The following is a 57671-nucleotide window of genomic DNA, read 5'->3' as shown; positions in this document are numbered from 1 at the left end:
GAGTGCCATTTAAGTCCTGGCCCCATAGAAGGAATTCAATAGCATGATAACCACTAGCAACGTTCGCTTCAGAGCCACCGATTTCATTAAGGTCTGCGATGGTTTTTGGTGTTAGTTTATTTACATCTAATTCAGTTGCACCGATCTTTAGCTTTTTGTTGGCAACAATATTTGCACTCGCACCTTCGTTGCCTAATTCGTATTGGTAGCCAGTGGCAACATAGTCAATGAGACCTTCATCAAGAGGCCAAGCGTTAAGTTGACCTTCCCAATCATCAACTATTGAATTGCCAAATCGAAAGACTTCTGACTGCTGATATGGTACACGCGACTTAATCCAAGCTTGCTTTACTTGATCTAATGATTTTTGTGAAGGCGCGGCTAAAAAGGATTCAATAGACTTGTCTAGCGCCTTAGCAGTTGTCAGTGCATCAGAAAATACCGCATGAGCAACATTAGCGTACTGCTCTACGACCTGTTCTTTTGTCACATCTGCAGCAAAAGCTGAGCCACTGGCAATCAAAAGTGAAGTAGCCACAGAACGGGCCAAAAGTGATTTTACATTCATTTAAAAGCGTCCTTGGTGAACTTAATAATTATTCTGATTTACAAGTGCTAATTATTCTCATTTGCACTCATTGACGCAAATAATACAAACTTGGATTTTTTTTGCAAGTCATATACGAGAAAGCCCCATAAAAATGAGGCTTTTGTCAGGAGAGGTTCAAGGCATTACAATTTCAGATCATGGTTCCCATGAGCAATTTTTGCTTTGAGATAGTTCTTATTACCGTCTTTAACATGAGCAGACGTGTTAATAGATTGCTCCACTGCAATACCATGCTCACTCAACTCTCGAACCTTTTTGGGATTATTGGTAATCAATTGAATTTTCGACACACCAAGCGCTTCAAGCATCTGCGCTGCTTCAGAGAAATCACGAAGATCATCACCAAAGCCTAAATGATTGTTCGCCTCATAAGTATTCATCCCTTCACTCTGTAGCTTGTAGGCATCGATCTTGTTATACAGCCCAATTCCTCTTCCCTCCTGTCTCAAGTAAAGGATTACACCACCTTGCTCTCCAAGCTTACGGATGGTTTCATCTAATTGTTCACCACAATCACATCGAGAAGAATGAAAAACATCGCCAGTCAAACACTCAGAGTGTATGCGAACGATAGGAACAGATTGTGTTTTGTCAGCTTGTTTAAATACTATCGCTACGTGTTCTTTATCCGTCTTGAGCCCTTCAAAAGATAAGAGTTCAGCCTCTATGTCGCTATTCACACCGACTTTAAAATCTACTCTGGCTCTAACTTCCGCCATAACCCTACTCACTTGATTCATTATTATTGTCTGTTTCTTTGATTATAGAAACCTTACGGGTGACTAACTAAGAGGATTCATTTGGTATAAATCAATGGTCAGATCACTTAATGTTATAATATAACATCTTTGGTTTTAGGCAATAAAAAACCTCAGCGGATTCTATCACTGAGGTCTTTTAATGTGTACAAAAGAAGATACTTATTGTGTTTAGTGATTATGACTGTTCTTCCATACAGAAAGCTCAACCCACATATCTGCAAGAAACTGCAGTTCTTCTTCAGTGAGTAAAGAGAGTGTCGGCTTAGTATGCGGCAAAGAGTAGGCCTGCAAAGCGCTAATTTGGGCATAAAACTCTTTACGCAACTGAGATATGTTTGTTTCCACCACGGTTCTCTGCCTGTCTTTGCAAAAATAAATAACGAAAGCTACGCACGATTAAAATGATAACAAACTTGATAATTGCAGCAATTCAGCAAACTGCGTTTTGCAACATAGTTCACATTTGGTTTTAATGTCATACCTTTACAATTCAATGAATTATCTCACAATGCTCCCCATCTACGCTGAATTACTTAAATACAGTTTGTATGACAGTTAATATTACATTACCCGAAAGAGCCTGATTGCATATACTGTATACATGTCGTTCAAATAACCCACACAATGGAGCGCTATATGTTTCTAGTCAGATTGGTGTATACGAGTGAGATTACTGAAGGTGTGACAGAGTCAGATATTCAAAACATCCTAGATAAAGCACGTAAAAAGAATACAGCATTAAATGTCACTGGCGTGTTACTGTTTAGCAGAAAGTATTTTCTTCAGTGCTTGGAGGGTTCAAGAGAACAAGTGAATAAGGTTTACCATCACATCCTAAATGACAACAGACATAAAGATGTGGTGTTACTAGATTACTCAGAAATTAATGAAAGAGAGTTCGCCGACTGGTCTATGGGTTACATTCCTGAGATGGAGATAACGCGGCCGATTACTCTAAAATACTCAGAAAGCGCAAGTTTCGAGCCTTATAACATGTCTGGCTCAAGCGCGCATAATCTGTTAACAAGCTTAACCAAGGTCGTCAATGTGGTTTAGTGAGTTGCCCGAGTATTAGACTCAAATGCCTCGAGTAGATAGCGAATAAATACTTTCTTTCGTTTAGGCATCAGCTGTCGGTCTGCATAGACTAGGCTCACCGAAACTTCGGGCATTGTGTATTCAGGTAGCAGTTGAATAAGCTTACCGCTGGCAAAGTGCTCTCGGCATATAAACTCTGGTAATACTGCAATCCCAAGACCGTCTAGGCATGCTTTGAGACAGGCAGTAATCGTGTTCACCCTTAAACGATAAGGTAAATCTATCTGTATCGAGTCTTTATTTTTGGGTGCAATCAAGTGCCATTTAGGTAACTTAACTGCGCGACTATACACGTCAACCATTTGGTGAGGACTCTGGAGATCTTGATGTGAGCTGATTTTACCAAACCCTTCCAGATACTCTGGGCTAGCCGCCAAGACACGTTGAGATTTGGTTAGGTGTCTTGAAATTAAACAGGAATCTTGTATCTCCCCCACTTGTGCGTAGAGATCAATCCCTTCGGAAATAATATCCACTTCTCGATTAGATAATTCAAGATTGATGGTGACATTAGGGTATTGTTTTAGGAACGTATTGATGTATGTACCTAATACTTGATGGCCCAACTCTACTGGCAAAACAACTTTAAGTGGGCCACGGATCAAATCTTGGTTAGCTGATACTTCGAGCTCTGCTTGATTCAACAGTTCTAAAATTTGCAAGCTAGATTGATAAAAGCGCTCTCCTTCTGGTGTCAAAACCAGACTTCTAGTGGATCGTGTTACTAACCTAACACCCAAATGCTTTTCTAATTCTACCAATTTTCGACTAACTGTCGACTTTGTCATATCTAATGCATCAGCAGCATGGGTAAAGCTCCCACAATCAACAACTTGAGCAAAAACAGTAATAGCGTTTAAGTCCATCCTTCTCTCCTTGGCTTGATTGGTAAGATATTTGCAACAGTGTTTCCCTTTTTTCCTATCTTATCAGTTAATCATTTTCATTTACAATTTGTGCTCATTAACAATAACGATAAGAGACACAGCATGACGGATTCAACCCATATCAGACCGCAGAAACAAAGCAATAAAGTCCTGTTTATCGCAACCAGTGCGATAATGATTATCGCCATACTCTGCATTGGATATTGGCTTGGGTACGCTCGATACTTTGAATCCACCGATAACGCTTACCTGCAAGGAGATATAACAACTATACGACCAAAAGTCTCCGGTTATATTGCCAAGTCTTTCGTTAGCGATAACCAGAAAGTAAAGAAAGGAGATTTACTGGTTGAGCTTGATCCACGAGATTATGTAACTGAACTTGAACAAGCAAAAGCTCACCTTGCGGTATCAGAATCAAGTATCGATAATCTATCGGCACAAAGAACCTTACAAGAAAGTCAAATAAGACAGGCTGAAAGTCGCGTAGATTCAGCTAAAGCTGAATATCAACGTTCCACTCAGCAGTTGGAACGTTCACGTAGTCTACGCAAGAAGAATTATGCTTCCCAAGACGAAGTCGATGATATGCTCGCACAGCAGAAAGTCGCTCTTGCAGAACTGAATGAAGCCAATGCTAACTTAGTCGCGGCTCATGACCAACTGTCCGTAATTGACAGTGACATTCGTCAAGCTGAAGCATCCATTACAGAGTCTAAAGTGGATGTTGACCAAGCTGAACTTAATTTGAGTTATACAAAAATTTACGCTCCCGCAGACGGTATCATTGGAAAAAGAAGTGTGCGCCAAGGGCTCCTTGTTCAATCCGGAACCCCGCTAATGAGCCTTGTACCTACGAGTAATATTTGGGTGGAAGCCAATTTTAAAGAAACGCAAATTGGCGATATTCATAAGGGGCAAAAAGTGAGCATTGAATTTGATGCTTTCCCTGATCAGCCTCTAACAGGCGTAGTGGACAGCTTTTCTCCAGCAACAGGGGCAAAATTTGCCCTACTTCCTCCAGAGAATGCAACAGGCAATTTTACAAAAGTTGTTCAGAGAGTACCGGTTAAAATCACTATACCCAATCAACAAAGTCTTAAAGGTCGGCTACTACCCGGACTGTCTGTTGTCACCACAATAGACACTCGGGGTTAACCATGTCTGTAAATGCTACCTACACTCCTACATCCATTGAGAATGAAGTACCGATCAAAAATTGGATTGCTTTGATTGGTGGTTTGATTGGTGCTTTTATGGCTATTTTAGATATCCAAATCACCAATTCATCACTAAAAGATATTCAAGGCGCGCTGTCCGCCACACTCGATGAAAGCTCCTGGATATCAACATCCTATTTAGTCGCAGAAATGATAGCTATCCCACTCAGTGGTTGGCTATCTCAGGTATTAGGCAAGCGCAGATACCTCACATGGACAACAAGCATCTTTACCTTATCCTCACTGTTGTGTTCATTGTCTTGGAATATGACATCAATGATTGTGTTTCGAGCTATGCAAGGTTTCAGTGGAGGTGCATTGATCCCACTCGCTTTCTCCTTAGTTGTTCAACTACTTCCTCTAAACAAACGTGCTGTGGGTATGGCTTTATTCGGTGTCACCGCCACCTTTGCACCGGCAATTGGGCCGACATTTGGCGGCTGGCTAACCGAGAACCTTTCTTGGCATTACATTTTCTACATCAACGTTCCTCCAGCAATTCTACTTATCGTGATGGTTCGTTATGGCTTAGAAGATGAGGTAGCTAGCTTTTCAAAATTTAAAAAAGCAGATTGGTTTGGCATCGCAACAATGGGAATAGGACTTGGCTGTCTCGAGGTGGTGCTCGAGGAAGGCAATCGCGAAGAGTGGTTTAGCTCTCAATTTATTATTGCTCTGAGCGCTATCTCTGCTGTTAGTTTAATCTATTTTGTGATCAACGAGCTGCAACACAAAAAGCCACTGGTCAATCTCCGATTACTCAGGGACCGTCAATTTGCTCTCTCATGTATCGCTTACCTGATCTTAGGGATGGCATTACTGGGTTCTATTTATGTACTACCCCTCTACTTAACGCAAATTCAACAGTTTAACGCTATGGAAATAGGCCAAGTACTCATGTGGATGGGCTTCCCACAGTTACTGTTTTTCCCATTAGTACCAAGGCTCACACAAGTCATAAAGCCCAAGTACTTGGTTACATTTGGCTTTGTTATGTTTGGCTTAAGTTGTTTCGTCAATACACATATGACTATCGACTTTGGCGGACAGCAACTTATTCTATCAATGCTTCTTAGGGCGGTAGGAAGCCCATTCATTATGGTTCCCCTGTCTTTGGTCGCAATGAAGAATATCGATAATCATAATACTCCTGATGCATCCACATTAACCAATGTGATGCGCAACCTTGGAGGCGCTTTTAGCATTGCTATCATTGCAACTTTGTTAGATAACAAAACTCGTGAGCACTTATCTCACATTAAAGAGTCACTACCCTACGTTAGTACCACGGCGTGGGATACATTGCGTGAGCAGCAGTCATACTTCGTGCAATCAGGGAGTGACGCTGTAACAGCAATTCAGCAAGCAGAAGCTGTGTTACTTAACACCATGCAGCGTGATGCTGCAATTATGGCTTATAACGATGTGTTTTTAATTATGAGCATATTTTTAGCGATAGCGGCTGTACTGATACTAAGTATGAAAGATTAAGTCAGGTCTATAGTTAAGATGCCTTTAAGTGCTTCTTAACTTAGCTGACTCCATGCCTATCTGCATATAGGTCAGCAGCAGTAAAATTTGTTTTAAAAGTAAAAGCGAAAGGGGTATCACCGTTTGTTCTAAGGTGGTCAAGTCTCTCAATAGCTTCTTGCGGCGTGGGAATATGGCCGTCTTCTATCCACCAAAGCACGTAAGTGTCTTCTGCGACTTGATGAAACCATTCTTTTTTTCGGCGCATAAAATCTCTATGAATAGTGCGAAACATAAAGTCTTTGAGAGAGTCTGCCGTTTCCCATACTGACATATTGACTATGATATTTGGGTCATCAAAAAGCTGAATGCTTGTTGCGTCCCCTGAATCATCTTTAAGTCGCCAAATAAACCCTTCGCTTTGTTCGGCAATAGCATTGACTCTCTCCAAGTTGTCGATAAAGTCCTTTATATTGGGGTGATCTAATGGATATTTAGCATGCGCGATATTGAGTTGTGCTAGTTTCATTTTAACTTCCCTGTAAAAACGAATTTAATTTTCTAATATTAGATATGTTATCCTTTTTCTTATTTTCAAAGTCAAGCTTTAAGCGATTTTATTAGTTTAAAGACCTTAAGCTATAATAAATAACCTTTTTATCAGAAAAATCAAAAAACCATTCACTTTCACCACTAACATATAATAGTTGCTCTTGCTTTTCGGTAGGTTTCAGCCTCTCTTTAAAATCAAGCATTGCATCACTGGATAAGACGAAGCTTCCTGATGATTCATTAATATCAAAGTTGTTATTAACGACAATTTCTATTGCTGACCTTGGTATAATTGCAGGTAGCCAGCCACGCTGAAATAGGTCATCTTCTTCGGCACTTTGGTATGTTGGATACTCACTAGTAACTATGTCACTACACCCATACATAGTAAGCAAAATTATTGGAAGTAAATATTTGTTTAATCTCATTAATCATTACGCCTGAGAGGTTTTGTTAGGTTTCTCGGTTAAAACCTATCACAATTCCAAGAGAGAAAAGTGATGACTGGCAATATTGAACCCATTCGATAAATAAAATCGGTGCGCAGAGAATCGCTGTACACCGGAATCTAAATGCAACTGAGCACAACCCGCTTCCTTGGCGTAGGTCTTTAACCAGCTAAGTAAAAATGTACCAACCCCAGTCGCACGGCATACTTCGTTAGTAATTAGATCATCAATATACATGTATTTACCCCATGCTAACTTTTCACCGATACAAAAGCCTGAAACAGCGAGGATTTGATCATCTGATTTTACATATGCAACTTTATATCCATCCTGCTGCTGCTTTTCTATCTGCTGAGATAAACCTTCCAAACTATAATTGGGGCGAAGTTGTAACAGTACTTGTAGCACTTTTACATCATATGGGGCTTTTTCCAAGAAATGCACGTTCATAGCATTTAGCCTTCTTCCATAAAGTTATCGATTACCTATATCGGCGTACATGATATGCTGAGGTCCAGCTTCACCACCTAAGTAGAGCTGTTAAGTATCAAGAAAACCACCTTTATGATAACATGCTTTGGCTGCTGGATTTTTGCAATTGACTGTTAAATAAACGCTTTTATATTGGGCATAATTAACGTCAAGATATGACAATAAAGCCTTGACTGCCAGAGTACCAATCCCCTTTCCCTGACAATTAATATCTATTGCAAACGCTTTTACACCTAAACTATTTTGAGAACAAAATGAAAAGTTGTCAGAATACAGGGTGTCAATTTTGAAAAAACCCACGGGTTTACTGCCACTTTTAATAACGTAAAGATGCATGGTTTCGCTACCTGAACTAAGGAAGTTTTCAGCATTTCCTGCATATTTTTCTTGCTCATCCGCCAATGTAATATTCTGAACGTCGATTAAGTGGGTTGAATCTAGGGGAGAAATAGAAACATTGCACGAGGTGTTATTAATTGTCATTTATAATTTAAGCTCATCAATTTTATATAGACACCATGATGCAACAGACAAATAGAAAACTCAATATCATGTTGAGCTCAGCAATTTCATATATACGTATTCATTTCAGTTAGTTTTAATAAAGAAGCATCACGATGCACGATAAATGAAAGACATTACCGTGCCATATTATGGTTTCTTACAGCTCTGAGTCGAGGCAAGAAAACAAAACCGATTACTCTTTCATACTTTGGTTATGATGTTCAACTAAGGATATAAACTCGCTCGGTGTCAGAGGTTGAGAATACAAGTAACCCTGATAGGCGTCGCATTGTTCTTGGCGTAACACTTCGAGCTGCTGCTCATTTTCTACTCCTTCCGCAACTACGCTAATATCTAGGCTATGCCCCATTTGGACTATTGTTTTGAGTAGGATCCGATCCGCTTCATGTATTGCGCACTCGTTGACGAAATACTTATCTATTTTTAGAACATCAACTGGCAGATGCTTTAAGTATTTCAAACACGAGTATTCCACACCAAAATCATCCACTGCGATTGATACACCCAACGCTCTTAATTGATTACATATCTCAGTCACACCTTCAGGGTCCTTCATTAACGTCGACTCAGTAATTTCAATCTGTAGCAGGTGTGAAGGAAGTTGAACCTCTCTAAGAATTTCACAGATAGCCTTGAAGAGGTCAGCATCATCAAATTGAACCGTGGAGACGTTTACTGAGACACAAATATCAATACCTTCAACATGCCAAGCTTGCACTTGTTCACAAGCTTTGCGCAAGATCCACTGACCCAAAGGTACAATTTGTGCAGTCTTCTCTGCAATTGGAATAAACTCTGCGGGCGAAATAGAGCCTAATTGAGGGTGCTTCCAACGAATAAGCGCTTCGGCCCCGATGATCTTTGCGTCTTCAATCGAGACTTTAGGCTGATAATACAAAACAAACTGATCACTGAGAAGTGCCGCTTTTATTTCTGTCTCAATCTGATGCTGGCGAATGGTCTCATTCAGCAACTGGTCATCGAACCAGCACACAGAACCAGCACCTTGCGAAAGCGCTTTGTAAAGAGCAAAATCCGCATTTTTAATCCAAACCTCAATGTTGTCAGGCGCATCTTTTGCTAAAGCAATACCAACACCGAAACCTAGTCGATGACTGGTGTTTTCCATATTGAATAAGGTTTTTTCATGTCGGCGAAGGACATCAACAGCTTCGACCAATGTAGGTCTGACTTCAGTATTCTCAACAACCAAAGCAAACTCATCGCCCCCAAGGCGGTAAAACTTACCATAACCTCCGATCAAACGGTCGATATGTTGAGCGAAAGCAACGAGTAACATGTCACCATATCGGTATCCAAGACGATCATTTATGTGTTTAAAACCATCTAAACCTATGTGCAATATTCCAAATCGCTCGGCATTATCTTGATTAACCTCTTTGATATCTTCGTAAAATGCTTGCAGGTTAGGCAACTTTGTTAAAAAGTCCGTAATACTTTGGAGTTGATAAATTTGAGCCTGCTTGCGGGTCTCTATATAAAAATAAGCCATCAAAGTCGCAAAAATAGAGATAGCACTCGCTTGGGCCGCTATCTCTATAAATAAGCCAACATCCAGAGACGTTAGTTGATAAAGATATCCATTAATGAGCACCGCAGCCACAGCAATAGGCCACATAGAGCCAGGGGAAAGGACAACATAGCACAGAGGAATAAGAATGAGTCCACTGCGAATAACACCTACTTCCAGCGGCTCTATCAACCCTCCCACAATAAATAAAGCGACCGCAGAAAAGGCAAATAGATGCTTTATTCGTCGATCGGACACCCATAAAGCAACAACCATCGCCATTGGCACTAGAAGAAAAACGTTACTCCATACATGGGGTTGAGTGACTAAACCATATGAGATAACTGCAACAGAACACAAGTAAGCAAGGTCTGCGATCATTGTCATCCATTCTACACCAACATTTTTGCTCACCTTACTACCCTACAATTACTCAACAGACGTCATCACACTACTTAAACCTAGTCTTTAATTATTCCCTTGACTAATTTGGTATAAAAAAACCTCCTTATTAGGAGGCTTTTGTCTCAAACCCAGCGGAATGATTTACAAACCTAACTCACTTGCTAGTGCCTTAATTTGCTTTAGATCCATTTGATGCACACGAATCATTTGATTAACATGACTTAAACGAGAATTAGCTTCGTCTTGTTTATCGCAGGCATCTGACTTAGCTTCCCACGAGGTTCCCGCTAAATACAAATCACAATCAGCTTTTAATTGCTTCAACTTTGGTTGAAGATCATCACGCTCTTTTTCCAATGCTTCTAGCTCTTGCTTGACTTTAAGCTCCTGCTGAAATAACTCTCTTGAACGCTCAAACATGGTCGCTTGCATATCCGCTTGTCTATTCAACTTGCGATTTTCTTGTGTCGCTTGGGCAATATTTTGTTTCTGCTCGTTGAGTTGCTCTTCTAGAGAAAGGTTCACTTTTTCCAATTCAGCAACCTGATCATTTAAGCTTTTTATAGTTTCATCAAAAGTGTGTTTCTTTTCATTTATCGCCTTAGTTAACTTAGCTTGGATCTCAGCATCAACCTGAGCCACTTTGTCTTCAACTTCATCAGTTAACTGCTTTTTCTCTTCCACTAATTGCTGATATTTGGTTTCTAAACCGTGGTATGCCTCTTGCCATTTGGAAGAAGTCAAAGATGAGCCTATAAGTCCACCTAGAGCAGCTCCTAGTAAACCAGCAATGATTATGTACAGGTAGCTCCGTTTATCTCTTTCTTCGATAACTACGACATCATCATTTTCTACATTAGACTCGTTATTCACTTTTTTGCTCCTACTGAATTAACGCATTAGTTCGGTCACGACTAAAGCCGAGGTGTAGATTAAAAAGCCTGAAATCATGGTAATAACGACATATTTTTGCAGTTTTTCATTGGTCCGATATCGAATCAGTACAAAGGCCAATGCAGCCAAAAATACGATAGCGATCAATCTCGTCATACACTCTCCTTAGCCAACCGAACAAATTTTCCTCTTTCTTGCTTTAAGTTATACCATTTTTTGAGGCTCTAAGGTCAGCGCCAAGTCTGTTTTACGCGCTTTTGACCCAAATAATCATTTAAAGATATCAACTTTGTCTCAAACTACTGTGCATCAATCAGTTATTTCACATAACACAGCTCACAAATATTGGGTGGACATTAAAAATAAGGTATAACTAGTGATCTTATGTCCAAGGTGTAATGATAATGAAACCATTCAAGTTAGATAACAAAAAGCGTCGCATTCAAAAGAAACTATTTCTTGGTGAGTTTGCGATGCTCGGATTTGAAGTAAGCTGTGATACAAAGATACAAGACTTTGATAGCTACGATACCTTTGTTGATGAGTTTATTGACTACATCGACGCTTTAGACTTGAGTTTCGGCGGAGGTGGCCTAGAGCTTTTTGAAGGCTTTATCTGCCATGCAGAGAGATATAAAAGTGTTAGCAGTGAGCAACAAGCAAAAGTTGTTTCTTGGCTTGAAGCTCGCCAAGACGTAAAAGCAGTTCGTGTTGGCGAATTAGTAGACGCAAACTACTTCTAGCACTTAGCGGCAGGTAACGCCAAACAGGCGTTACCTATCTTCTTCACCTTACTTCAAGACCTAAGTTATATTGCGCTAGACATCGAGTGACATAACTCACCTTCAAAAATGCCGCAATGATAATAGTACTGATATGCGCGGCTACCTGCGCCTCTATACTGAAGGCATCAGCATATGGATACGCAATGATCACACTGACAACCAGTGCTAAAAAAGTAATGCCTAAACCGATATTTGAAACAGCCAATAGTGTTTTAAATGTATCGCGAGTTGGTTGATTAAACATAATGACTCCAGTGCTTACGTTCATTTCCTTTATACATAGCATTTCCCTTGCCAACTTTAATAACTCATAACTATCAACAGCTTAAACTAACCCACTTGAAAATAGAGTCATAATGACACGCAATATTTGTGCGTCAAAATAACACATAAAAATTCAAAAGACTCTTCCAGACAATATCTTTAATCAAAAAATACATTGAATTGCACAATAAACATGATAAATTTCACACTTCGATTGTAACCACACTTTCGACTCGCTTTTGTTTAGTAATTAAACAATCGTTCCAATGAAGATGGCAGGAGAGTGGTTTTTCGCCAATTTGCATACAAATGGCCGAATAACCTACCGAAGAAGTAAATCTTTCAGGTGCTGTGCATGCAGCGTGGACTGTCATTGGAGGAACCTCTGGAGAGAACCGTTTAATCGGTCGCCGAAGGAGCAAGCTCACGACAAATTAGTGAGTGAAACTTTCAGGCAAAAGGACAGAGGAGTGCAAAGAATAACGCAGATAAAGTAAACTTTTTGTCCAAAATTTTGGCTTGAGCCATTGTCTGTGCGCTTTCACTCTTCTCCTTAGTAACATTTATCACTATGGGGAATTCATGAACAATCTTCAATCTTTACTTACCACAATTGACAACTTTGTCTGGGGCCCTCCACTATTGATACTGCTTGTCGGTACTGGTGTTTATTTCACGTTTCGTTTAGGACTACTTCAGTTTAGATACCTGCCAAAAGCATTAACCATGCTGTTTAGTAAGCACGACTCAAACAAACAAGGAGATGTATCTAGTTTCGCCGCTTTATGTACCGCTCTTTCTGCCACTATTGGTACAGGTAATATCGTTGGTGTCGCCACCGCCATTAAGCTAGGTGGTCCTGGTGCTCTATTTTGGATGTGGCTTGCGGCTCTTTTTGGTATGGCCACCAAGTATGCGGAATGTCTCCTCGCGGTTAAATACAGAAAAGTGGATGCTAATGGCCAAATGATCGGCGGGCCTATGTATTACCTTCAAGATGGCGTGGGCTCTAAACTTCTTGCAACCTTATTTGCTATTTTTGCCCTACTCGTTGCCTGCTTTGGTATCGGAACGTTTCCTCAGGTCAACGCGATTCTCGATGCAAGCGAAATATCTTTCGGTGTGCCACGTTCATTCGCCGCGATTACGCTGACACTTTTGGTCGCTTTCGTCACCTTAGGTGGCATTAAATCAATCGCTAAAGTGGCAGGTAAAGTCGTCCCTGCAATGGCAATATTTTACGTATTAGCATGTGTTGGCGTCATCATAGTTAATGCCGATCAGTTGATCCCTGCCATCCAACTTGTTCTTGTTTCCGCTTTTAGCTCTAGCGCTGCAACAGGAGGCTTTTTAGGGGCAAGCATCATGCTTGCGATTCAATCAGGCATTGCAAGAGGCGTTTTCTCCAATGAATCTGGTCTTGGTAGCGCTCCTATGGCTGCCGCAGCAGCTAAAACAGATTCTTGCGTGAAGCAAGGTCTAATTTCAATGACAGGAACCTTCTTTGACACCATCATAATATGCACCATGACTGGGCTGGCTCTAATTCTGACTGGAGCGTGGCAAAGTGACTTCTCAGGCGCAGCAATGACGACTCATGCCTTTGCTGTCGGACTTGATTCAGCAACACTCGGTCCTATGCTTGTTTCCACTGGCCTTATATTTTTTGCCTTCACAACGATTCTAGGTTGGAACTATTACGGTGAGCGCTGCGTGGTATTTTTATTAGGAACGAAAGCTGTTTTACCTTACAAAATAGTATTTGTTGCTCTAGTCGCATCCGGTGCATTTTTACACCTCGACATGATTTGGATACTTGCCGACATTGTTAACGGACTGATGGCAATCCCCAACCTGATTGGCTTACTTGCCCTGCGCAATGTCGTTGTCGAAGAGACCAAACTTTACTTTAGCCAGTTCAACCGGGCCACAACAAACAAAGCAATCGCTTAATTCATAATGTGTATACAATGCGAAGCCTAATAACTTCGCATTGTTTATTTCACTCTTTATTCGCTGATTATACTCCCCGCCCCTTCGACCAAACTTACTCCCTTGTCAAAAAATTCGTGAGTCAATTGGTCTACATTTTCAGGGAATACTGCACGCGTAGAGGCTAAATTTAAAATCACTTTAAAGCCTGCGTCTAACAATTGTTCTATCGATTTTTTTACACAAAAGTCTAACGCTAAACCGCCCACGATAACGGTTTCAACTTTGTTAGCTCGCAAATACTCAATTCCACCAGTCGACAAAACGTCCGCTTGATCATGATAAAAAGCCCCATAGGGATGAGCATCAGGGTCCATACCTTTATTTATCTGGAAATCGTAATCTCGAATCTGTGGCAAACCGGGAAGTAGTTCTGCTCCTAACGTCCCCACGATACAATGCGGATTCCATTTAATATCAACCTCCGGAAGGCCGACTGGCTCAAGCATGTTTTCTGGTTTTTCCGCTTCCCAAGCAGCACCTGATGGGTGCATATCTCTCGACACTAAACAAAAGTCAGCCTTGCTGTGGTTTTCGATTAACTCGCCCACTATCTCGAGAGCACCAGCAACAGGAAGCTCATTTGGACATAGCTGACTAAAACCTTTTTGAGGATCAACATCAATTGACGCGGTTTTACTTTTTTCTACTTTCACCGTTTGTAAAAACATGACTTACTCCTAGCACCTCTAACGCAGGCAAGTTTGAAAATACGTTACCGTATTTTCAGCCAAACTATATACCTGAGCAGGTTTTCCACCTTTTCCTCGATTGGTCGAGGCCATTTTTTTTGCACTGACAATAACACCGGTATCGATAAGGCGTCGTTTGACTGTCATTCTGTTTACTTCAACACCAAACTTTGCGTAAGCCGCTATGATGTCTGAGACTAAGAATTCTTTATCCAAAGTGAACAGAGCAACCGAGGTATACTCCACTGCTGCTCTAAGCTTTTTCCAAGCTAATTGAATTAACTCCGCATGATCAAAAGCCAGTTCCATTTGATTATCTAAGATAGTATTTAACGGAAACCACTTGAGATGTTCTTGCCCCAAGCCACAATTATCTATTTGTTCAATATTGGCTTTATTAACAAGCGCGTAATGGGCAATGGTGACACTCCAACCGTCTGGATCACGCTTGGGATTGCCGTCAACCATAGGTTCGCTAATGTAATTTGGATATGTGTGAATCTTTTGGCGACAAATGCGTTTGCGCGCTGCCTCGAAATCTTGATCAGCTTTTTGCCCGCCATTTTGAGACATATCTTGCTCAAAAACAAACCCACCGGGAATAGCCCAAAGGCCTGGCTGTGGACGCTCTGGATTGGCTCTTTTAATCAACAAGGTTTCCAGTCCATGCTCACCGAGTCTGAGGCATATCATGTCGATTGTGACAATCATTATCGATTCTCAAAGTTCTTAAACTGTCACGTACCTTACCACTGAAATGTTGCGGGTCAATAAGAAAGTAACAAATAGTGACTAACCTCATTAAATAGCATTGCTATATATATGAGTTAAATTAGAATGATTACTATGAATTAGATCAAATCTACACAATACAAGTTAGTAACATAATTTGACAAACCATGTACTGTTTGATTAAAGTCCCCTAAATCAACATAACAGACACAGTTAGGATAGGCTTGATGAGCGCTTCACTGTTTAACGATACGATTATCCAAAGTGCATTAGATCTTGACGTATATAAAATCAATATGATGTTCGCGGCTCGTAAGTACTACCCTAATACTCAAGTTCGTTATGAGCTCATCGTTCGTTCCAACGAAGATCTGTCTGACCTAAAAACTCAAGTAACTCAAGAAATCAATCAACTAGCCAACTACCAATTTAGTGATAAAGAAATTGGTTACCTTAAGAATCAAGCTACTTATCTCGATGAGGACTTTTTTCGCTATCTAGGCGAATTTAGATTCAAGCCCATGCAGCAAACGGCAGTGAATGTCGTTAATGGGCAGCTGCGCGTCTCAATAAGTGGCATTTGGCACGAAACGATTCTCTACGAAACGCTCGTGATGAGTATTATTTCAGAGGTGCGCAACAAGGCGCGTTGGGGCTGCATTCCAGAGCAACAATTTACACAAACTCTCGAAAAGAAAATGGCTTTCCTAAGAGCTGAATTAGACAAAAGGCAAATCACCAATTTTCAGTTTTCCGAGATGGGAAGCCGTCGTCGATTCAGCTCAAAAGTGCAATATGAGCTTATCCGTTACCTAAGCCAACATGCTCCAGACTTGATGTCTGGCACCAGTAATTATCACCTCGCCAAACAGTTTGGTATAAAACCAATAGGGACCGTGGCTCATGAGTGGTTTATGGCCCATCAACAGTTTGGTAATCCCGCGTTTTCTCAACAAGTTGCCTTAGACACATGGCACCAAGCGTTTAATGGCACTCTAGGAATCGCCTTAACCGATACCATAGGTATTGATGCTTTCTTAAAAGACTTCACCTATGAAAGAGCAGTAGCCTATGCGGGAGTTCGCCATGATTCTGGCAGCCCATTTGATTGGGGCGATAAAATATTAGCTCACTACCAATCGCTCGGTATCGACCCAAAATCCAAGACTCTGATATTTACCGACGGATTGAACTTCGAAAAAGCGTTGGAAATCTGCCAGTACTTTGGTGACAGAGCGAAAGTCAGCTTCGGAATCGGTACATTTCTCGCCAATGATATGGGCGATTGGTCTAATGATAGGAATAGCTATCAGCCTTTGTCTATGGTGATAAAAATGACAGAGTGCAATGGTTCTTCAGTTGCAAAAATTAGCGATGAGCCAGAAAAAGCCATGTGTGAAGACCCGATTTTCCTCACTGACTTAAAACAGCGCTTTGGCTTACCAAACACACTCGATAAAGCAAGTTAAGTCAATAAAATACCTTTTTAGCGCCTTAAGTTAGGCGCTAAATCATACTTGGTTCAGTCTTCGCTCATTAACTTGATACCTAACCCTACCAAAACAACGCCCGTCGTTGCCTCCATCCTACGCATGAAGTTCGTGTTACCGATCATGTTTTTTGCGCAACTTAACGACACAGCTAAACCACTTTGCCAAATCATTGCGATTACAAAGTGAATACTTGCCATCGTCATTGTTTGGACGATTGCCGAACCCTCAGGGTTTATGAACTGAGGTAAAAAAGCCAAGTAGAATACCGCCGTTTTGGGGTTAAGCACATTCGATAAAAAGCCTTCTCTAACCGAGCGTTTTATGCTGCTTTGGTTTTGAGTTCCTGACCAATTGATGGTATCAGAATTTCCTTTGTAGAGAGCCTTAAGTGTACTTAGCCCCAGCCAAATAAGGTAAACAGCGCCTATCATTTTGACCATACTAAATAACTGCGCTGACTGGGCTAAAATTGCCGAAATGCCCACAGCGGACAAGGTCGCATGAACAAACAGACCAAAACAGATGCCAAGACTGGCAGCTATCCCATCTTTCGCTCCTCCACGGGAGGCGTTTCGTATCACTAATGCCGTGTCTAGGCCAGGGGTTAAGGTCAAAATAGTAATGGCAATTAAAAAGGCTTCGATATTAGCGATCATCCTGACTCCTAAACAAGGACCTCTGAAGTACTTTGATATTTAACTGCCCTTTTTAACACCAAATTGCCTTGTTGGAAAACACTAATAATTATTTAGGGTTAACGAATATGATTCCATAACGTGAGATATAACAGATAATTAATCGCATTATTAACTGGGAACACTTGGTAACAGAGTTTGAGATTGATACACTTTTAGCCTTATTAATAGTCAAGGAAGAACGCTAATGAGCGCATTTGAAAAACTAAAGCAGCATTCAAAAAAGATTTCTCATTTCAATCACCTTGCGGCTATCTGCGGCTGGGACCAAGCGGCGGTTATGCCAGGCGGCGGCAATCAAGCTCGCTCTGAAGCCATGGCTGAATTATCTGTCCATATCCATAATCTGCACACACTGCCTCAGCTAGAAGAATGGTTTAACCAAGCAGAAAATGAGCCTCTTGAATCAGCAGACAAAGCAACACTACGCGAGCTAAAGCGTGAATGGCAACAAGCCAACGTGCTACCAGAGTCCCTAGTCCAAGCCAAATCTTTAGCAGGCTCTAAATGTGAACATGCATGGCGAACTCAGCGCAAAGACAATGACTGGGCTGGATTTGAAAAAAACTGGGCAGAAGTAGTTCAACTTTCTCAAGAAGAAGCCCAGATCCGAGCAGAGGCAAATGGCACAACACCTTATGACGCTATGTTGGATATCTATGAGCCAGGCACCAACTCTGACTCCCTTGATACGCTTTTCTCAGATGTAAAAAGTTGGCTACCTGGTCTTATCAACCAAGCGATCGAAAAACAGTCCAGTGATCAATACCTAATGCCTGAGGGAGAATTTTCATCAGCGAAACAAAAAGCGTTGGGTTTGGAAATCATGAAGATGCTGCAATTTGACTTCAACCACGGACGTTTGGACGAGAGTATGCACCCTTTTTGTGGTGGCATACCTTCAGATGTTCGCATTACCACTCGCTATGATGAGAATGAGTTCGCTCAGTCATTAATGGGGATTATTCATGAAACTGGCCATGCTCGCTACGAGCAAGGGTTACCCAAATCACTATCAGGTCTTCCTTCCGGCGAAGCCCGTTCTATGGGTATTCATGAATCTCAATCACTGTTTTTTGAAATGCAAATAGGTCGAAGTGACAGCTTTATCGCCCATTTAGCAAACTATGCCGCAAAACATTTTGATGGGCATAATCCTGAGCTTTTCTCACAAGAGAACTTTTACAAGCTCTATACACGCGTGAAAAAAGACTTTATTCGCGTAGACGCCGATGAACTCACCTACCCTGCTCATGTGATACTGCGCTATGAAATTGAACGTGACCTGATTAATGAAAAAATCAAGCACACAGACGTTCCTGAGTTGTGGAATGATAAAATGCAAACCTATCTTGGCCTTTCAACCGAAGGTAACTATCGCAATGGCTGTATGCAAGATATCCACTGGACAGACGGAGCATTTGGTTACTTCCCGAGTTACACCTTAGGCGCTATGTATGCAGCGCAATTTATGGCGTCAATGCAAAAGAGTATCGATGTGGATGCTGCCATTCAATCGGGAGACCTCACACCAATCTTTAACTGGCTATCTGATAACATTTGGAGCAAGGGAAGCTTGTTGACCACAGACGAGTTAGTCAAACAAGCAACAGGCGAAACCCTCAATGCGGCGCATTTCCAAAACCACTTGAGAAGTCGTTATCTCTGATTGTTTTGATTATTAATGAGAAGTCATCATGGATTTATTACTAAATAAAAAGCGTGTTGTTGTGACCGGAGGGTCTTCAGGGATAGGATTTGCGATAGTACGCGCTTTTCTGCAAGAAGGAGCAGAGGTTTGGTTTTGTGGGCGAACTGCGACAAAAATTGAAAAAGCAGTGAATGAGTTGGGGGAATTCGACCATAGTGTGCATGCTGCGGTGGTTGATGTATGTAATAGAAATGAGTTCGAAGCATGGATCGACACGATTCCAGAAATTGATGTATTTGTGCCAAATGTGAGTGCATTGAGTGATTCATGGGAGGAAGTGGTCAGGGTCGATATTACCAGCACTCAATCTAATATAGAGACCGTTATCCATAAATTGACTTGCTCATCGACTCCTGTAATTACATATATTGGCTCAAAGGCAGGTGGATTGAGCCAAAAAAATGCCCAAGCCTACGGTGCTGGTAAAGCCGCGATGGCACACTATATGAAATCATTAGCCTTGACTCACGCACCAGAGATTCGAGTAAATACCGTTTCTCCCGGTGATACCTATGTTGAAAATGGATTATGGGGAAATGTAAAACAAGAAAAACCAGATGAGTTTTTAAAAGTATTGGCGAGAAACCCGATGAATCGTTTGGCGACTCCTGAAGAAGTCGCCAATGTGGTGGTTTTTATCTCTAGTGCGAGAGCTAGCTATGTTTCTGGTGCAAATTGGTATGTAGACGGTGCATCAGTGAATCAGGTTCAATACTGATATAGATACCCGTCTACATCCATCAAGTAGCTTGCAGGCGGTAAAGGTAAACTAGTCGCTAATCGCATCATAAATATAGTGTTGATTGTTATACAACACGCGTTCAACTTGGTCGTCTAAAAACGAGAAAGTCATTGGCCGGCTTGCAGCATCGAGTCGGCCGTCATTTTCAATGGTGTTATCCCTAATGATATGAGCTGATGCGGTATTTATCGCATACAGTGTTATGCCATAGATTACGGGGTGAACGATTAAATTATCTTGGTACAAATGAGGTAAACCACCGCTAATTTGCGAATTTTGTTGCGCCGCATTACGCGCAAAAATGCCATTTTCACCTGGCGAAACTATCTTGTTATTAATCACTTGCAGATTATCACCGTCGAGCATCATGCCGTTACCACCACTACGATAGATAAGGTTATCCCTCACCAATACATTATCGCCACCTACTTGAATTCCGGTATTCTGCCGTTTGCTATGAGGTAATGTTAAGCGACAAAGAAACGAAACTTTCATCACTTTCCGTGACCTGATAACCAAGAGATTGGTAGAAGCTTATGGCTCGCTGGTTTATAACAAAGCTCGATAAGGTTACATACGTTCTGCCTTGCTTATGCGCCATTTCGTGAACCCTATTCATAACTCTTTCACCTATTTTCTGATTTTGGAATTCAGGAAAAACAATGAGTAAATGTACATGAAGTGCATTGTCGTAAGGCTTGAAACATAATATGCCAACTCGCATGTCATTGAGATAAACCCAATGAAACCAATGCGGCTCGTAATCATTTTTTAAGCGATTGGACTGAAATTCATCGCACCAACCAAAGACTGAATCAACATGAGTGAACAACCCCTGTTTCACAACTGAAAATAGGCTATCAAACTCATCGCTTATTATTTGTTTTAGCTGAATATCCATATACCTAATAATGCCTAATTAAGGTGTGATTAATATTGTATTATAAGCCAGTAACCTCAGCCAACTCACTCTATTAATTATCACAACACAACCATCAAATCTGGCATGACCAGTTAATGATATAAAAAATACCGGCAAAAATAATAGTCTGGTTTCATTGTTCGAAAATTATTCAGGTCATATCGATGGAATCAGTTATAGAAAGGTCTCAAACACATTTTTCTGATACTTCAGATAGTATTGAAACCCACCAAGAGTCAAAGAAAACACGTATGCTGACTATAGGTGATGTGAATAACATCATGAACCAAAGGTTATCTTCTCATAAACTGACTATCATTAACGGCTTTTGGATACCTTTGAGTATTCTGAGCTATAAACTTGAAACGATAAGAGATGCGCAAGATCCCAAAATACCTGTAATGATTCCAATGGGTCTTAAAGAAAGAGGGCATTTTAGAACATGCGACCACATCGTCCTTGGCCTTATCCAAAAAAGGCGTATGTATATTTTAGATTCAAAATTAAACCCTTTACGTAACTTCGATTACAGTTCGAACATCACCGCCTTGAGTACTGGATTTCAAGATCTCTCGGATAGAACCAACTGCGGCAGATATGTGGTTAATGCGGCCATAAAACTTGGCCAATCGCTTCACCATAACCCAAACGCCGATCTAACTCAGCTAATAAAAACCATGAAGCGGCCAGATCTAACAAAGATTCAGCACGAATATGCTAAATACATGTGGTGAACGGCTATAAAATCGAATTCTGAATCAATCTATAAGCAATTTTATCTCTTAGTTACGTAGAGGATTCTTCATTCAACAACTTAGTGTAAGTAGGAAATAACTATGAATTTAATTTCGCTTAATTCTATCGAAGGCATCAAAGAACATAGCCATGAGTTAAAAAGCAATTCAACAACAACAATCCAACTCAACGGACACTCATATACTGCAACCACCTTGGAAAATGGAGAAATAGGAGTAAGTCGCGACTATTCTGGGCTATTGAGCAATTTTTTTAGGCCTTTGACCGCAATCTATGATTTTTTTGCACGGGGTTTAACCACTGAAACTCGGGCAAACACTCTAGAAAATTTTATTAGGCAAGCTGGATTAAACCAGAATAACTTGGGAAATCAATCCCCAATTAGCAGACAAAATTCGGTAGATGATTTTGAAAAGCTCGATAAATTCGATGATAGTGATCAATTGTTGATGGATCAACAAAGCAAAGTTCGTAAAGAAATAAATAAAACAGGAAGGCTCGAACCAAGTAATATTTCTCAAGCAATCAAAGGTGAACTGGGAGAGGCGTTTTGTCAAGGATGTAATATTGGCATCATAAACGGCCAAGAATCGACTCTCGCTAATCTCGATAGCACCATTAATCGGATTAAAGATGCTAATTCACACCATGACACACTACTCATACCCATTGGATTGACAGAAAGACCGCTTAGACCAACCGGGCATGCTGTATTGGGAGTGGTCCAAGGTGAAAAGACATACATCATTGACCCAAAGCGAAACTGGCGCGAATCGAGTGATTACGAAGGCACTACAATCACTCCACTTTGTACCAACTTTCAAAGTTTAACAGATGGAACAAACTGCGGACGTTATACCATTTATGCCGCTATTCAACTGGCTAAGAAACTTGAGCTTAAACCTGATACGGATATATCAGAGTTCGTAAAAGAAATGCAGAAGACACCACCGAACCTTAGCAAGATACAAGACGAATACAAAGATTACATGTTGTAAAGGTACCTTTGGAGGCCTTTAAATTCCCTGGCGAGTAGTGCTAATAGTTTAAGCGCTACTCGATCAGGTAGAGATAGGCTTGTCTATAACCTCAACTTGAATAGCTGTGAATAATTGTCAGGCAGTGCGCCATTTTTAATATCAAGTCTTCATGATTAAATAACCATAATAGAAGGGTAAAATAATGAATGTAGTAGTAGATACTTTTGAAGAGTTAGGTATTGATGCCAAATTCGATGCTTCGGGAAAGTTTAGCTGTATACTACAAAGTCAAGATAGTGATCCTCTTCTTCTTGTTACTTGTGTAAATCATGATAATCGAGAACTCAAACTATCGGTTACCACCCACAATAAAGTGCCAAATACCATACACTCTGATTTTTTCTCTGATTTTGCTTCAAAAGCCATAGAACCATTTCGCGATGGTATCGGAATAGGAGTCCTAGAAGGCACAAAAAACATAACTGTTTACAAGACCATTAAAACAACGGACATCCGAAAAGAATTCATTATTATGACGCTAGAATCTCTAGTAAAAGAAGCTGAAGACTGGAATAGAAAGTTAGCCGATTATTCTAATATCGAGAATACTGATAACTCATTGCTAAGTCCCCAAATACGACCGTTCTCTAGATTCTGAGCTAGTTCATTGAAACCAAACACCACTAAACTGTTAAATTTATCAATAGAAACCTAGACTATTGATAAACACATAAATCGAATCAGCATAATTAATGCTGCTGTACTTTGTGCTGGAGGCTGATATGAAAATGAATCTACTGAAGCGGTTCATTAAAGATAAAATGTTTGGAAAAACATCTCAATCGGCAAGAGGTGTTCAGATTGCTGAAATGGCCGATGCTCGTATGGGCGCCATGTACATGCTTGCGAGTACCGAAATTGCCAAAATAGCTACCATATCCAACGCACACTTTTTCGGTGCATTTGTCGTAGGCACTGAACCCTTGTCAGATTTTAAAAATGCCGCAGATAGTCTGCTAAGTAACACTGAAGCAATGGCGAAGCTAAAGAATTCGAAAGCAGCGAAAAAACTATCTAAAGCTGTCAAAAAAGCATCTGAAGTCACTTCCTCGGTGAAAAATAGCATTAAGGATCTGTTTGCAGACTTTTTTCGTACATTGCTCGATAAGATAAAGCACATTTATGGCGACTTGCTTCATGGGATAGAATGGTTGTCTGAAGTAGGTACTTGGCTTATTAGTAAATTCGCTGGTAATTTAGCGAGTGTGGTTCCTGGATGGGGACACGTGCGAGGTGCATCCGCTCTCTATTCTGATGTAAAAAAATCGGTATTGAAATCAAAAGACCTTATCACCCAGATATATCAAGGGAGAGGCGTTGAATTGTTGGGTGGTCATCCCAGTATCATATCTAAAAGTCTCGCCCGCCATTCAGCAGCTGGAGCACTTGGTGGCATAAAAGACTTTACGCTAACTGTAGCTGGAATTGCAGGTGCCACGGCTGTGGGTGTCGGTTCCTTGGTCAGTCTTATCATCAGCGTACTAGAACGCATTATTAAGTTGGTCGACTTTTTTGTTCAGCGGTCATTGTTACAAAACACATTAGAGCGAGCGAGAAAAGAGTGGCTTAACCGGACCTCTAATGCCAGCATGCTCAAGGACCACAAAATGTTTTCAGAGTGGTTTCAAAGTGCGGTAGTAACGACTCCAATCGTAGCTGCTCTTGTGATGGGAAGCGGGTTTGTCGGTCATCCCTACCGATTTGCTCAACTTTTGACACCAAAACTTGAAGCCGTATCACAAGGCGAATTTGATAAAGCAGTGGTTTACATCAACAAACTCAAGTCACTGTCAACAAAATACGTACAAGAATATATTGGCAGTTACAAAATCGATTTTTCCAGTACAGATGGCGTAATAAACGCACGATTAAACGAACTTAAACAAGGCAAAGTTTTACTCGACGGACGAGAGTTTGCCGTGCAAAGCACGCCAAAATATCAAACAACCACTGTCTAATAAAAAGCCAAGGCGAATGCCTTGGCTATATATCTTAAACCTTCACCTAGCTGAAGCACCCGGGTTTAGACAGAGTTTCACCTGCCCCCTTTTCTGAACGCTCATTGGTTGCGACAAGGTTACGCTTTGACTGAATAACAAGGTAATCCCATTCTTCATCCTCTACAAAAATGCCATCTCGCCACGCTAGTTCTTTGGTTGCAAGTAACTGATGAGAATGTACATGGCGAGAGCCCTCCATCTCATCTTTAGGTAACTCAAAATCGCTGCTTGAAATTTCAATGTCAACAATATCACCCATAGATCGATGATGTTCGGCGACATCTTGATAAGTAATCTCCGGCGCTGTCTGCCCCGTGTTTAACACATAGAAAATTTGCCTAGCACTGTCCTTATCGAACCAACTTGCTCTGGACGCTTTTCCTTTTATCGCCAATTGTAATAGCTCACCATGAATGAACCAAGGATGGTTACATCGTGCAATACGGATAAAAATAGACTCAGCTTGAGTTAGGCAATCCATCGCGACATCAATCACAATCGGAAAATGACAAGCAAGACTACCGTAGCCCAAGTCAAAGCTTAGCTTATTGTCATTGACATCACGGTATTGCATGGCATTATCTGGCCCCCAGCCATAACACCGACTCGCTTGGTTAAATTGGCGCACACCATCAAGACCAAGCATCTGAAGATCCACTACCATAGCGGCTATGATATCCGCTTCACCACATAAGCGCTGCTCCCCTCGAAAGGCTTTCTCAACCGCTGAAAACAACTCGTTGTAGGATACCATCATACTACCGCCCCCTCTTGTGACTCACAGTTTGGTAGTAGCGGAAATAGCCAGTCATCATTTAGCGGCTTCGCCTTAAGATCAATAAATAGCGGCGCTCCTTGGAAAAAGGTAACTCGAACCCAACGATCAGAGCGTGGATCAAACTTAGTAGCTCCGAGCATAGCTAATTTGCAACGTAGCAAGTCAATCGGTAAGGCATCGTTTCTCAATATGTTGACTTGAATATCTCCCATGGCTCGATGAGCCATTGTCCATACTCTGCGAGCAATGGTTCGAAAATGAGGAAAATGCAGCAAAAATTGAGCAATGCTAGATTGAGAATCATAGCCGCACACTTGGTGATAAAGGCGATTTACTTGGCGACCAATATCAAGAGGTAACTCTTTATCTTCACCTTCTTCAAGACCACGAACTCCCAATCTAGGTTCCTCTTTATCTTGCGAGCGATACCAAAACCAATGGGTGTTTTCAGCTTGAGAGTAATCGTCATCGATCGCCCAACGATACTTTTCCTCAATAAGTTTCTTTAACTCGCCCACCGAATAAGTAGCATCTATGGTTAGCGCCTCTTGCGCATTCATCAGCTCCTCAAACTCATCGACAGCTTCGGGATAGAGTTCCATCAAGCAAGAAAGTGCCACTTCCTGAGTTTGTGGCGAATAGTCAGCAAAATACTCAAATGCATCCGACCAAGTTTTATTATGGCGGCTGCTATCCCCCGAGTCTTCAATCATGGCTTTCAGTTCTACTATCGTTTGGTAATTCGCTGATTCTTGAGTCGTGTTGATAGTGCGTATTTGCTTAAAGTGTTGGCTCGCTCTCTCTATTAATTGATAAAACCGACCTCGTACATTCTTATCTGGAGACCTAGATAGAGTTCTAGATAGCGCCCTTTCCCTTGAGGTCATCCACTGATCGACAACACATGGGTGATTGATAAGATATGGCGCCATTCCTAAACCCGTCGCATTACCAATACCGAGATACCGCGCTAGTTCTTTATTCAGCGTGACAGCCTCACTACCTCCAATCTGCTTAGCCAAAAAGTTAATCCAGTCTAAACTAAACTCTCGAAGAAGATAGACGGCGCACATTTGTGCACTAAATGAATATCGAAAGTCTGAGTTGTTCTCAAGTGTTTTAAAATCAGCGATCCCGAACTTTCCATTGCCATATACTGCCGTTGTCCGCAGTACATAACCTGTTTCTGTAAGCAGCCCGACAGTAGGTTGGCTGCCATGTGCAAGACTTGTAACTAGCTTGTCGAAAACACGGACACTTTTGTTTGCACGCCCTAAAACTAGGACGCAATTTTTATAACGCCCAGCTTCTTGCACGGGTACATTATCACGCAAAGATGCCAACAGTTGGCCGTCAATATCGCCAATGACAAGAGCAAAAGTGACGTCCCATTTTTCAGCAATAACACGATCATTTCTTTCTTGGTCAGAGATTTCTTGGCAAAACACAACCAAGTGATACGTATTTCCTTTTGTTGTTAAACGATAAATCACGTGCCCATAGCCAAGTTCATTCAAGCACCACCTCTGGCAGGTCAACTCCCATTTTTCTCGAGACATTCTCCGGATTAGACTGCGTGCAAAACTGATTCTATTTTGATGCATGACACCTAGCCTTTTAGCATCCATTACAATATTTCTATCACGCAGTGACATTGATGTATCAGTAGTTTTTTGCGCATCCATTTTACTCACTACCTTTTGTTGTTATTGGTTTAATATAGGGATTGGAAATTTTGGTCAGCTTATAAGCCCTGCTCTTTAGCCATTTTTAGTGCAATCTGCGGAGCGTTCCATAGAGACGGAAGCAAGATGAAAGATACAGGTACTGCGGTAATAACAATAAAAGATTGTAAAGCCGAAATACCTCCTGCTCCCATTGAGATAAGAATCAGGGCCGTCACTCCCATCATGGCGCCCCAGAACATTCTTACCAAGGCATTAGGCTCAGTATCACCACTTATCACTACACTAATGGTGTAGGTCATTGAATCTCCGGTGGTAACAATAAAAATAGTGGTAAGAATTAGGAATAATACAGAGGTCAACATTGGGTATGGCAGTTGCTGAGTGATGGCGAGTAACGCACCCGGTAAGTTAAAGCCCTCAAAAGCATGACTAATGCTGCCTTGCTCGGCAAGTTCAAACGCCAGCCCAGAGCCACCGACTATGGTAAACCAAAAACAGGTCGCTAATGGCGCAATAACACTGATAGTCGTGATCACCTTACGGATACTGCGACCTCTGGAAATTCTGGCGATAAAAATAGCCATCATTGGCCCATAGCCAAGAAACCAGCCCCAAAAAAATACTGTCCACCAGCTTAACCATCCCTCATCACCACGATAAGTCGCCATAGGAATAAAGTTATCCAGCATGGTCCCTACACCTTGAATATAGCCATTAAAAATAAAACTCGTTGGGCCAAATATCAGAATGTAGAGCATGAGTGCAATTGCCAAGATGACATTGTAGCGGCTCAGCATTTGCATTCCACGGTGCAATCCACTTAAAGCAGATAGGGTGTATAAAGTAATCGCAAATAAGACGATAATCAGTTGGGTAGTAAAACCATCTGGTACATTAAACAAGGCATTTAACGCATAGCTAACCTGTAAGCCGAGAAATCCTATTGGGCCTATAGTTCCGGCGGCGACAGCAAGAATACAGCAAGCATCAATTAGCGCTCCCATATGACCATCAAGTACCCGTTTACCCAAAATAGGATATAGGAGTATACGCGGCTTAAGAGGGAGACCTTTGTCGTAATGAAGGTGCATCACCACAATAGACGTTAGACTTCCAACAATTGACCATGCAAGAAACCCCCAGTGCATAAAAGATTGCGACAGAGCATTAATCGCGGTCTGTTGAGGACCAGTACCTGCGCTGTAAATAGGTGGTGGATTAACGAAATGTGCGATTGGTTCTGCTGCGGCCCAAAAAACACCGCCTCCGGCAAGCAAAGTACAGAAGATGATTGCAGTCCAACGAAATGCATCCATATCAGGCTGATTGGTTCCCCCTAAAATGACTCGGCCAGTTCTTCCGCTGGCAAGCCCAATAGCGATCAGAAAAGTTAACAGTAATAGTATTTGCCAATACGGCCCAAACACTTTTACCGACCAAGAAAAACCCGTACTTACAATTGAAGTAAGCAATTGATCATCATAAAGTGCTAAACCAACAAATAAGGCAATTAATCCACCGCTATACCAAAATGCTGGATTGGTTAAACCAAGCCTATCGGCAGAGTGAGCATTATCCTCGATACGGTAGGTATCCGACGACGTTGCACTGATACCATGAGTAAAATTAGCCATACACTGACTCCAAATTATATTTGTTATGCAGCAATAGATAACCTGCCACCGAAACAGTGGTGGCCAGGTAATCCATGTTTATAAGGATTGTGTTTATGAATGAGCTTTAAGGCCATTTGTCAGGAAAGTCAGCCAGTTGGTACCCAATATTTTTCCCGCTTCATGGTCACTAAAGCCGAACTTAAGTAATCCGGTGTAGATGTTTTCAAAGCCTTGTCGGCCATCAAACCAAGGTAGAGCTTCAGGCCAGCCAGAATTTGTGGCACTTCCCTCTCCATAGTCCATTGATTTGGACCAACGGCCATTACGCATCCATTCCAAAACATGCTGAGGCTGGTTTAGGCATAAATCACTCCCTATACCCAAATGATCAACGCCATATCGCTCCGCTGTTTCGGCAACCATTTGGCAAAAATCTTCCAATCGGCATTGACTACCATTGGGCAGATGGAAAGGGTATAAACTAAAGCCGATCAAGCCTCCTCGTTTGGTCAGAGCTTCAATGACAGCATGAGATTTGTTACGCAGCGCATTATGTGCAAAGCTGGGGTTTGCATGGCTAATGCAAATCGGCCGAGAGGAAAGTTCTATCGTTTCTAGAGTCGAGCGCTCAGCGCTGTGTGACATATCGATAATCATTCCGACTCGGTTCATTTCTTCTATGACTTGCCGGCCAAATCGAGTCACTCCTGAGTCTTCTTGTTCGTAGCATCCTGTCGCAAGCAAACTTTGGTTGTTATAAGTCAGCTGCATGATTAAAAGGCCTTGCCGGCGCATGACTTCAACTAAGCCAATCTCATCGTCAATCGGTGAACAATTTTGCGCACCGAAAAAGATACCTACTTTTCCTTGTAACTTTGCCTGATCAATATCGTCCACAGAATGTATTGGTATGATGAGATCCGAGTTTTGCTCAAAATGCCTGTTCCACTCAGCAAAACGGGTCAGTGTTTGACGTGCATCTTCGTGGTAAGCGATCGTCGCATGTACAGCCGTGATACCACTTGCTAATAAAGTTTGGAAATATTCTCTATCCCAATGACAATACTGCAGTCCATCTATGATGATTTTATCTTGGAACATAACCACTCCTATATTGTTCCTATCATATCTCTACTCATTGGCAGCTTTTTCGCTGCCGATAAGAAGGCCCTAATAAGGACGCTGATAAGCGGTTTTCACAACAGTGTAGAATTCCTTAGCATATTGACCTTGCTCACGAGGCCCAAAGCTGGACTCTTTACGTCCTCCAAATGGCACGTGATAGTCGGTTCCGGCAGTGGGTAGGTTAACCATCACACATCCAGTTTGAGATTGCTGTTTGAAAATGGTGCTGGTTTTAAGGCTTTGAGTAATAATGCCTCCGGTTAAACCAAAGCGAGTATCGTTGGTCACTTGAATGGCTTCGTCGAGGTCCTTCACTCGTATAACACTTGCCAAAGGAGCGAAGATTTCTTCTTGGTTGATATCCCAATGACTTTGGGTGTTTATGAAAAGGGTTGGTGCCATATAGTAACCTTGATCTTTTAGTGCGAGTTGTTCCCCACCAAATGCAAGCTCAGCCCCGGTTTGACGAGCTTTCTCAACCCAACCTAAGTTAGCTTCTAGCTGGACACTATCCACGACAGGGCCCATAAAAATACCCTCTTCCAACGCATGCCCGACTTTTATCTCACTCATCCTCTTTATCAAGGCTTCAACGTAGGCATCATGAATACTATCCATCACAACAAGTCTTGAAGACGCGGTACATTTCTGACCTGTTCCTGAAAAAGCCCCTGCAATCGTCGCTTCAATCGCAATTTGAAGATCCGCATCATCGGCGATAACTAGCGCATTTTTACTGCCCATTTCCAGCTGACACCGAACAAAATTAGGCGCAGTTGCAGCTGCCACTTTACGCCCAGTTTCGACCGAACCTGTAAAGCTAATACCAGCAACATCAGGCGAATGAATCAAAGTGTTACCGACAACCGAACCAGAACCGAGAACTAAATTGAATGTACCTGCTGGTAGGCCCTGACGGTGAATGATCTCGGTTAATGCAACCGCACTTGCCGGAGTGAGATTAGCTGGTTTCCAAACCACACTATTACCAAAGGCCAAAGCAGGCGCAATTTTCCATGCAGCGGTAGCAGTTGGAAAATTCCAAGGAGAGATAATGCCAACCACACCGATAGCTTCACGTGTCACTTCTACGGAAACGCCCGGACGAACCGAATCTGCGGTATCACCGATTTGGCGTAAAACTTCGCCAGCAAAGTATTGAAAGAATTGTCCTGCCCGATATATCTCACCGCGCCCTTCAGCAAAAGGCTTACCTTCCTCTCTAGAAAGTAACTGCCCCAATTCATCACAACGGGCAATCAACTCATTACCAATCGCTTGTAAAACTGATTGTTTGTGTTCGATCGATGTTCTTTCCCATAAAGGCTGGGCTTGCTTAGCAGCTTGAATTGCTTGCTCGACTTGATCTTTACTTGCTTGAGCAAAGTCGCCCAAAGTGTCACTGATGTCGGAAGGGTTAATATTAGAAACGGTATCTACACCGGACTGCCACTCTCCTTGAATAAAAAGTGACTGCTCTGGTTTTATTCTGTCAAATAAACACATAGGAACTTCCTTAATTGGCTTTATAACTTCTAGATTGGCTCATTTGCCGCTTTGGGATTAACGGTTGTTAGTCGCGGATGCATAGACAACAAACTCAACCAGCATTTCTTCTCGAGCTAGGCCTGCGACGACGACAGCTGCTCGATTTGGATGAGGTGACACAAAGTACTCGGCATAGAGGCGATTGACGGAGTCTAGATATTGACGGTCTGTCACATAGATCATAACTTGGTACACTGAATCCAACGACTCGCCAGCACATTCAAGGGTATGAATAAGGTTGCTAAATACTTGGCGAGTTTGCGCCTCTATTCCCCCCGTAACCACATCACCATTAGCATCGATCGGAATTTGTGCCGTATATAAGGTGCCATTACCCGCGACAGCCCATTCAAGAGGAGCCTTTGATGCATATAACTCTGTTTTAATCGGATATTTTTTATTTCTTGTATTCACTGGCTTTTAACCTTTGTTACATCTTTGTGTCTAAAAGTTAAATCCTGCACTTTGACATACGATAAATCCAACGGTAAATTTCATTCATTTGATAAAAAAAATTTATCACTTTGATGTAAAGCTACTAGCTAGAATGAATTGGGAAGAAAATCATTGAGTATCAAACTGCAACAATTACGACATTTTGTGATGGTCGTCGAGGAAGGTGGCTTTCGCGCCGCGTCTCATCGAGCAAATCGCTCTCAAGCTGCACTATCAACATCAGTAAAAGAACTGGAGAAAATCTTGGGGCAATCGCTATTTGAAGTAGGCAACAAATGTGAGTTAACGCCCTTCGGTGAACTATGCCTACCCAAGGTAACAAGTTTTCTTAATATATATTCTGCGCTCGATAGCGACTTACGAGCTATCGCAAGTGGCCAGCAAGGAAAAGTACGTATTGCTAGCGTGCCTTCTGTTGCCGCAAAACTTATCCCGAATATTTTGGGTGTATTCAATAAAACCTACCCCAATGTCGAAGTGAGTTTAATTGATGATAACGCAGCAGGTGTGGAAGCTAGGCTTCTATCTGGAGAGGTTGACTTAGCCTTGGGCAATCCTTCGGCACTTAACAAAGATGAGATCAGCTTGACCCCATTACTGTCTGATCCAATAGGTGTGGTATGTCTAAAAGACAACCCCATTGCCATCGATCGTCAAGAAATAGATTGGCAATCTATACAAAGCGAGCCTTTTATACGCAACGGTACTTGCAGCCTGCTTGAATCAACGCCAGCTCGAGTATTAAGTCAAAAAGCATTGTATTCGGTGGAAAACATTACTTCTCTGTATTCGGTTCTAGAGCTCGGAATTGGTATTACAACCTTGCCCAAACTTGCCTTCCCACCAAAAACATCATCTCTGACTTGGTTGCCATTATCAGCCCCAAAAATAGAGAGGAAGATAGGCGTTTTCACACTTAAAAACCGAACGCTTTCACCTCAGGCTAAGATATTCCATCAACTCTGTGTCGACCACTTAGCTGAGGAGACTCTGGTTTTATGACAACTTAAACACGATTTAGCGTTATTTAATTTAGGTAAGCTTTAAACAAGCTTGTCTTACAAGTTCTCCTATTTCCTGCCAACAGCCTTGATCAATAAGCTTGGATGGAACCATCCATGTCCCACCGCAGGCCAACACAGAATCGATAGAAAGGTAATCATCTATATTATCGATACTTATTCCACCTGTGGGCATAAACTTAACTGGGTAAACCGCTGACAGAGCTTTGAGCATAGCGGTGCCACCAGAAGGTTCAGCTGGAAAAAACTTCAAGGTTTTCAGACCAAAATCCATTGCCTGCTCGACTAAGCTAGGATTATTGACTCCTGGAATAATAGTGACATTGTTATCCAAACAGTACTGCACTGTTTTAGGGTTAAAACCAGGACTGACAATAAAATCAGCGCCCGCCTCAATCGCGTTATCCACTTGCTTTATCGTCAATACAGTGCCTACTCCAATCAACATATCCGGATAGGTAACTCGAAGCTTTTGTATCGCTTGCGCGGCACAATCGGTACGAAACGTGATTTCTGCGCATGGTAGACCATTTTCAATAAGTGTGCGCCCCAAAGGAACAACATGATTGAGATCATTTATGGCAATAACAGGGATAACTTTCAGTTTGGCTAACTGCTGATCTATGGACGTCATTAACAAGTTCTCAGGGTAATTGACATGGTTAACTTATAATGTGCCTTTAAAATATTTTGAATTCAAACCTAATTGCTCATATCAGTGTCAACCTAGCAGTTAGAAGGTGAGATTGTATGCAGATCCATCAGATAGGTAGAAGCGTAGACACTTCACTGACAACAAAACAACCAAAGCTCAGTAGCTAGGCTCAAGCTAATTATTTGGCCATAGAGATTACATTCCTTTGGGAAAAACACATTGTTATTAGGTTCACTAATTAAATAGCTTAAACACTCTAATAGACTGATATAAAAGAACTTAAATAAGGATTAAAGAGTTAGTAGTAGTAGACCTTAGTCAAGTTCTTGAGTGACACAGTGGTGTTGTTTTCATTTCAACTTTAGACTGTCAAAAACTAAAGCCCTACATGCTGGAAGTTAAGGAAAATTATGGACAAACAAGCAACAATTCAGACATTTATAGATATTGTTGGTGAACAACACGTATTAACAGGTGATAAAAAAACAGATTACTATCGTTCTGGCTTTCGTTCTGGGAAAGGAAAAGCGCTTGCAATACTCTTTCCTGGTTCACTAGTCGAGCAGTGGCGCGTACTACAAGCTGCCATCAAAGCCAATTGCATCGTCATAATGCAAGCGGCAAAAACTGGACTCACAGAAGGATCTACCCCTAGTGGTGAAGATTATGATCGTGAGGTCGTTGTGATCAACATCATGCGCATCAATACCTTGCATGTTATCGATGACGGCAAACAAGTAGTTAGCCTACCTGGGGTTAGTCTCCACCAACTAGAAAAAACACTCAAGAAAGTCAATCGTGCCCCACACTCCGTTATTGGTTCTTCATCCATTGGCGCGACGGTTGTCGGCGGAATTGCCAACAACTCAGGTGGTGCATTAGTCAAACGCGGTCCAGCCTACACTGAACTCGCGCTATTTGGACAGGTTAATAAAGAAGGCGAATTAGAGCTGGTTAACCACCTTGGAATAGAAGGGCTGGGTGAAACACCTGAAGATATTCTTACCAATATAGAACAGGGAAACTTCACACAAGAGAATATCAAACACACAGATGCCATGGCGTCTGATAAGGAATATGAACAGAGAGTACGCGATATAGACTCAGATATTCCCTCTCGATTTAATGCAGATTCGAGGCGACTATTTGAAGCCAGTGGATGCGCAGGCAAATTAGCTGTATTTGCGGTAAGAGTTGATACCAATCCAATACCAGATAAAGAGCAAGTGTTTTATATTGGCTGTAATGATCCCGCTATGCTAAGCAAACTTAGACGCGATATGTTAAGCAAGTTCAAGCATCTTCCCGAAATGGGCGAGTACATGCACCGAGAGATATTTAACCTTGCTGAACATTATGGTAAAGATGTTTTTCTTTCTATACATCATTTAGGCACTGAAAGGCTGCCAAAATTCTTCGCACTTAAAGCTCAGATAGAAACCTTGCTCAAACGTATTCCCTTTGTTTCCCACAATCTACCCGATATGTTTATGTATTGGATGAGTAAGCTGTTCCCACAACACTTGCCACAACGCATGATAGAGTTTAGGGACAAATATGAGCACCATTTAATTCTTAAGATGAGTGATGGTGGTATCGAAGAAGCGCAAACCTATCTAGAGGAGGAATGGTCAGAGCAACAAGACTGTGACTTTTTCATCTGTAACCAAGACGAAAGTAAGAAAGCCCTACTCCATCGTTTTGCAGCAGCAGGGGCGGCAATGCGATATGAAACCATACATTCAAATGAAGTAGAAGATATATTGGCACTTGATATAGCACTGCGTCGCAATGATCTTGATTGGGTAGAACAACTACCAAAAGAGATCACAGAAGACTTGGTGGTGGCTCTCTACTATGGCCACTTTATGTGTCATGTATTTCATCAAGATTATATCTTTAAAAAAGGCGCTGACACGAAAAAGATCAAGCAAAAGATGCTCGAGCTCCTGACTCAGAAAGGAGCCAAATACCCTGCGGAACATAATGTGGGACATCTCTACGAGGCGGAACAGCAACTCCAAGCTTTCTACCATTCGTTAGATCCAACCAATACATTTAATCCGGGCATTGGGAAAATGAGCAAATATAAGCGCAATTGCAATTGCTGCTAGACTTAACCCCAGTTTACTTGCCGGCTGTCCCAGCCAAAACTTTCACACATCGCTTTGAGCTGACCCAACTCGCTTTGGGTTTGCTCAACGAGCCAATGGTGTATCTCATCAATAATCGAACTTTGATTAGGCTGATAGCACAAGTATTGCCATTGACTATGCTGTAAAACCATATCGTTCGGACATTTAAGAAACTCACGGTTAAGCTCTGGTAAAACCAATAATAAGTCAGTGACCGTTACCCCTTGACCCGCGATACACGCACTGAGTGCTAAATCTAAGCTATAAAAAACCGTATCTCTACCTTCTTTTATTCCTTGAAGGTTGGCCTGAGTTAACCAATGTTTCCAGTCCTGGTGGTCGAGCGTAGCGTGCAAATGTGGCAAGGTGAGTACATCTTGGAGTGGTACATTTTGCTCTGATAGCGATTTGGCGTATACGGGTGCCATGTACTCCTCTCGCAAAAACGTCACGCCTTTCTTACCTATATACTTTTCGCTTTTACATGTGTTTACTATCCATAAATCACAATCTCCTGAATCCAAGTCAGGATCTTCTTCGATAGCGGGAATGATAACAATTTCGTGTTCTGGGTACTTTTCATTGAGACTAACCACTTTAGGCAGCATAACTCGAGTCGCATAACTTAACGCACTTTTTATCACAATCCTTTGTTTGTGCGTTTTAGACCACTCTCCAATTAAGGAGTCCAATGCACGATAGTTATTATTCAACCTTTGATATAACTCATTCCCCCTATCAGTTAGGGCAATCGACCTGTGTTTACGTACAACCAGCAAAACATTTAACTCATCTTCAAGCTGCTTTATTTGTCGACTAATGGCACTTTGGGTGACATTTAACTCATCAGCAGCTTTGGTGAAGCTCATCAAACGCGCTACAGATTCAAACACTTTCAATCCATTATGTGAATACGGAAGAAATTGATAAGTGGACATGGGCTTCTCACATGATCTCAACTCATGCAAGCATGACATAAATATCATTTGAACGCCACACCGTAAAAGCATACCTTATGCCCATTCAGACACGAGGCATATAATGAAAAAAATTCTCTCATTGGCATTCCCGCTCATCATTTCACAACTCATTACCATGGCATTAGTTTTAACTGATGTTTGGATGATGTCACAACTAAGCGTTTCGGCTCTAGCAGCTGGAGGGCTTGGTGCCTCTGTCTATAGCTTTATCTTTATAATCGCAAGCAGCTGTGTAGGCTGTGTTGCAAACCTGATTGCCATCGCTTATGGCCAAAGAATCGCGAGACCGGATTTCGGTAACCAGCAAATTCGCTTTGCCGTCAAAGGAGCCGTATTACTATCTATTATTTTGACCCTAGCACTGACGCTAAGCTTCAGATACGTTCCTGACTTGCTTCTCATCGCCAATCAACCTGAGCAGTTAATTGACCCTGCGATGAGCTACTTGGACACACTAAAATGGGCGATGTTACCCTCACTCATTTTACTTGTACTTCGTGGCTTAACCAGCGCACTCGGTAGTACGCGGTCAATCATGGTGATGTCACTTTTAACCGTTGTGCTGAATGTCCCACTGAGTTACCTACTTGCATTTACCTTTGGCTTTGGTTTGGCTGGCTTAGGAGCTGGGACTGCGCTAGCTTCCCTAGTCGTAATGCTGGGTTATGGTTATTGGGTTTTCAAACGCGCGGAATATCAAGCATTCTCGCCTTGGAAGAATTTAGACGAATATTCTCTATCTCTGCTTAAGCCGTTATTATCTCTTGGCATACCGATTATGATAGCGGCATTACTTGAGCATGGGTTGATTTATGGTGGTACTTTAATGGCGGGAGCGATTAGCGTAGCTGCACTCGCACTACACCAAATCCTTATTCAGTGTCTGAGTTTTACTTGGAACATCAACTTCGGCTTATCTCAAGCTGCAGCTATCCTTGTCGGGCAAGATTATGGTTCAGACAACTTTACGGGTATAAAGCGCACGGTCAAACGCAGCTTTATCATCACCACTGGTCTAAGTACGATACTTGCTGCAATCTTTATCTGCTACCCACAAGCTATCTGCGCAATGTTTAACTTAGATGCTGAACTATCTACCTTATTGATTGGAGTGATCTGGGTTGTCGCTTTATCCTTTATTGTCGATGCATGGCAGTTGCTAGCTATTAACCTACTTCGAGGGATGAAAATAGTCTTAGCCCCGACTTTCGTCACAGCCATTGGTTATTGGTTATTCGGTCTGCCCTCAGCTTGGCTATTACTTAGAGAGTACGGTCTAGCGGGCGTCTGGGGGGGAATCGGCATTGGTCTCGGCGTTTCTGGTATACTCTTGCTTGCACAGCTTGTATCTGTGATACAAAAGCATAGCACTTCAAAAGCAAACAAAAATAAACCAAGCTATGCGTCATAAGCGCAGAACAATAAAGCAGCCATGACTGATCTTGATATCGAATTTGAACACATTTATATAGAAGCGCAAGCTGAGCGCTGGCAATGTATAGAACGCTTTCTTTTCAGCTACTTTTGCTTTCGAGAAAACTACCTAACTCGTAAAAACAAACCTGATTGGCAGAGCGCGCGCTTGATGAGTCCGCGCTCTGCCAAGGTCACTGCCATCGAAAACGCTATATTAGAGCCCGTAGTGCCTCACCAAACTATCATCGGAGAAATAAAGCGATATTGGCGCGATGGTCAACTGACGAGGCAGTCCCTACAGCGAATTCTTAACCAGCTATTGGACTACGCTGTCATTACTCATAGGGAAAAAGCCTCGCTTAGCAAAGCGAGGCTTGAAGATTCGATGCCTGCAGATTGGTACAAAAACCCGGAAAAGCCGGTTTATCAAAGGCTTGAGTTAGTAAAAATTAAGCTTATCAACTGATAAAACACAGCAGCCAATCAGAGTATTAGGACTAATCAATCGCAATACAAATTTCAACGGATGAATCATCAAGATATCGTTCATAGTCGTATGAATAAGCCCTCTTTTGAAGACAATCACTATCAGCAAAATATGTCCAAATCTCTTGCCACAAATTAATCACCGTAGCAGGCATCTCACCTTTAGCAGAAAATACTAGGTATTTACCCGCAGGTACGGCGAGCTCTACTTGGCCGTTTAAACAATCAGGAGACATACGGGTTGCACCAACGGTCAGATCATATTTTCCTGAGACACCCGATTCATAGTTGCTGTATACACCATAGACACTCGACTGTGCTTCTAGGTGTGCTGAAGCCTGCTGGTAAAAATGCTGCCAAAGTGACGCTATTTTTGCAGTTGATGCTTCTTGCTCTGATAAGTTACAAGTTCGGACAGTAAACCCTGTCACGCTAAAACCTTCATTATGACGAATGTCCATGATTGTACTCTCTTACTCTATGTTCGAACCAACATACAGCACCTCGCTTAGGCACTGTTTTTATTTACAGTACCATATTTAATGAGGTCTACAAAGGCGTTATTCCATAAATATTGTTATGTTTAACATAAGCCTAGTTTTTAACCTGAAACTATATTTAACGTTACTTTATAACATAAATTTATTTTCTGATAGTTAAGTTGTAAATTTATATTTATAATATTTATTTTGGAAGAAATTAATGCTGGATAATTTATAAGAAAACATTAGAATTAATTAAAAATAAAAACATAGAAGTGTCAAAAATAGATTAATAACTATTAAATTGACACTAAACATGAATGTAATCACAATTTGGCTAGATTAAAATGATAAATAAAATAATAAGACTTATAACCGACAGTAAACATGATACCGGCGGTGTTAAATTTCTCGCTCAAGAAATGGGCATTAAGTATAGTACTTTGTATAGTTTGTACTCCGGTAAAAATAGTAATCCAACGATAGAAACTGTAGGGAAAATATGTGAATATTATAACATTACTTTCTCCGACTTATCCGATGATGCGGCCCCTCCATACCATTTTGACAGACTTAGTTCTGATATAATTCCACTATCTGAACAAAATAACACAAACATATACATAAAAAACAACACTCTCATCGACACTTTACCTAAAAGTAGTCAACTAATATTCGAAAAGTTCTCGCCTCCTTTGAAAAACAAAAATCACTATATTTGTACCACACTATCAGGGGAAGTTGTTCTTAGGAAAGTCATTGAAGAAGATAATAAATTCATTTTCATATCTTCCAATAGGATAATTCACGAAGATAACCACCCAATCATGCAACTTAAAAATGTCAAAATTTAACTTATTTAAGATAAGAAAAAAACGATCCAATCTATATTCTATTGATGGGTTTGTAGGTTTTATTGGTAAAGAAATGTTTGAGCATGCCTATATTGATAGGCATGACGTCAAGCTTCATCGCGGACAGTATTGTATTTCTGATGACAGAATTCGTGCTATCAATGTAAAAGATAAAACCGTCGAAATGGAAATATCTGATATTCCAGTCACCATCTCGATGAAAAGCTTACTCGCTCCTTCAGTCAGAAGAAAATTAAAGATAAGCAATGAAAATTTTATCGCCATTTACCACATCATGGAGTGTTAGTCTTTGAGGGTGATAGAAACTTCAACTGTAATAGCAACTCTTGGCCTGTTTTGTTTCCTTACAGCATCAAACTTGGCTTCCACCAAAACGATACAAGCTCTAGGTATTCACTTAACCGCTGGGTTCTTTACCTATCCCTTTGTTTATTTTTTTTCTTCGATTATTATCGCAACCCGCTCACCCAAGACATATTTTAGATGTATAACGTTGGCTTACCTTGGGTACCTCGCCTTTATAAGCATGATGTACTTAGCATCAATTACTCCTGACTCAGACCCTGATTCAAGCTACAATCAAAGCTTCAATTTGATCTATAACTTGAGTAATTATCGGGTCTATTTAGCATCTCTTTGTGCCTATTTTGTCTCTACGTTTATGTTTGGCGTGACATTCTCGTCATTAAAGATTAATAGTATCAGTATTAGGATCACAATATCGACGATTATTGTCTCTTTAGTTGATGTGAAATTGTTTCTTGCGTTAGCTTACTTCGGGGTGAAAGATAATGGTATTCTTATCAGCATTATGTTTTGGTCCAGTGTAACTAAACTAGTTGCACAGTTAGTTTTGCTTCCACCAGCAATTTTCATCATCAACACCATTAGAGATAGAGATGAGTGTTATTTCTGAAACGAGCAGTTAGCCTCTTATTTGAAGCTAACTGTCTAACAATTACTAACTCATAATCAATCGATTAGGCCGGGCTCATTACATACAGGAAACGTATCCTGTCCAAGATTTCATAGATACAATCGGATTCGCATCACTGATATACATGGTGTAATCCCAGTTATAGTCTGCGGGGTTATTCTCAGTCCAATACACTCTGTGAGTTGGCCAGCCCACTGCCCCTTGTTGTGAGAAAACGCTTAACTCGTCAGCATTGGGTAAGCGCATACCTCTGATCTGACACATATTCTTCGCTTGTTCATAAGTAAAGGTTACCCATTTAGGCCCAAAATCTATCTCAGATTTATAGCCAGTATAAGTGTACCCTTCTCTGTCGGCTTCTTCCTTTGTTAAAGGCAACGAAAATTCATTGGATACTTCTGGCGGAGGCGGAACTGGTGCATTTAGCATTTCACCACCAGTACAAGCAACGTATTGATGGCCGTGTGGATAGAGTTTTGAAGCTCCACCATCTACGCCAACCGTATAGTAACGTCCTTGAGGGTCAATCGTCGCTGACCAATAATGGCTAGCAACTGGCCATACATTAGGGTCAATATCTTCATATTGCTTAAACCAAGCTTGTAGTTCTTCTAGTTCAAACTTGGTTGGCAGGCGCATACCTTGGTTTTGGCATAAGTCAGTCGCTTGTTGAAAATCATAGGTAGGCCAAGATAAACCCGTAGCGTATTCTGTGATTTCAGTTGAGTATGAAATACCCAGTTCATCAGCCAAGTCGCTTCGAATTGGCACACTAAACTGTGTTGAAGATATGCCAGTCACATCAGAATTCGCCAGCCACAGCTCTCCCTCAGTTCCGAGGTTTTCCCATCGAGATTGTAGTTTTTCGATCTCCAATTCAGTTAAGTAAGCTGCAATAAAGTTGTCTGGATCATGAAGAACATCATCACTGTTTATGTCATTAATTCCTTTAATAACACTTTCTAGTTGACTGGAAATGAGTGCCCAACCGCCTCTCAATCTTTGCTGCGCCGCCAGTGCAGAGCGTGTGCTTTCTAATATATTTTTTATGCTATCTGTGGCAATGTTCCATGATAAGTAAACGGCTTGATCGTGTGCCATCTCCTCTCTCAAAGTAATAACATCTTCTCTAATAGACTGAATCTCATTTTTCAAAGCCACTGCTTTCGAAGAGCCCGCACCTGCGGTGCTTATTGCGGCAATCGTTCCAAAAGGAAAAATCCACGCATAAGTAGGCGTTGTTGCTGCTACGGTTACCCACTTACGATACTCACTATTTAGCTCATCGATTCTTTGCTTTAGGGCATCAATTTCTCTACTGGCCTCACTTCCGTCATTCTCAAGAATGTCTTGGTTTGAACTTTGCAATCGATCGAGGTCTTGTACCTGAACCTCGAGAGAATTGATGAAGTCGGTTAAGCCATACCCGAGTGAATCTGCATCTTGGTAATACCTAGTCGCATCTTCAAGCATTGCCTCTAATATTGCGAGTAAATCAGCTTTTGCCCGTTCAAACGCTAAATAATCTGCATTCTCCGCCGCTTCAACAATAAGCTGTGTTTGCTGTAACATCCCAGTAGAAGAATCATTCACCTCATGAGAGTACTCAATCAGGTTTTCAACCAAAGTAATCATCTTATCGCGATAGCCAGAGTCTCCTAACCAATCGCTCGATATATAATTGATATTTTGATAGTTAGAGAGCAAGTCTTGATAGACTCCATCGAAGTCTACGTAATTACTCATATAAAAACGCTTACGCATGCTCTCTTGAGTAACTGGTAGTGTACTCGCGCTGCGAGCCAACATATTCAATTTAATCCATTCTTCTTCGCTCAATAGGAAGTCATCGCTTTCAGATGTGAATACATCAAAATTGCCTAACCCATTATAGTTTTCTGCCAATGATACGTTGTGTACTGCCAACATACATGACGCTGCTAACACTGCTTTACACCAATCCATAGTTGCCTCTTAAGATCTAAGGTTTTAATAATATTGAGGTTTAGATTGCGCTATAACACTTCTATATAGCGCAAGGATAAGAATTTAAATCTAAAACTCGGGCGTTACCCACTCTCCAGAGAAGGAAAGCTTAATATTCTCGACTTTGCTTAAGTCGACTTTTTCGTGCTCGAATAATTTGACCGTCCAAGTAGAAAACGGCGTGGGTTTGAAAATGAACTTACCAAAGTTCTCTGATATGTCACCGGGAGTAATAACCTTATATTCATCTCCTTCTTTGTCATAGGAATATATACGATGAGATTCCTTAGTATTGAATATATATGATTGATCTTTATAAAAATCTCTAAATTCACCTGTATGGGTTAATTGAAATTCATATCTACCATCCGCTAGCTCAGGTCCAAAGATCTCAACACCAATACTGTCTAGACGTACCCTTTCTTTATTATTAAAAATACCATTACCAAAGGTTTCATGGTTTTGCTCATTAATAATAAAGCTGAATTCACCAGTCTCTTTTAATTGATCCAGAATAGCTTGATCATTAATATCTGCATCGATTGAAAAACTCTGAGGTGGATTTTCATAAAAGCCCTCGATAGCATGAGTGAGCTGTTCATCCATAGAGACCAAGTTTTGGTTGTATTCTAAATAGCTGGCGTTAATACGCGGAGTAACCGTACTATCTTCGAATGTATGATACTTATATGCCGCGTTATAGTTGAGCATTGCGCCATAAAGAGGACGTTTAAACAAACTGTATGCTCTAAACAGATACTGTTCGACTTCTTGCAGAGCTTGTTCGTCCGTATCTAGGTCGTTTATGTATTGGACAACGCTATCATAGTCTTTTTCAATCGCTTCTTTGGCTAACTGAAGCTCGGTTAACCTATAGGTTGCTATCACAGCTTTGACTTGCAAGCCTGACACACTCGATCCCCAAGTCATGAGTTTATTCAGCTCATTCTTATACTCTCTCGTACCTAAAACACCCAACTCCTGGGCTGCTCCAAGCGCAGTATCAATATCGATTCTGGCAAGCTCCCAACCAGTACTGGACGAACCGAGATCAGGGATATCGATTTCTGTTTCCCTCATCAGTCCATTAAGCTCTGCGGTCAGCTGATTGCTTTTTATTAGCTTCAATATGGTCTCTAGATTGGCACTGAGATCTTTAATCTTCTTAATATCTTTACTTAGCTGCTCTAAACGTTTTGAAATCGTCACGGCTTGCTGAGCATCTTGAGCAGCATCACCTATGGCTTGAGCTGCGCTTTCTATTCCTGCGGGGCCAATTGTGAAAGCAGAAATGACCGATGAGCCTAAATCAGCCAACGAGCTAAACACTTCAATGGCTATACCAGCAATAAACTTACGCTGGTAGTCAATAATGCCTTGCCTGAAGTTCTGCTTTGCAACTTCGACAACACCCTCTTGCTCCTTAAACCCTTCAATTTTGTTCTCGATACTGTTTTGGAAAGAGGCAATCTGCCTTTCTTGGTTTTCAATGATCGCTTGCTGGGCACTCAGTGCATTATCCAACTTATCCAACATCAAACGTGCACTGTCTTTTCTGGCTTGAATATCATTTTGGTGGTTTTCAAACTGATCATATTCGCTTTGAAATGCTTCCATCGCGTCCAAGATTTGACTATAGCTATTGGAATATAAATTTAAATCAAGTACTGGAACAAAATTCTGATCTTTTTGAGAGGAAGAATAAAATAGACTCAAGCTTTTTAGAGCGCGAAAGGTATCGTCAAAATTCCAAGCATTTTCCTCATTAATCAGCGCATCACTGCTTGCTAATAAATTCGCATACCATTCTAGTATATCAATACTAAGCTGAGGCTTACTGTCATACGCAGACAAACCATAATCATAAGCAAGATTAAAAATATAATCTCTGTCTTCGTTTAACTGTACAATAATACTTTCAATACTTTCGCTATCATAACTGATGGTTTCCCTACCAAGTAAGTTTCTATAGGTAAATTTGAAATTCTCCCCTTGATCTTCAACTCGTGTAACCGTTCCTGTGTGTGAAGTAATCAGTATTCCGGCCTCAATTTTATCCGCAATAATAGTGACCGATGTATTGGCATCTTCTAATTGACTAAAACCAATCAGACCCTCGCCCTGGATAGAACGAGCCAGTATCACAATATGCTTGCCTTGGATATTTTTCGAAACCACTTCATCAAGCAATAATGTATCAGCAATAAAAATGTACCGCCCTCTGTCTGGATACTGCTCAAAGGTTTTGTTGAGCTGCGCCGAATCAAGCAACATCGCTTGTCTAACTACTTTTCGGCTACTAACGTCCGTCACTTCTTTTGTTTGACCAGGCATATAACTTGGTACAGAAACGTCATAAAAATCAGACCATGGATTCGCTGACACGCCAAAACTTGCTAGCAGCAACCCAGTAAGAATTTTGCTCTTTTTAAAAAACATAATCGTTACTCCATCAACTTAGTGGGAAAAATTTAAGGCAGCCTAATCTGTGGCTGCCTTAGTGCTGCTATTGGTTGCTTTGAGTCACATAAGCGTTTCGTACCCATTCCTCTGTAGACTCTTTAATTTCTCCCCAGCGGGTCTCCAAATCTTCAAGCTCTGAAGCGGTTAGCGCTAGAGCAGTCAATAAATCAGGGTTATTGATAACATCTTCGCTATTTGCTGATTGTATTCCTTCAAGTGCCGCTTGAAGCTGAGCAACAACGAGTACCCAAGCACCTTTTAGTTTCTCAAGTGCATTAAGTGCTTCTGATAGTTGGTCTCGCGTGTTAGTAATACTGCTATTGGCAAGCTGCCATGATGCGTAAGTCAGCTCCTCTGTCCTGAGGCGCTTAGACAGGCTTTCAATGTCTTCTTTGATAAATCCGATTTCATTCTTTAACGCAATAGCTTGCGCTGTCCCGCCAGAGGCAGCGCCTATCGATGCAATTAAACCAAAAGGAAAAGCAACCGTAGAATAGACAGGAGACGTTGCTGCTACTTTTACCCACTTACTGTATTCCCTATTAACTTCTTCAATTCTATCTTGTAGGGCGTCAATCTCATCTTTTGTCGCTGAGCCGTCATTTTCAAGAATATCTGCATTTGCCGACTGAACTTCTTGTAGCTCATGATCTTCAGCATCTAACGTATTCACAAACTCTGTAAGTTTTGTACCGAGATCATCAGCCTTATCATAATACTCTTGAGTATCCGTTAGCATTTTCTCTAGCAGTGTTCGAGTAACGGTTAAATACCTGTCACCAGCAGCAAGATCATCTTCCAAGATGGCTGACCATATTCTGTCAACAAAGAGTGAAATACGCTCACTCCCAGTTAAAACATCATCTGAGTAAATAACAATATCTGTGGCTAAGCCGACCATTTGATCTCTATAACCACCCGCATTTAGCCACTGCCCAGAAATATCATGCACGCTCTGATAACTTCTCAAAAGTTCTTGATAGTTACTGCCAAAGTCCAGTGAACCTAATAAAAATTCGTTGCGCATGTCATCTTCAGTAATAGGGAGTGCCCTAGCTGTCGCAGCAAAAATTTGAATGGCAGCCCATTCATCTGTACTTAAAACAAACCTTTCTTCGTTGGCTTCTTCACTTGTGTAGGTAAAATCTTCTGGAGCATCACCAATTTTTTCTGCCAGAACATTTGCAGCAAAACCACAGGCCAATAATGTAGCGAGAGCAGTTCTTTTAAATTTCATATTTATACCTCATCAGATCGTTTTCTTATTGAATAGATTGGATTATTTAACAAACGATTATGTGTTCAAATATCATTCAAAATACTGCTTCATCGATTTAACAAAATAAATAACAATAATATCACTATGGGATATTGGTTTAATAATTGTTCATAAAAAGTAAAATTTATGTGTTTTTGATCGTAAATTAATCTTATTTACAATATTGGCATTATGAATATTTAGTTTTAACTTATTATTAAAATTTAACTTTATATTTTATAAAATATAAATTAACAATTGCAATGAGAAGAATTATTGACGTATATAATGATTTTCGGGGGGATAGTGATACTATAATTATTAGAACCTAATCTAGCTCCTAGAGCCAGATTAGACTATTTTTAAGTGGGATAATGTGGAGGTAATTACTGAGGGCTTAAAAAAAGCTGGACACTAGAAATATCCACCCATTGTTCTGTTCCAGTATAGTCGTCGAGGTTATCATCGATTTTCCCATCGAATTGCTGACTGAACCCTCCATCTGGAGCAATATCCCCACTCGTACCATCGACTACTGAGACTTTAATTGGCGTTGATAAATCAATTGAATTGATAACCTCCATCATATAATTGTGAATTTCATAATATTCTGGGTAATTTTCAGGCCCTGTAAACTCTCTATTGATGCGTAAATTCAAAGATTTTTCGGTAGTACTGTTTCCGATTGAGAGAGAGTAAGTCCAAACCCCTCCAAGATTAGCTGATATTAATTTATTCGATGTCCTATTTAATCCAAGTTCTAACTGGTTATACCTATATGTATGGCTTGTCCCATCTTTCTTTTTAAGAGACATTGATAAGTCAGCTCCATTAACCCAACTATCATCATCTCTATCGCCATAAATATTTCCGGCAACGATTTTGAATTCTTTCACGTCTGTAAACTGGGCTGAAACATCAAAAGTTAGTGTGATTCTCGAATTTCCCATCGTCTCTTTCCAGCCGTTTTTCAAGCCTATACGTACATCAAGATAATTCGACAAATCTTTTACGTACCCGTAGTTTTCTATTTCAGACTCATAACTTTGGCTACTGGTTGAACCACCTGAACCACCGCACCCAAATAACATTAAAGAGGCTATTGCAAGAGCCACGCTTGTTTTTTTATACATATTAAGTTTTTCTATTATTTTAAAGTTAGAGATAGATATATGATACAAAATTGTATCAAGGTCGTTTTAATATGCGCTCCGTTTAAAATCAATAAGTTTCTTAATTATTGTCTATAAACTCAAATATAAGACAAAGACTGTAATTGCCTACAAAAAAACCTGCCTTGTGGCAGGTTTTTTTATTATGGGTATTAAGTCTGGTTAATCTCTAAGAGAAGCACCAAATTTTTCAGAAACATGAGCAACAATTGCATCAACTGCGCCTGCAATATCCGAGTCTTCCAATGTACGCTCTATTGATTGTAGACTTAGAGCAATGGCAAGGCTCTTCTTGCCTTCCTCTACCCCTTTACCAAGGTAAACATCAAACAAGCGAGCATCTGTGAGGAATTCTCCTCCTTTTTCGAGACACGCTGCAACGATATCGCCAGATGCAATTTCCTCTTCAACAACCAATGCAATATCACGACGGTTTGAAGGAAACTTAGAAAGTTGTACCGCTTCTGGGATCACCTTAGTGTTGATGGCAGACCACTCGATTTCAAACACAATAGTGCGACCGTTGAGGCCAAACTTACGCTCAAGCTCTGGATGAACAGTACCAATTACGCCGACTTCTTTTCCACCAACCATGATTGCCGCCGATTGGCCTGGGTGCAATGCAGGGTGCTTTGCCGCAGCAAAAGAGTAGGCTTTTTCGTTCGCAGACAGTTCAAGAATGGCTTCAAGATCGCCTTTCAAATCGAAGAAATCAACCGTGTTGGTTTCTATATCCCAATGCTCTTCACTGCGAGCACCTGCTATAACACCAGCGAGCATTGGCTCTTGGCGCATGCCGTTTTCTGCTGATTCACATGGGATGAAACGCAAACCGTACTCGAATAAACGAACACGCGGCTGCTGACGCTTTTGATTGTGAACCACAGTGTTGAGAAGACCTTGAATCAAACCCAAACGCATCGCTGACATATCCGCAGAAATTGGGAAAGGTAAGATTAAAGGCTCAACATCTGGAACAATGAGTTTTTGCTGCTCTGGCTCAACAAAGCTATAGGTGATAGCTTCTTGGAAACCACGGTCTACAAGCAAGTTGCGAACGCGTTTAAGTGGAATATTCGCTTCTACATGATCGTGCATTTTGAGATCAGCGGCTGGGCTCTGATTTGGAATATTATCATACCCATAAATACGACCCACTTCTTCGATCAAGTCTTGCTCAATGGCAATATCAAAGCGCCACGTTGGTGCAGTTGCTGTCCAGCCTGTTTCGGTTGTTGCTACCTGCAGACCCAAACGCTCCAAAATCTCAACCACATCTGCATCAGCAATATGATGACCCAAAAGGCTATCAAGTTTAGTACGGCGCAATGCAACGGTATTCGGAGTAGGCAAGTCACTGGCTGATTCAACAGCAACAACAGGAGCTACTTCACCGCCACAGATTTCAACCAGCAACTCGGTTGCTCGCTCCATCGCACTTGCTTGCAATGCGTAATCGACACCACGCTCAAAGCGCATTGATGAGTCTGTGTGTAAACCGTAACTGCGAGCGCGACCACGGATATGATCAGGCGCGAAGAAGGCACACTCTAGTAACACATCTTGGGTTTCAGACGTTACACCAGAGTCCTGACCACCAAAAATTCCGGCAATGCCCAGTGCTTTATTGCGATCCGCGATAACCAGTGTATCAGCATTCAGTTCCGCTTCACTGCCATCGAGAAGCGTGAGCTTTTCACCCTGCTCTGCCATACGAACCACGATACCACCGTCGATTTTGTTCAGATCGAAAGCATGCATTGGTTGGCCTTGCTCTAGCAAGATGTAGTTCGTAATATCAACCACTGGATCGATAGAACGAATACCACAGCGACGCAGTTTCTCTTGCATCCAAAGCGGCGTTTGGGCTTTGACGTTGACATTTTTAACCACGCGGCCTAGGTAACGAGGACATGCTGCTGGCGCTTTAACCTCAATAGAAACCGTATCGTCAATAGCAGGAGCCACTGGGTTTATTGCTGGCTCAGTGACGTCTGCGCGGTTAAGTACACCGACCTCACGAGCAAGCCCACGAATGCTAAAACAATCAGCACGGTTTGCCGTCAAGTCAACATCAACTGTTACATCATCTAGACCCAAGAATTGACGAAAGTCTGTACCGACAACGGCGTCTTCCGCAAGCTCCATGATGCCATCTGATTCAACATCAATACCAAGTTCTGTAAATGAACAAAGCATGCCATGAGAAGGCTGACCACGTAGTTTAGCTTTCTTAATTTTAAAATCGCCCGGTAGCACTGCACCGACAGTTGCAACAGCAACTTTTAGGCCCTCACGACAGTTTGGTGCGCCGCAGACAATATCAAGTAAGTCAGCTTCGCCAACATCCACTTTAGTCACTCGTAGTTTGTCTGCATCAGGGTGCTGACCACATTCAACAACATGACCAACTTTAACGCCAGTAAAAGAGCCAGCGACAGGCAGAACATCATCAACTTCAAGGCCTGCCATAGTAATTTGGTGAGTCAACTCATGTGTTGAAACCGAAGGGTTTACCCACTCACGAAGCCAAGTTTCGCTAAATTTCATAGTGATGGTTCCCCTAGATTACTTGAACTGTTTTAAGAAACGTAGATCGTTCTCGAAGAACGCTCTTAAATCGTTTACGCCATAGCGAAGCATAGTTAAACGCTCTACGCCCATACCAAATGCAAAGCCAGAGTATTTTTCAGCATCAATGCCTACACTGCGAAGAACATTTGGGTGGACCATGCCACAACCTAATACTTCTAACCATTTGCCATTCTTCCCTTTCACATCGACTTCTGCTGAAGGCTCTGTGAATGGGAAGTATGAAGGGCGAAAACGGACTTCAACTTCTTCTTCAAAGAAGTTACACAGGAAGTCATGGAGAATCCCTTTAAGCTGGGCAAAGTTAACGTTTTCATCAACCAGCATACCTTCCACTTGGTGGAACATGGGTGTGTGTGTTTGGTCGTAGTCGTTACGATATACGCGCCCAGGAGCAATAAAGCGAAACGGTGGTTGTCCATTTTCCATTGTGCGGATCTGAACACCTGAAGTGTGCGTGCGCAGCATAAGATCTGGATTAAAGAAGAAAGTATCATGGTCTGTGCGCGCAGGGTGATCCTCTGCAATATTCAGCGCATCAAAGTTATGAAATGCGTCTTCAATCTCAGGGCCTGATTCAGTATTAAAACCGAGTTCACCAAAAAACTGTTCAATACGCTCAACAGTACGAGTCACTGGATGCAGACCGCCATTTTCTATGCGGCGACCAGGTAGAGTCACGTCAATTGTCTCTGCTGCCAATTTGGCTTCAAGCTCTGCACGCTGCAATGCGTCTTTACGAGCAGCGATCGCTTGCTGGACAACACCTTTCGCTTTGTTGATCTCTTGACCTGCACTACGGCGCTCTTCTGGTGGCAATTTACCTAGGCTTTGAAGCTGAGCTGTTAGCTCACCTTTTTTACCCAAATACTGTACACGCACTTCGTCGAGTGCGACTAATGAATCTGCTGCGTCAATAGCAGCGTTCGCATTAGCAATAATCTCTTCTAGATGTTGCATCGTTTCCTCATCTACCTATTGGTAGTTTCCATAAGGTTTCCCGATAGGGATTTCAGGCTTCGTAAATAGCCCTACATAGTAACGAAACCGCTGTATAAAGCCAATCTGAAAAACGCGCTGAGCGGTAATTTAGTCCAAGTTTTTGCCTTATGGACCACGCTGTGGCACTACGACATACGCTAGCAGCAAAAAAACAGGTTGCTGGGAGCAATATTTCATCCCTCACAAGAGCAACAAGTTGTATAAAATAAAAAGCTGTCTAGAGTTGGGTTAGAGGTTCATACTCAGAGTCAATAGGGAGGAGTTGCCAGTGATAAGAACAGCATTATGCTTGGTGTTAACCGCATCGATAAGCTTTGCGCATAGCCAAGGTTACCAAACTCAGAAAATTGCATCAGGCCTTAAAGTACCTTGGGGCATGGCATTTTTTGATGCTAATACATTGCTTGTCACTGAAAGAAATGGCCATATACTTGCTCTTAATACCATAAACGGAGAGACATCTAAACTGATGGAAAACCCATCTGACCTGTATTCAGTAGGCCAAGGTGGCTGGCTGGACATTACGTCATCTCCATTTGAAAAAAATAAGTTCTATGTCACGTATAGCCAGAAAACTCAAACCGGATCAGACACAGCATTAGCAAGTTTTCTCTATCAATCTGGAAAACTTTCTCAGTTCGAAACCATTTTTACCTCAACCTCTAATTCCGACACAAGCCGACATTACGGAAGTCGCTTAGCTTTTGATAAAGATCATGTGTTTATGAGTATTGGTGACAGAGGAGAAAGGCCAAACGGACAAGATTTTAGCACCCATGCTGGTTCTATCTTACGGCTGAATCCAGATGGCAGCTCAGCTAAGAACAATCCTTTTATCTCAATTCCCAATGCGCAAAAAGCACTGTGGAGCATTGGCCACAGAAACCCTCAAGGTTTGTATTTTGATGGTGAGTCACAAACCCTTTGGTCAATTGAACATGGGCCAAGAGGTGGTGATGAGCTCAATCTTATTAAGAGAGGTGCTAACTATGGCTGGCCAATAACCTCACACGGTAAGGAATATTGGGGGCCGATTAATGTTGCTGATGCTACAGAAAAAGAAGGGATTGAGTCACCAATTAAGGTTTACATTCCATCAATTGCACCTGCAAGCCTGCTACTTTATAGAGGTAACCACTACCCTGAGTTGAATGGAAAACTTCTCGCCCCAGCCCTAAAGCTCACACATATCAATGTTATCACTCTCGATAATACTCAATCTGCGATTGAAGAAACTCGCATTCTTGAGCATCTCAATGAGCGGATCAGACACGTTATCGTGAGCCCAAAAGATGAGATTATTTTTAGTACCGATCAAGGCAATATATATCGCCTTATAAAAGGCAACTAACTGGTAAGATAATGAATCAATTCTTGCTTTAACTCTTTCAACACACCCGGTTTAGGTTGGGTATGTGAAAAGGTGCGCATCCCGTAAATACCCATAACAACAAACTGGGTCAGTTGTCCGGCAGATTTATGCTTATTTACGTATCCCGCATCTTGAGCCTGAGAAATTTTTTTCTCAATCGAGCGATGCCAGTCTTGCAGCATAGAGCTAATGAGCTGCTCGACTTCCGCATCTTGCTGCGCCAATTCACTCAAGGACTTTTGCAATAAACAATCTTTGATTGCCTCTTTCTCACACTCTTCAACCACAGAATCTAGGTAACGATTTAAACCATAGAACACGTTTTCTTGCTCTTTGAACAAGGTTTCAAATTCACGAGACTTGTCATCACGATACTGGCCAAGCGCAGCAATCAAGAGCCCACGCTTGTTTTCAAACGCGCAATAAATTGAGCCAGGATGTAGTCCTGTTGCGGCTTTTAAGTCCTGCATGCTGGTTTTTGAATACCCTTTACTTACAAAGGCTTCCATTGCAGAACGTAGCACTGTTTCACGATCAAATTCTGCGCTGCGCATCATCACTCACATTTAAATTATCAACAACACCCTACTTTAACGGATTTTGAACAGACATTCAAAAAACATGTTGAATGTTCATTCAAATTAGACTAACTTGAATGAACATTCAAGAAATCATCAAGGAAAAATCATGCAACATTTATTCGAACCAATAACACTTAATGACGCTATTACCCTAAATAATCGCATTATTATGGCACCCTTGACCCGCTGCATGGCTGATGCCAATCTTGTCCCCACTGATGACATGGTGAAGTATTATGCACGCCGCGCTGATACAGGGCTTATCATCAGTGAAGCAACCATCATACGACCTGATGCGCAAGGCTATCCCAATACTCCTGGCATCTACACTCAAGAACAGATATTAGGATGGCGTAAAGTGACTGATGCCGTTCACCAAAATGGAGGCAAGATTTTCCTTCAGTTATGGCACACAGGTCGAGTCGCACACCCGCACTTCTATGGCGGTGATTATGTACTTGCTCCTTCAGCAATCGGTGTTGATGGCACGGTTCCACGCATGCGAGAACTTGAATACATCACACCAAAGCCTGCAAGCCGAGAAGAGATCCTAGAGCTGGTTGAAGATTATCGTCAGGCAGCAATTAATGCGCTTGAAGCTGGGTTTGATGGCGTAGAAATCCATGGAGCCAATGGCTATTTAATTGATCAATTCTTACACTTTGCCAGCAATCAGCGCGAGGATGAATTTGGTGGAAATGCAGAAAATATGACTCGATTTGCCTTACAAGTGGTTGACTCAGTATCCGAAGCGATTGGCTCAGAAAGGACCGCGCTTCGTCTCTCACCTGGAGCGTATTTCAATATGGAATCTGACCCAAGGGACAAACAGGTTTTTGACTACTTACTGCAAACTTTAGAAAGCAAAGAATTATGCTATCTGCATGTCGGTATATTCGACGATAATATGACTTTTGATTACTTAGGTGGCAAGGTGTCTGACTATATGCGTGCTAACTACAGCAATACCTTAATGGGGGTTGGCGGCTTTACCCCAGAATCGGGCAATGCCGCTTTAGCCGCTGGAAAATTTGATCTATTAGCTATAGGGCGCCCACTAATTGCTAACCCCGACTATGTTGCTAAAGTCAAAGCCGGCGAAGCACTTACCGACTACTCGGATGATATGCTCGCACAGCTTGTGTAACTAGGTACTAAAGCCCCCCAAGATACTTTGGGGGGAAGTATCAAAAAATGGACTACGCTACATGCTTAGTATAAAAATAAAGGGAACTAATTTCCCTCTATTTCTCTTATTAAGCTCTCAGCCTCGCTTATGATTTCTTCTATGCTTTGCAAGTTTCCTTCTAATTCTCCTAATTCTTCTGCCAACCTTTCTTTGTCCAAAGATTGTACTTTCCGACGTATAATCTCCGTACCTAATATGTCATGCTGCTTAAATAGTTTAACAGTCATATCCATTTCTCTTTCATTAAGTACATTGGTGTTTATATCATTTAAAAGTCCACTATTCTCAATAGATTCAGAAATTGCTGAAAATTCACTAGATAGCTCTTTATCTGAAAGTAATCTTGCTTGTTTGGGATCAACATAAGAGCTTTGTAGCTGATTAATTAGTCGGTTAGAGTTCTCTGTTTGAGGTTGATTTAGAGAAGTTGCAGAAGAATAAACCGAGGTTTTATCGAACTGAGAATCGATAGTACTTCTTTTCATACCACCAACCAACAATTGTTCTTGCTGCTTAACATCAATAAATAGCCACTGATAGCCCCAGCCTGCTATGCATAAAAAAATAATAATCAGGGCGATACCTAGAGCTCTAATCACTGTGCAATCTCAAATGAAATCAGTTTACTTTGAGGAAGCATATATGAGCTCGCTATACTTTCTGAGTAAGTAGCCTCAGTATTATCCCAAAAATAACGATCTCTAGCTGAAATAGTGTCTTCTTCTTGTTGACTAAATTTACTCCATATGAAATAAACGCTTCGATAAGCTGATACTGTTTCATAACCTCTGTCAATTGAGGGTAATTCAGCACCACTAGCAATTCCTACAGTTGAATACGGTGGAATTGGTACTCTCTTACCTAAATTATCCATGTAACTAAGAGCAGTGCGTTCAAGAACAGATCGTGCAACTTTAAACTGAATATCTTCAGGCACAGCGCTATCAAAATTAATGTTAATAAGGCTATTTAAATCACTAGTAGTGTTCGCTTTTGCCCAAGGCTTTAACCAAACACTATAGTCACTTGATTGTCTAATTTCAGTAGCGTCAATTAAGGCTTTTGTATTTACGTGAGCGGTATAACCTGAAGAAACATCAACCCCATATTGAAAGTATAAGGACGGCTTAATGACTTTAACCATTTGATTCAGACTAGAATCATTGTCCAAGTTACAGGCACTAATTGCATTCACCTTAAAACCCGCCTTAACAATATCATTGGAGGGGGCTGATGACTGCATATCAGCAGCTGACCTCGGGCCCTCTGGAGATATCTGCTGCTTGCCTATCGTATTAAATCCAGGACTCGGCCGACCTTGGCCCACTATGTATGTCTCTACTACAGGAAGCAGGTTCTGCGCATCAATGCTCAACACCGAGGAGTTAAATAAAGATAGCGTTGAAGCATCTACTTTTGTTGCAGGCATTTTTTCCCAATTCAACCCTAAATGTGAATATTTCTCGGCTAACTCTTCGACTAGTGCTTGATGCTCCAAGTCAAAAGTAAACAATGCATCACCCGCCTCAGTATAAGAATATTTAGTAAGCATTTGCATCAAATTATCTTTGACGGATTTCATGGTTTCCAAGTGTGTCTTCTCATGGTATTCAAGTAACGCCAATTGCTCTTCTGCACTCAAAATTGCCTTTTCCGCGCTTTTGATAATCGCTTTGGGTATCTCATATCCTTTGTTAGCTTCACTTACTTCTTGTGCTGCGACAATGAGATCAGCTCTGACTCTATCAACCTCTTCCTGTTCAAAGCTACATTCATTGGATATATTCTTGCAGCTGGAAAGTTCTCGGCTAAGCTCTATATATTCATCCCGTAAAAAATCCATATCAGCTTGTGCTCGTTCATATTTGCTTATTTCATCTTCATACTGCTCTTTTACTGAGATTATTTTTATATTTAATTCATAAACTCTGTTAATTAGCTCTATTTTTTTCTCTACGTTTTCTGCAAATTTTTTATAAAAGTCCAACAATTCATTATCGACACGTTCAATCGCATCCGCAGTTGAGCGATAGTGACTACAAATATTCCTACCATAGCTGTTGGGAGTAAAAGAGCCTTCTTTTATAGTTCCATTACCTTTGGGGACAACATATGCAGTTGAACAACTTTGATCAAAATATAATTGATTATTTTCAAATGGAATATTTATATTTTCACATCGATTTATATTGGGAGTAGATAAAGCAGACCAGCTTGGAAAAATTAAACCTGCCATAATAAAATATCTATATTTCATTTATTGTCCTATTTTTGTTGAAAAGTATTGAGAAAATTTCTCATCAGTGAGAAATCATACTAATAACGAACATTAGCTTATATACTCCCCTCTAGTAAAAAGAGTGGAACCATATAAAACAATTCATCATAACTACTTTAGGAAAAGTTTATATTTACATCAATTATAATTTTTATTTAAAAATCACACATATAGATATAAATGATGACAATAAGGACAGTAATAAGAATATGAGATTATTTAGTTTTCTTTAAACCAAAGAAAAATTTAGTTGTAATATCATTTATTAAAATTCTATAGAGGAAATGGTATAAGGAGAGCACGAGCAATAAGAATTATCATTATTCACTTAATCGCTAAGATAGAGCAATACAGGTACCACCACCCTCCAAAGTCATTATTCGAAGAAAGATAGGCTACAAACAAAGACTAATAGACATAAAAAAACCGCCTATTAGACGGTTTAATTTTGGAGCGACACACGAGGTTCGAACTCGTGACCTCAACCTTGGCAAGGTTGCGCTCTACCAACTGAGCTAGTGTCGCGTAATAGGTTAGATGGTGCCCCGGGCCGGACTTGAACCGGCACAGCGCGAACGCCGAGGGATTTTAAATCCCTTGTGTCTACCAATTCCACCACCAGGGCACGCAAATCTAAAACTTGCGATGGAGACACCATCATTGATAATGATTGTTGGTCATCACTATCTTAAAATTTGGAGCGACACACGAGGTTCGAACTCGTGACCTCAACCTTGGCAAGGTTGCGCTCTACCAACTGAGCTAGTGTCGCAAATGGAGGCGCGTCCCGGAGTCGAACCGAGGTCCACGGATTTGCAATCCGCTGCATAGCCACTCTGCCAACGCGCCGCCGTAACTCCA

At 41.3% G+C, this 57671-nt stretch carries 55 protein-coding genes, 4 tRNA genes, 1 pseudogene and 1 riboswitch (1 of these 61 running past the window's edge); of the genes and pseudogenes, 21 read left to right on the top strand and 39 right to left on the bottom strand.

Annotated features, from left to right (window positions below):
• From MHN79_RS01820 to MHN79_RS01810, 3 genes are all read right to left on the bottom strand, one after another.
• Positions 1-568, bottom strand: the start of a protein-coding gene (locus MHN79_RS01820) for an imelysin family protein (RefSeq protein WP_239171439.1). It extends 695 nt beyond the left edge of the window; 568 of the gene's 1263 nt are visible here — the first part of the coding sequence; its start codon is at positions 566-568; its stop codon lies beyond the left edge, outside the window.
• Between the two features lie 164 nt (positions 569-732).
• Positions 733-1329 (bottom strand): GTP cyclohydrolase II, encoded by a 597-nt coding sequence (gene ribA / locus MHN79_RS01815; RefSeq protein WP_239171438.1) that lies wholly within the window; start codon positions 1327-1329, stop codon positions 733-735.
• A gap of 210 nt (positions 1330-1539) precedes the next feature.
• Positions 1540-1719 carry a hypothetical protein gene (locus MHN79_RS01810; protein ID WP_172971824.1) on the bottom strand — a complete coding sequence of 60 codons (180 nt, stop codon included), beginning with the start codon at positions 1717-1719 and terminating at the stop codon, positions 1540-1542.
• Between the two features lie 288 nt (positions 1720-2007).
• Between MHN79_RS01810 and MHN79_RS01805 the strand changes: the two genes are divergently transcribed.
• Positions 2008-2427 carry a BLUF domain-containing protein gene (locus MHN79_RS01805; RefSeq protein ID WP_239171437.1) on the top strand — a complete coding sequence of 140 codons (420 nt, stop codon included), beginning with the start codon at positions 2008-2010 and terminating at the stop codon, positions 2425-2427.
• Here MHN79_RS01805 and MHN79_RS01800 read toward each other — a convergent pair.
• The gene (locus tag MHN79_RS01800; protein ID WP_239171436.1) at positions 2424-3335 is read right to left on the bottom strand and encodes a LysR family transcriptional regulator; all 912 of its coding nucleotides are present in this window, start codon (positions 3333-3335) and stop codon (positions 2424-2426) included. The genes MHN79_RS01805 and MHN79_RS01800 overlap by 4 nt on opposite strands.
• Positions 3336-3458: 123 nt before the next feature.
• Between MHN79_RS01800 and MHN79_RS01795 the strand changes: the two genes are divergently transcribed.
• Positions 3459-4514 carry an HlyD family secretion protein gene (locus tag MHN79_RS01795; protein WP_239171435.1) on the top strand — a complete coding sequence of 352 codons (1056 nt, stop codon included), beginning with the start codon at positions 3459-3461 and terminating at the stop codon, positions 4512-4514.
• A 2-nt stretch (positions 4515-4516) separates the two neighbouring features.
• A complete protein-coding gene (locus MHN79_RS01790) occupies positions 4517-6067 on the top strand; it encodes a DHA2 family efflux MFS transporter permease subunit (protein WP_239171434.1) in 1551 nt (516 codons plus the stop codon).
• Positions 6068-6107: 40 nt separating this feature from the next.
• Here MHN79_RS01790 and MHN79_RS01785 read toward each other — a convergent pair whose 3' ends face one another.
• The 7 genes from MHN79_RS01785 to MHN79_RS01755 all read right to left on the bottom strand — a co-directional run bounded on the left by MHN79_RS01785 (position 6108) and on the right by MHN79_RS01755 (position 11050).
• A complete protein-coding gene (locus MHN79_RS01785) occupies positions 6108-6575 on the bottom strand; it encodes a DUF3291 domain-containing protein (RefSeq protein WP_239171433.1) in 468 nt (155 codons plus the stop codon).
• Positions 6576-6666: 91 nt separating this feature from the next.
• Positions 6667-7026, bottom strand: coding sequence for a hypothetical protein (locus tag MHN79_RS01780; protein ID WP_239171432.1), 360 nt, complete (start codon positions 7024-7026; stop codon positions 6667-6669).
• A 48-nt stretch (positions 7027-7074) separates the two neighbouring features.
• Positions 7075-7497, bottom strand: a complete 423-nt coding sequence (locus tag MHN79_RS01775) for a GNAT family N-acetyltransferase (protein ID WP_239171431.1) — start codon at positions 7495-7497, stop codon at positions 7075-7077.
• 90 nt (positions 7498-7587) lie between these two features.
• The gene (locus MHN79_RS01770; protein ID WP_239171430.1) at positions 7588-8022 is read right to left on the bottom strand and encodes a GNAT family N-acetyltransferase; all 435 of its coding nucleotides are present in this window, start codon (positions 8020-8022) and stop codon (positions 7588-7590) included.
• Between the two features lie 214 nt (positions 8023-8236).
• Entirely contained in the window at positions 8237-10009 is a 1773-nt protein-coding gene (locus tag MHN79_RS01765) for a bifunctional diguanylate cyclase/phosphodiesterase (protein WP_239171429.1), read from the bottom strand.
• 132 nt (positions 10010-10141) lie between these two features.
• The gene (locus MHN79_RS01760; RefSeq protein ID WP_239171428.1) at positions 10142-10873 is read right to left on the bottom strand and encodes a chromosome partitioning protein ParA; all 732 of its coding nucleotides are present in this window, start codon (positions 10871-10873) and stop codon (positions 10142-10144) included.
• A gap of 18 nt (positions 10874-10891) precedes the next feature.
• Entirely contained in the window at positions 10892-11050 is a 159-nt protein-coding gene (locus MHN79_RS01755) for a hypothetical protein (protein WP_239171427.1), read from the bottom strand.
• 248 nt (positions 11051-11298) lie between these two features.
• On the opposite strand from MHN79_RS01755, the gene MHN79_RS01750 reads away from it, so the two are divergent.
• Positions 11299-11637, top strand: a complete 339-nt coding sequence (locus MHN79_RS01750) for a 50S ribosome-binding protein YggL (RefSeq protein ID WP_239171426.1) — start codon at positions 11299-11301, stop codon at positions 11635-11637.
• 43 nt (positions 11638-11680) lie between these two features.
• On the opposite strand, the gene MHN79_RS01745 is transcribed toward MHN79_RS01750, so the two are convergent.
• Positions 11681-11923, bottom strand: coding sequence for a hypothetical protein (locus MHN79_RS01745; protein ID WP_239171425.1), 243 nt, complete (start codon positions 11921-11923; stop codon positions 11681-11683).
• Between the two features lie 395 nt (positions 11924-12318).
• Positions 12319-12419, top strand: a riboswitch (glycine riboswitch).
• Between the two features lie 106 nt (positions 12420-12525).
• Here MHN79_RS01745 and MHN79_RS01740 point away from each other — a divergent pair.
• A complete protein-coding gene (locus MHN79_RS01740) occupies positions 12526-13896 on the top strand; it encodes a sodium:alanine symporter family protein (protein WP_239171424.1) in 1371 nt (456 codons plus the stop codon).
• 56 nt (positions 13897-13952) lie between these two features.
• Here the strand turns inward: MHN79_RS01740 and MHN79_RS01735 are convergent, their stop codons facing one another.
• Together MHN79_RS01735 and MHN79_RS01730 are read right to left on the bottom strand one after the other, a co-directional pair.
• Positions 13953-14606: an isochorismatase family protein gene (locus tag MHN79_RS01735; RefSeq protein WP_239171423.1), complete on the bottom strand. Its 654-nt coding sequence runs from the start codon at positions 14604-14606 to the stop codon at positions 13953-13955.
• Positions 14607-14624: 18 nt separating this feature from the next.
• Positions 14625-15338 carry an NUDIX domain-containing protein gene (locus MHN79_RS01730; protein ID WP_239171422.1) on the bottom strand — a complete coding sequence of 238 codons (714 nt, stop codon included), beginning with the start codon at positions 15336-15338 and terminating at the stop codon, positions 14625-14627.
• 248 nt (positions 15339-15586) lie between these two features.
• On the opposite strand from MHN79_RS01730, the gene pncB reads away from it, so the two are divergent.
• The gene (pncB, locus tag MHN79_RS01725; protein ID WP_239171421.1) at positions 15587-16828 is read left to right on the top strand and encodes a nicotinate phosphoribosyltransferase; all 1242 of its coding nucleotides are present in this window, start codon (positions 15587-15589) and stop codon (positions 16826-16828) included.
• A gap of 53 nt (positions 16829-16881) precedes the next feature.
• Here pncB and MHN79_RS01720 read toward each other — a convergent pair whose 3' ends face one another.
• The gene (locus MHN79_RS01720; RefSeq protein ID WP_239171420.1) at positions 16882-17508 is read right to left on the bottom strand and encodes a LysE family translocator; all 627 of its coding nucleotides are present in this window, start codon (positions 17506-17508) and stop codon (positions 16882-16884) included.
• 226 nt (positions 17509-17734) lie between these two features.
• Between MHN79_RS01720 and MHN79_RS01715 the strand changes: the two genes are divergently transcribed.
• Complete coding sequence (locus tag MHN79_RS01715; RefSeq protein WP_239171419.1) at positions 17735-19216, top strand: carboxypeptidase M32; 1482 nt, start codon at positions 17735-17737, stop codon at positions 19214-19216.
• Between the two features lie 28 nt (positions 19217-19244).
• Entirely contained in the window at positions 19245-19976 is a 732-nt protein-coding gene (locus tag MHN79_RS01710; RefSeq protein ID WP_239171418.1) for an SDR family oxidoreductase, read from the top strand.
• 51 nt (positions 19977-20027) lie between these two features.
• On the opposite strand, the gene MHN79_RS01705 is transcribed toward MHN79_RS01710, so the two are convergent.
• Positions 20028-20495 carry a hypothetical protein gene (locus MHN79_RS01705; protein WP_239171417.1) on the bottom strand — a complete coding sequence of 156 codons (468 nt, stop codon included), beginning with the start codon at positions 20493-20495 and terminating at the stop codon, positions 20028-20030.
• Positions 20455-20901, bottom strand: a complete 447-nt coding sequence (locus tag MHN79_RS01700) for a GNAT family N-acetyltransferase (RefSeq protein ID WP_239171416.1) — start codon at positions 20899-20901, stop codon at positions 20455-20457. The genes MHN79_RS01705 and MHN79_RS01700 overlap by 41 nt, the downstream gene beginning before the upstream one ends.
• 185 nt (positions 20902-21086) lie before the next feature.
• On the opposite strand from MHN79_RS01700, the gene MHN79_RS01695 reads away from it, so the two are divergent.
• The 4 genes from MHN79_RS01695 to MHN79_RS01680 all read left to right on the top strand — a co-directional run bounded on the left by MHN79_RS01695 (position 21087) and on the right by MHN79_RS01680 (position 24676).
• The gene (locus tag MHN79_RS01695; RefSeq protein ID WP_239171415.1) at positions 21087-21656 is read left to right on the top strand and encodes a hypothetical protein; all 570 of its coding nucleotides are present in this window, start codon (positions 21087-21089) and stop codon (positions 21654-21656) included.
• Between the two features lie 102 nt (positions 21657-21758).
• Entirely contained in the window at positions 21759-22676 is a 918-nt protein-coding gene (locus MHN79_RS01690) for a hypothetical protein (RefSeq protein WP_239171414.1), read from the top strand.
• A gap of 184 nt (positions 22677-22860) precedes the next feature.
• Positions 22861-23316: a hypothetical protein gene (locus tag MHN79_RS01685; RefSeq protein ID WP_239171413.1), complete on the top strand. Its 456-nt coding sequence runs from the start codon at positions 22861-22863 to the stop codon at positions 23314-23316.
• 124 nt (positions 23317-23440) lie between these two features.
• Entirely contained in the window at positions 23441-24676 is a 1236-nt protein-coding gene (locus tag MHN79_RS01680) for a hypothetical protein (RefSeq protein ID WP_239171412.1), read from the top strand.
• Positions 24677-24722: 46 nt separating this feature from the next.
• Here MHN79_RS01680 and MHN79_RS01675 read toward each other — a convergent pair whose 3' ends face one another.
• The 6 genes and pseudogenes from MHN79_RS01675 to MHN79_RS01650 form a co-directional block, all read right to left on the bottom strand.
• The gene (locus MHN79_RS01675; RefSeq protein WP_239171411.1) at positions 24723-25475 is read right to left on the bottom strand and encodes a DUF3726 domain-containing protein; all 753 of its coding nucleotides are present in this window, start codon (positions 25473-25475) and stop codon (positions 24723-24725) included.
• Complete coding sequence (locus MHN79_RS01670) at positions 25472-27181, bottom strand: hypothetical protein (RefSeq protein WP_239171410.1); 1710 nt, start codon at positions 27179-27181, stop codon at positions 25472-25474. The genes MHN79_RS01675 and MHN79_RS01670 overlap by 4 nt, the downstream gene beginning before the upstream one ends.
• Before the next feature lie 59 nt (positions 27182-27240).
• Positions 27241-28749 (bottom strand): annotated as a pseudogene (locus tag MHN79_RS01665) (BCCT family transporter); the annotation flags it as partial.
• A 162-nt stretch (positions 28750-28911) separates the two neighbouring features.
• On the bottom strand, positions 28912-29901 hold the full coding sequence (locus MHN79_RS01660; RefSeq protein WP_239171408.1) for a membrane dipeptidase: 990 nt from the start codon (positions 29899-29901) through the stop codon (positions 28912-28914).
• A gap of 69 nt (positions 29902-29970) precedes the next feature.
• Complete coding sequence (locus MHN79_RS01655; protein ID WP_239171407.1) at positions 29971-31431, bottom strand: aldehyde dehydrogenase family protein; 1461 nt, start codon at positions 31429-31431, stop codon at positions 29971-29973.
• A gap of 57 nt (positions 31432-31488) precedes the next feature.
• The gene (locus tag MHN79_RS01650; RefSeq protein ID WP_239171406.1) at positions 31489-31887 is read right to left on the bottom strand and encodes a RidA family protein; all 399 of its coding nucleotides are present in this window, start codon (positions 31885-31887) and stop codon (positions 31489-31491) included.
• A gap of 153 nt (positions 31888-32040) precedes the next feature.
• On the opposite strand from MHN79_RS01650, the gene MHN79_RS01645 reads away from it, so the two are divergent.
• Positions 32041-32931, top strand: coding sequence for a LysR family transcriptional regulator (locus tag MHN79_RS01645; protein ID WP_239171405.1), 891 nt, complete (start codon positions 32041-32043; stop codon positions 32929-32931).
• Positions 32932-32961: 30 nt separating this feature from the next.
• On the opposite strand, the gene MHN79_RS01640 is transcribed toward MHN79_RS01645, so the two are convergent.
• Positions 32962-33585 (bottom strand): bifunctional 4-hydroxy-2-oxoglutarate aldolase/2-dehydro-3-deoxy-phosphogluconate aldolase, encoded by a 624-nt coding sequence (locus MHN79_RS01640; protein WP_239171404.1) that lies wholly within the window; start codon positions 33583-33585, stop codon positions 32962-32964.
• Positions 33586-34016: 431 nt separating this feature from the next.
• On the opposite strand from MHN79_RS01640, the gene dld reads away from it, so the two are divergent.
• A complete protein-coding gene (dld, locus tag MHN79_RS01635) occupies positions 34017-35720 on the top strand; it encodes a D-lactate dehydrogenase (RefSeq protein WP_239171403.1) in 1704 nt (567 codons plus the stop codon).
• A gap of 2 nt (positions 35721-35722) precedes the next feature.
• Here the strand turns inward: dld and MHN79_RS01630 are convergent, their stop codons facing one another.
• Entirely contained in the window at positions 35723-36679 is a 957-nt protein-coding gene (locus MHN79_RS01630; protein ID WP_239171402.1) for a LysR family transcriptional regulator, read from the bottom strand.
• A 103-nt stretch (positions 36680-36782) separates the two neighbouring features.
• Between MHN79_RS01630 and MHN79_RS01625 the strand changes: the two genes are divergently transcribed.
• Both MHN79_RS01625 and MHN79_RS01620 read left to right on the top strand, forming a co-directional pair.
• The gene (locus tag MHN79_RS01625; protein WP_239171401.1) at positions 36783-38132 is read left to right on the top strand and encodes an MATE family efflux transporter; all 1350 of its coding nucleotides are present in this window, start codon (positions 36783-36785) and stop codon (positions 38130-38132) included.
• A gap of 21 nt (positions 38133-38153) precedes the next feature.
• A complete protein-coding gene (locus MHN79_RS01620; protein ID WP_239171400.1) occupies positions 38154-38603 on the top strand; it encodes a hypothetical protein in 450 nt (149 codons plus the stop codon).
• A 31-nt stretch (positions 38604-38634) separates the two neighbouring features.
• Here MHN79_RS01620 and MHN79_RS01615 read toward each other — a convergent pair whose 3' ends face one another.
• Positions 38635-39084, bottom strand: coding sequence for a GyrI-like domain-containing protein (locus MHN79_RS01615; protein ID WP_239171399.1), 450 nt, complete (start codon positions 39082-39084; stop codon positions 38635-38637).
• 368 nt (positions 39085-39452) lie between these two features.
• Here MHN79_RS01615 and MHN79_RS01610 point away from each other — a divergent pair, with 368 nt between their 5' ends.
• The 3 genes from MHN79_RS01610 to MHN79_RS01600 are packed head-to-tail and all read left to right on the top strand — an operon-like array spanning position 39453 to position 40896.
• Positions 39453-39959 carry an XRE family transcriptional regulator gene (locus tag MHN79_RS01610; RefSeq protein WP_275435856.1) on the top strand — a complete coding sequence of 169 codons (507 nt, stop codon included), beginning with the start codon at positions 39453-39455 and terminating at the stop codon, positions 39957-39959.
• A complete protein-coding gene (locus MHN79_RS01605) occupies positions 39946-40266 on the top strand; it encodes a hypothetical protein (RefSeq protein WP_239171398.1) in 321 nt (106 codons plus the stop codon). The genes MHN79_RS01610 and MHN79_RS01605 overlap by 14 nt, the downstream gene beginning before the upstream one ends.
• A 9-nt stretch (positions 40267-40275) precedes the next feature.
• The gene (locus MHN79_RS01600) at positions 40276-40896 is read left to right on the top strand and encodes a VUT family protein (RefSeq protein ID WP_239171515.1); all 621 of its coding nucleotides are present in this window, start codon (positions 40276-40278) and stop codon (positions 40894-40896) included.
• Positions 40897-40974: 78 nt separating this feature from the next.
• On the opposite strand, the gene MHN79_RS01595 is transcribed toward MHN79_RS01600, so the two are convergent.
• The 6 genes from MHN79_RS01595 to pheS all read right to left on the bottom strand — a co-directional run bounded on the left by MHN79_RS01595 (position 40975) and on the right by pheS (position 51348).
• Positions 40975-42882, bottom strand: coding sequence for an alpha-xenorhabdolysin family binary toxin subunit A (locus tag MHN79_RS01595; protein ID WP_239171397.1), 1908 nt, complete (start codon positions 42880-42882; stop codon positions 40975-40977).
• Positions 42883-42972: 90 nt separating this feature from the next.
• A complete protein-coding gene (locus MHN79_RS01590; protein ID WP_239171396.1) occupies positions 42973-45342 on the bottom strand; it encodes a hypothetical protein in 2370 nt (789 codons plus the stop codon).
• 67 nt (positions 45343-45409) lie between these two features.
• Positions 45410-46603 carry an alpha-xenorhabdolysin family binary toxin subunit A gene (locus tag MHN79_RS01585; protein WP_239171395.1) on the bottom strand — a complete coding sequence of 398 codons (1194 nt, stop codon included), beginning with the start codon at positions 46601-46603 and terminating at the stop codon, positions 45410-45412.
• Positions 46604-47010: 407 nt separating this feature from the next.
• Positions 47011-47757 carry a hypothetical protein gene (locus tag MHN79_RS01580; protein ID WP_239171394.1) on the bottom strand — a complete coding sequence of 249 codons (747 nt, stop codon included), beginning with the start codon at positions 47755-47757 and terminating at the stop codon, positions 47011-47013.
• Between the two features lie 201 nt (positions 47758-47958).
• Complete coding sequence (gene pheT / locus MHN79_RS01575; protein WP_239171393.1) at positions 47959-50346, bottom strand: phenylalanine--tRNA ligase subunit beta; 2388 nt, start codon at positions 50344-50346, stop codon at positions 47959-47961.
• Between the two features lie 18 nt (positions 50347-50364).
• Positions 50365-51348 carry a phenylalanine--tRNA ligase subunit alpha gene (gene pheS / locus MHN79_RS01570; protein ID WP_114785531.1) on the bottom strand — a complete coding sequence of 328 codons (984 nt, stop codon included), beginning with the start codon at positions 51346-51348 and terminating at the stop codon, positions 50365-50367.
• A 313-nt stretch (positions 51349-51661) separates the two neighbouring features.
• On the opposite strand from pheS, the gene MHN79_RS01565 reads away from it, so the two are divergent.
• Positions 51662-52741, top strand: coding sequence for a PQQ-dependent sugar dehydrogenase (locus MHN79_RS01565; protein WP_239171514.1), 1080 nt, complete (start codon positions 51662-51664; stop codon positions 52739-52741).
• Here MHN79_RS01565 and MHN79_RS01560 read toward each other — a convergent pair.
• The gene (locus tag MHN79_RS01560) at positions 52738-53316 is read right to left on the bottom strand and encodes a TetR/AcrR family transcriptional regulator (RefSeq protein ID WP_239171513.1); all 579 of its coding nucleotides are present in this window, start codon (positions 53314-53316) and stop codon (positions 52738-52740) included. The two genes, MHN79_RS01565 and MHN79_RS01560, sit on opposite strands and share 4 nt — an antisense overlap.
• Positions 53317-53446: 130 nt before the next feature.
• Between MHN79_RS01560 and MHN79_RS01555 the strand changes: the two genes are divergently transcribed.
• Positions 53447-54490: an alkene reductase gene (locus MHN79_RS01555; protein ID WP_239171512.1), complete on the top strand. Its 1044-nt coding sequence runs from the start codon at positions 53447-53449 to the stop codon at positions 54488-54490.
• A gap of 86 nt (positions 54491-54576) precedes the next feature.
• Here the strand turns inward: MHN79_RS01555 and MHN79_RS01550 are convergent, their stop codons facing one another.
• The 6 genes from MHN79_RS01550 to MHN79_RS01525 all read right to left on the bottom strand — a co-directional run bounded on the left by MHN79_RS01550 (position 54577) and on the right by MHN79_RS01525 (position 57659).
• Positions 54577-55131 (bottom strand): hypothetical protein, encoded by a 555-nt coding sequence (locus tag MHN79_RS01550; RefSeq protein WP_239171392.1) that lies wholly within the window; start codon positions 55129-55131, stop codon positions 54577-54579.
• The gene (locus MHN79_RS01545) at positions 55128-56789 is read right to left on the bottom strand and encodes a hypothetical protein (protein WP_239171391.1); all 1662 of its coding nucleotides are present in this window, start codon (positions 56787-56789) and stop codon (positions 55128-55130) included. Before MHN79_RS01545 ends, MHN79_RS01550 begins: the two co-directional genes overlap by 4 nt.
• 470 nt (positions 56790-57259) lie before the next feature.
• Positions 57260-57335, bottom strand: a tRNA-Gly gene (locus MHN79_RS01540).
• Positions 57336-57348: 13 nt separating this feature from the next.
• A tRNA-Leu gene (locus MHN79_RS01535) sits at positions 57349-57435 on the bottom strand.
• A gap of 71 nt (positions 57436-57506) precedes the next feature.
• Positions 57507-57582 (bottom strand) — tRNA-Gly (locus MHN79_RS01530).
• 3 nt (positions 57583-57585) lie between these two features.
• Positions 57586-57659: transfer RNA gene (locus tag MHN79_RS01525), tRNA-Cys, on the bottom strand.
• Positions 57660-57671 lie beyond the last annotated feature (12 nt).

The organism is Vibrio sp. Of14-4 (assembly GCF_022347625.1).
Lineage (GTDB): Bacteria > Pseudomonadota > Gammaproteobacteria > Enterobacterales > Vibrionaceae > Vibrio > Vibrio pristinus.
The sequence above is the reverse complement of the archived record's forward strand: the minus strand, read 5'-3'. Positions and strand labels throughout refer to the sequence as shown.

Excerpts from the sequence above, each read along its gene's own strand:
- ribA (WP_239171438.1), bottom strand. The coding sequence starts at position 1,329 with ATGGCGGAAGTTAGAGCCAGAGTAGATTTTAAAGTCGGTGTGAATAGC.
- MHN79_RS01805 (WP_239171437.1), top strand. The coding sequence starts at position 2,008 with ATGTTTCTAGTCAGATTGGTGTATACGAGTGAGATTACTGAAGGTGTG.
- MHN79_RS01800 (WP_239171436.1), bottom strand. The coding sequence starts at position 3,335 with ATGGACTTAAACGCTATTACTGTTTTTGCTCAAGTTGTTGATTGTGGG.
- MHN79_RS01795 (WP_239171435.1), top strand. The coding sequence starts at position 3,459 with ATGACGGATTCAACCCATATCAGACCGCAGAAACAAAGCAATAAAGTC.
- MHN79_RS01790 (WP_239171434.1), top strand. The coding sequence starts at position 4,517 with ATGTCTGTAAATGCTACCTACACTCCTACATCCATTGAGAATGAAGTA.
- MHN79_RS01785 (WP_239171433.1), bottom strand. The coding sequence starts at position 6,575 with ATGAAACTAGCACAACTCAATATCGCGCATGCTAAATATCCATTAGAT.
- MHN79_RS01780 (WP_239171432.1), bottom strand. The coding sequence starts at position 7,026 with ATGAGATTAAACAAATATTTACTTCCAATAATTTTGCTTACTATGTAT.
- MHN79_RS01775 (WP_239171431.1), bottom strand. The coding sequence starts at position 7,497 with ATGAACGTGCATTTCTTGGAAAAAGCCCCATATGATGTAAAAGTGCTA.
- MHN79_RS01770 (WP_239171430.1), bottom strand. The coding sequence starts at position 8,022 with ATGACAATTAATAACACCTCGTGCAATGTTTCTATTTCTCCCCTAGAT.
- MHN79_RS01755 (WP_239171427.1), bottom strand. The coding sequence starts at position 11,050 with ATGACGAGATTGATCGCTATCGTATTTTTGGCTGCATTGGCCTTTGTA.
- MHN79_RS01750 (WP_239171426.1), top strand. The coding sequence starts at position 11,299 with ATGAAACCATTCAAGTTAGATAACAAAAAGCGTCGCATTCAAAAGAAA.
- MHN79_RS01745 (WP_239171425.1), bottom strand. The coding sequence starts at position 11,923 with ATGTTTAATCAACCAACTCGCGATACATTTAAAACACTATTGGCTGTT.
- MHN79_RS01740 (WP_239171424.1), top strand. The coding sequence starts at position 12,526 with ATGAACAATCTTCAATCTTTACTTACCACAATTGACAACTTTGTCTGG.
- MHN79_RS01735 (WP_239171423.1), bottom strand. The coding sequence starts at position 14,606 with ATGTTTTTACAAACGGTGAAAGTAGAAAAAAGTAAAACCGCGTCAATT.
- MHN79_RS01730 (WP_239171422.1), bottom strand. The coding sequence starts at position 15,338 with ATGATTGTCACAATCGACATGATATGCCTCAGACTCGGTGAGCATGGA.
- pncB (WP_239171421.1), top strand. The coding sequence starts at position 15,587 with ATGAGCGCTTCACTGTTTAACGATACGATTATCCAAAGTGCATTAGAT.
- MHN79_RS01720 (WP_239171420.1), bottom strand. The coding sequence starts at position 17,508 with ATGATCGCTAATATCGAAGCCTTTTTAATTGCCATTACTATTTTGACC.
- MHN79_RS01715 (WP_239171419.1), top strand. The coding sequence starts at position 17,735 with ATGAGCGCATTTGAAAAACTAAAGCAGCATTCAAAAAAGATTTCTCAT.
- MHN79_RS01710 (WP_239171418.1), top strand. The coding sequence starts at position 19,245 with ATGGATTTATTACTAAATAAAAAGCGTGTTGTTGTGACCGGAGGGTCT.
- MHN79_RS01705 (WP_239171417.1), bottom strand. The coding sequence starts at position 20,495 with ATGAAAGTTTCGTTTCTTTGTCGCTTAACATTACCTCATAGCAAACGG.
- MHN79_RS01700 (WP_239171416.1), bottom strand. The coding sequence starts at position 20,901 with ATGGATATTCAGCTAAAACAAATAATAAGCGATGAGTTTGATAGCCTA.
- MHN79_RS01695 (WP_239171415.1), top strand. The coding sequence starts at position 21,087 with ATGGAATCAGTTATAGAAAGGTCTCAAACACATTTTTCTGATACTTCA.
- MHN79_RS01690 (WP_239171414.1), top strand. The coding sequence starts at position 21,759 with ATGAATTTAATTTCGCTTAATTCTATCGAAGGCATCAAAGAACATAGC.
- MHN79_RS01685 (WP_239171413.1), top strand. The coding sequence starts at position 22,861 with ATGAATGTAGTAGTAGATACTTTTGAAGAGTTAGGTATTGATGCCAAA.
- MHN79_RS01680 (WP_239171412.1), top strand. The coding sequence starts at position 23,441 with ATGAAAATGAATCTACTGAAGCGGTTCATTAAAGATAAAATGTTTGGA.
- MHN79_RS01675 (WP_239171411.1), bottom strand. The coding sequence starts at position 25,475 with ATGATGGTATCCTACAACGAGTTGTTTTCAGCGGTTGAGAAAGCCTTT.
- MHN79_RS01670 (WP_239171410.1), bottom strand. The coding sequence starts at position 27,181 with ATGGATGCGCAAAAAACTACTGATACATCAATGTCACTGCGTGATAGA.
- MHN79_RS01660 (WP_239171408.1), bottom strand. The coding sequence starts at position 29,901 with ATGTTCCAAGATAAAATCATCATAGATGGACTGCAGTATTGTCATTGG.
- MHN79_RS01655 (WP_239171407.1), bottom strand. The coding sequence starts at position 31,431 with ATGTGTTTATTTGACAGAATAAAACCAGAGCAGTCACTTTTTATTCAA.
- MHN79_RS01640 (WP_239171404.1), bottom strand. The coding sequence starts at position 33,585 with ATGACGTCCATAGATCAGCAGTTAGCCAAACTGAAAGTTATCCCTGTT.
- dld (WP_239171403.1), top strand. The coding sequence starts at position 34,017 with ATGGACAAACAAGCAACAATTCAGACATTTATAGATATTGTTGGTGAA.
- MHN79_RS01630 (WP_239171402.1), bottom strand. The coding sequence starts at position 36,679 with ATGTCCACTTATCAATTTCTTCCGTATTCACATAATGGATTGAAAGTG.
- MHN79_RS01625 (WP_239171401.1), top strand. The coding sequence starts at position 36,783 with ATGAAAAAAATTCTCTCATTGGCATTCCCGCTCATCATTTCACAACTC.
- MHN79_RS01620 (WP_239171400.1), top strand. The coding sequence starts at position 38,154 with ATGACTGATCTTGATATCGAATTTGAACACATTTATATAGAAGCGCAA.
- MHN79_RS01615 (WP_239171399.1), bottom strand. The coding sequence starts at position 39,084 with ATGGACATTCGTCATAATGAAGGTTTTAGCGTGACAGGGTTTACTGTC.
- MHN79_RS01610 (WP_275435856.1), top strand. The coding sequence starts at position 39,453 with ATGATAAATAAAATAATAAGACTTATAACCGACAGTAAACATGATACC.
- MHN79_RS01605 (WP_239171398.1), top strand. The coding sequence starts at position 39,946 with ATGTCAAAATTTAACTTATTTAAGATAAGAAAAAAACGATCCAATCTA.
- MHN79_RS01595 (WP_239171397.1), bottom strand. The coding sequence starts at position 42,882 with ATGGATTGGTGTAAAGCAGTGTTAGCAGCGTCATGTATGTTGGCAGTA.
- MHN79_RS01590 (WP_239171396.1), bottom strand. The coding sequence starts at position 45,342 with ATGTTTTTTAAAAAGAGCAAAATTCTTACTGGGTTGCTGCTAGCAAGT.
- MHN79_RS01585 (WP_239171395.1), bottom strand. The coding sequence starts at position 46,603 with ATGAAATTTAAAAGAACTGCTCTCGCTACATTATTGGCCTGTGGTTTT.
- MHN79_RS01580 (WP_239171394.1), bottom strand. The coding sequence starts at position 47,757 with ATGTATAAAAAAACAAGCGTGGCTCTTGCAATAGCCTCTTTAATGTTA.
- pheT (WP_239171393.1), bottom strand. The coding sequence starts at position 50,346 with ATGAAATTTAGCGAAACTTGGCTTCGTGAGTGGGTAAACCCTTCGGTT.
- pheS (WP_114785531.1), bottom strand. The coding sequence starts at position 51,348 with ATGCAACATCTAGAAGAGATTATTGCTAATGCGAACGCTGCTATTGAC.
- MHN79_RS01560 (WP_239171513.1), bottom strand. The coding sequence starts at position 53,316 with ATGCGCAGCGCAGAATTTGATCGTGAAACAGTGCTACGTTCTGCAATG.
- MHN79_RS01545 (WP_239171391.1), bottom strand. The coding sequence starts at position 56,789 with ATGAAATATAGATATTTTATTATGGCAGGTTTAATTTTTCCAAGCTGG.